50 protein-coding genes, 2 tRNA genes and 1 pseudogene (2 of these 53 only partly in view) are annotated in these 57177 nt (G+C 59.5%); 34 read left to right on the top strand and 19 right to left on the bottom strand.

Features of this window, described 5'->3' with window-relative positions; translation table 11 throughout:
* The 4 genes in view from BLS60_RS17955 to glgA are tightly spaced (each overlapping or abutting the next) and all read right to left on the bottom strand, a layout consistent with a single transcriptional unit that may run on beyond the window.
* Positions 1-1007: the 5' end (the start) of a malto-oligosyltrehalose synthase gene (locus BLS60_RS17955; RefSeq protein WP_092370786.1), read on the bottom strand. 1798 nt of this gene lie to the left of the window's left edge; 1007 of the gene's 2805 nt are visible here — the first part of the coding sequence; its start codon is at positions 1005-1007; its stop codon lies beyond the left edge, outside the window.
* Entirely contained in the window at positions 1000-3078 is a 2079-nt protein-coding gene (malQ, locus tag BLS60_RS17950) for a 4-alpha-glucanotransferase (RefSeq protein ID WP_092370783.1), read from the bottom strand. The genes BLS60_RS17955 and malQ overlap by 8 nt, the downstream gene beginning before the upstream one ends.
* Positions 3075-4814: a malto-oligosyltrehalose trehalohydrolase gene (treZ, locus tag BLS60_RS17945; RefSeq protein WP_092370780.1), complete on the bottom strand. Its 1740-nt coding sequence runs from the start codon at positions 4812-4814 to the stop codon at positions 3075-3077. Before treZ ends, malQ begins: the two co-directional genes overlap by 4 nt.
* A complete protein-coding gene (glgA, locus tag BLS60_RS17940; protein ID WP_070883527.1) occupies positions 4814-6352 on the bottom strand; it encodes a glycogen synthase GlgA in 1539 nt (512 codons plus the stop codon). Before glgA ends, treZ begins: the two co-directional genes overlap by 1 nt.
* Before the next feature lie 838 nt (positions 6353-7190).
* On the opposite strand from glgA, the gene zapE reads away from it, so the two are divergent.
* Both zapE and BLS60_RS17930 read left to right on the top strand, forming a co-directional pair.
* Complete coding sequence (gene zapE, locus BLS60_RS17935; RefSeq protein WP_092370937.1) at positions 7191-8321, top strand: cell division protein ZapE; 1131 nt, start codon at positions 7191-7193, stop codon at positions 8319-8321.
* Between the two features lie 4 nt (positions 8322-8325).
* Entirely contained in the window at positions 8326-9270 is a 945-nt protein-coding gene (locus BLS60_RS17930) for an AEC family transporter (RefSeq protein WP_092370777.1), read from the top strand.
* 17 nt (positions 9271-9287) lie between these two features.
* On the opposite strand, the gene BLS60_RS17925 is transcribed toward BLS60_RS17930, so the two are convergent.
* From BLS60_RS17925 to BLS60_RS17915, 3 genes are all read right to left on the bottom strand, one after another.
* Positions 9288-9908, bottom strand: coding sequence for an NAD(P)H-dependent oxidoreductase (locus tag BLS60_RS17925; RefSeq protein WP_092370774.1), 621 nt, complete (start codon positions 9906-9908; stop codon positions 9288-9290).
* The gene (locus BLS60_RS17920) at positions 9901-11295 is read right to left on the bottom strand and encodes a class II fumarate hydratase (protein WP_092370771.1); all 1395 of its coding nucleotides are present in this window, start codon (positions 11293-11295) and stop codon (positions 9901-9903) included. The genes BLS60_RS17925 and BLS60_RS17920 overlap by 8 nt, the downstream gene beginning before the upstream one ends.
* 69 nt (positions 11296-11364) lie before the next feature.
* Positions 11365-12375 carry a DUF2804 domain-containing protein gene (locus BLS60_RS17915; protein WP_092370768.1) on the bottom strand — a complete coding sequence of 337 codons (1011 nt, stop codon included), beginning with the start codon at positions 12373-12375 and terminating at the stop codon, positions 11365-11367.
* 237 nt (positions 12376-12612) lie between these two features.
* On the opposite strand from BLS60_RS17915, the gene BLS60_RS17910 reads away from it, so the two are divergent.
* Together BLS60_RS17910 and BLS60_RS17905 are read left to right on the top strand one after the other, a co-directional pair.
* Entirely contained in the window at positions 12613-13113 is a 501-nt protein-coding gene (locus tag BLS60_RS17910; RefSeq protein ID WP_070883521.1) for a DUF2059 domain-containing protein, read from the top strand.
* 53 nt (positions 13114-13166) lie between these two features.
* Complete coding sequence (locus tag BLS60_RS17905; RefSeq protein ID WP_092370765.1) at positions 13167-13472, top strand: BolA family protein; 306 nt, start codon at positions 13167-13169, stop codon at positions 13470-13472.
* 132 nt (positions 13473-13604) lie between these two features.
* Here the strand turns inward: BLS60_RS17905 and BLS60_RS17900 are convergent, their stop codons facing one another.
* Positions 13605-14618, bottom strand: a complete 1014-nt coding sequence (locus BLS60_RS17900; protein ID WP_092370762.1) for a zinc-dependent alcohol dehydrogenase family protein — start codon at positions 14616-14618, stop codon at positions 13605-13607.
* 249 nt (positions 14619-14867) lie between these two features.
* Here BLS60_RS17900 and trhO point away from each other — a divergent pair, with 249 nt between their 5' ends.
* From trhO to BLS60_RS17885, 3 genes are read left to right on the top strand one after another with little or no spacing between them, the layout of a single operon-like run.
* Positions 14868-15806: an oxygen-dependent tRNA uridine(34) hydroxylase TrhO gene (gene trhO / locus BLS60_RS17895; RefSeq protein ID WP_092370759.1), complete on the top strand. Its 939-nt coding sequence runs from the start codon at positions 14868-14870 to the stop codon at positions 15804-15806.
* Positions 15807-15808: 2 nt separating this feature from the next.
* Positions 15809-16441 carry a DsbA family protein gene (locus tag BLS60_RS17890; RefSeq protein ID WP_092370756.1) on the top strand — a complete coding sequence of 211 codons (633 nt, stop codon included), beginning with the start codon at positions 15809-15811 and terminating at the stop codon, positions 16439-16441.
* Entirely contained in the window at positions 16434-18212 is a 1779-nt protein-coding gene (locus tag BLS60_RS17885; protein WP_070883516.1) for an ABC transporter ATP-binding protein, read from the top strand. Before BLS60_RS17890 ends, BLS60_RS17885 begins: the two co-directional genes overlap by 8 nt.
* Positions 18213-18508: 296 nt before the next feature.
* On the opposite strand, the gene BLS60_RS17880 is transcribed toward BLS60_RS17885, so the two are convergent.
* On the bottom strand, positions 18509-19117 hold the full coding sequence (locus BLS60_RS17880; protein WP_092370753.1) for a hypothetical protein: 609 nt from the start codon (positions 19115-19117) through the stop codon (positions 18509-18511).
* A gap of 286 nt (positions 19118-19403) precedes the next feature.
* On the opposite strand from BLS60_RS17880, the gene hppD reads away from it, so the two are divergent.
* The 6 genes from hppD (at position 19404) to BLS60_RS22005 (ending at position 27206) form a co-directional block, all read left to right on the top strand.
* On the top strand, positions 19404-20498 hold the full coding sequence (gene hppD / locus BLS60_RS17875; protein ID WP_092370750.1) for a 4-hydroxyphenylpyruvate dioxygenase: 1095 nt from the start codon (positions 19404-19406) through the stop codon (positions 20496-20498).
* Between the two features lie 4 nt (positions 20499-20502).
* Complete coding sequence (locus tag BLS60_RS17870; RefSeq protein WP_092370747.1) at positions 20503-21642, top strand: homogentisate 1,2-dioxygenase; 1140 nt, start codon at positions 20503-20505, stop codon at positions 21640-21642.
* Positions 21642-22622: a fumarylacetoacetate hydrolase family protein gene (locus tag BLS60_RS17865; protein WP_092370744.1), complete on the top strand. Its 981-nt coding sequence runs from the start codon at positions 21642-21644 to the stop codon at positions 22620-22622. Before BLS60_RS17870 ends, BLS60_RS17865 begins: the two co-directional genes overlap by 1 nt.
* Before the next feature lie 234 nt (positions 22623-22856).
* A complete protein-coding gene (gene maiA / locus BLS60_RS17855) occupies positions 22857-23507 on the top strand; it encodes a maleylacetoacetate isomerase (RefSeq protein WP_092370737.1) in 651 nt (216 codons plus the stop codon).
* 86 nt (positions 23508-23593) lie between these two features.
* Entirely contained in the window at positions 23594-24982 is a 1389-nt protein-coding gene (locus BLS60_RS17850) for an amino acid permease (RefSeq protein ID WP_092370734.1), read from the top strand.
* A gap of 268 nt (positions 24983-25250) precedes the next feature.
* Entirely contained in the window at positions 25251-27206 is a 1956-nt protein-coding gene (locus BLS60_RS22005; protein WP_092370731.1) for a methyl-accepting chemotaxis protein, read from the top strand.
* Positions 27207-27414: 208 nt separating this feature from the next.
* Here BLS60_RS22005 and BLS60_RS17840 read toward each other — a convergent pair whose 3' ends face one another.
* Positions 27415-28545, bottom strand: a complete 1131-nt coding sequence (locus tag BLS60_RS17840) for a metal-dependent hydrolase (protein WP_092370728.1) — start codon at positions 28543-28545, stop codon at positions 27415-27417.
* Positions 28546-28688: 143 nt separating this feature from the next.
* Between BLS60_RS17840 and arfB the strand changes: the two genes are divergently transcribed.
* A complete protein-coding gene (gene arfB / locus BLS60_RS17835) occupies positions 28689-29102 on the top strand; it encodes an alternative ribosome rescue aminoacyl-tRNA hydrolase ArfB (protein ID WP_092370725.1) in 414 nt (137 codons plus the stop codon).
* Positions 29103-29109: 7 nt separating this feature from the next.
* On the opposite strand, the gene dkgB is transcribed toward arfB, so the two are convergent.
* Complete coding sequence (gene dkgB, locus BLS60_RS17830) at positions 29110-29913, bottom strand: 2,5-didehydrogluconate reductase DkgB (protein ID WP_092370722.1); 804 nt, start codon at positions 29911-29913, stop codon at positions 29110-29112.
* Positions 29914-30063: 150 nt separating this feature from the next.
* Between dkgB and BLS60_RS17825 the strand changes: the two genes are divergently transcribed.
* The 13 genes from BLS60_RS17825 to BLS60_RS17765 all read left to right on the top strand — a co-directional run bounded on the left by BLS60_RS17825 (position 30064) and on the right by BLS60_RS17765 (position 40748).
* Entirely contained in the window at positions 30064-30957 is an 894-nt protein-coding gene (locus tag BLS60_RS17825; protein WP_092370720.1) for a LysR family transcriptional regulator, read from the top strand.
* Positions 30958-31139: 182 nt separating this feature from the next.
* A complete protein-coding gene (locus tag BLS60_RS17820; RefSeq protein WP_092370717.1) occupies positions 31140-31541 on the top strand; it encodes a PA2779 family protein in 402 nt (133 codons plus the stop codon).
* The gene (locus BLS60_RS17815; protein ID WP_092370714.1) at positions 31526-32485 is read left to right on the top strand and encodes a PA2778 family cysteine peptidase; all 960 of its coding nucleotides are present in this window, start codon (positions 31526-31528) and stop codon (positions 32483-32485) included. The genes BLS60_RS17820 and BLS60_RS17815 overlap by 16 nt, the downstream gene beginning before the upstream one ends.
* A gap of 502 nt (positions 32486-32987) precedes the next feature.
* Positions 32988-33064 (top strand) — tRNA-Val (locus tag BLS60_RS17810).
* Between the two features lie 225 nt (positions 33065-33289).
* Complete coding sequence (thrS, locus tag BLS60_RS17805) at positions 33290-35212, top strand: threonine--tRNA ligase (protein WP_092370711.1); 1923 nt, start codon at positions 33290-33292, stop codon at positions 35210-35212.
* Positions 35212-35763 carry a translation initiation factor IF-3 gene (gene infC / locus BLS60_RS17800; RefSeq protein WP_172138267.1) on the top strand — a complete coding sequence of 184 codons (552 nt, stop codon included), beginning with the start codon at positions 35212-35214 and terminating at the stop codon, positions 35761-35763. The genes thrS and infC overlap by 1 nt, the downstream gene beginning before the upstream one ends.
* 60 nt (positions 35764-35823) lie before the next feature.
* A complete protein-coding gene (rpmI, locus tag BLS60_RS17795; RefSeq protein WP_042552869.1) occupies positions 35824-36018 on the top strand; it encodes a 50S ribosomal protein L35 in 195 nt (64 codons plus the stop codon).
* A 27-nt stretch (positions 36019-36045) separates the two neighbouring features.
* Positions 36046-36402 carry a 50S ribosomal protein L20 gene (gene rplT, locus BLS60_RS17790; RefSeq protein WP_003461224.1) on the top strand — a complete coding sequence of 119 codons (357 nt, stop codon included), beginning with the start codon at positions 36046-36048 and terminating at the stop codon, positions 36400-36402.
* Positions 36403-36497: 95 nt separating this feature from the next.
* Entirely contained in the window at positions 36498-37514 is a 1017-nt protein-coding gene (gene pheS / locus BLS60_RS17785) for a phenylalanine--tRNA ligase subunit alpha (RefSeq protein ID WP_070883499.1), read from the top strand.
* Positions 37515-37560: 46 nt separating this feature from the next.
* Positions 37561-39939: a phenylalanine--tRNA ligase subunit beta gene (pheT, locus tag BLS60_RS17780; protein ID WP_092370708.1), complete on the top strand. Its 2379-nt coding sequence runs from the start codon at positions 37561-37563 to the stop codon at positions 39937-39939.
* A gap of 3 nt (positions 39940-39942) precedes the next feature.
* The gene (ihfA, locus tag BLS60_RS17775; protein WP_013791841.1) at positions 39943-40245 is read left to right on the top strand and encodes an integration host factor subunit alpha; all 303 of its coding nucleotides are present in this window, start codon (positions 39943-39945) and stop codon (positions 40243-40245) included.
* Positions 40226-40582 carry a MerR family transcriptional regulator gene (locus tag BLS60_RS17770; RefSeq protein WP_013791840.1) on the top strand — a complete coding sequence of 119 codons (357 nt, stop codon included), beginning with the start codon at positions 40226-40228 and terminating at the stop codon, positions 40580-40582. The genes ihfA and BLS60_RS17770 overlap by 20 nt, the downstream gene beginning before the upstream one ends.
* 89 nt (positions 40583-40671) lie before the next feature.
* Positions 40672-40748, top strand: a tRNA-Pro gene (locus BLS60_RS17765).
* Positions 40749-40883: 135 nt separating this feature from the next.
* Here BLS60_RS17765 and BLS60_RS17760 read toward each other — a convergent pair.
* A complete protein-coding gene (locus BLS60_RS17760) occupies positions 40884-41378 on the bottom strand; it encodes a hypothetical protein (protein WP_244153435.1) in 495 nt (164 codons plus the stop codon).
* Between the two features lie 458 nt (positions 41379-41836).
* Between BLS60_RS17760 and BLS60_RS17755 the strand changes: the two genes are divergently transcribed.
* Complete coding sequence (locus BLS60_RS17755; protein ID WP_092370705.1) at positions 41837-44260, top strand: DNA cytosine methyltransferase; 2424 nt, start codon at positions 41837-41839, stop codon at positions 44258-44260.
* Positions 44223-44822, top strand: a complete 600-nt coding sequence (locus BLS60_RS17750) for a very short patch repair endonuclease (RefSeq protein ID WP_208597320.1) — start codon at positions 44223-44225, stop codon at positions 44820-44822. Before BLS60_RS17755 ends, BLS60_RS17750 begins: the two co-directional genes overlap by 38 nt.
* Positions 44823-44826: 4 nt before the next feature.
* Here BLS60_RS17750 and BLS60_RS17745 read toward each other — a convergent pair whose 3' ends face one another.
* The 3 genes and pseudogenes from BLS60_RS17745 to BLS60_RS17735 form a co-directional block, all read right to left on the bottom strand.
* Entirely contained in the window at positions 44827-46089 is a 1263-nt protein-coding gene (locus BLS60_RS17745) for an McrC family protein (RefSeq protein WP_167357682.1), read from the bottom strand.
* 17 nt (positions 46090-46106) lie between these two features.
* Positions 46107-47606 carry an McrB family protein gene (locus BLS60_RS17740; RefSeq protein ID WP_208597319.1) on the bottom strand — a complete coding sequence of 500 codons (1500 nt, stop codon included), beginning with the start codon at positions 47604-47606 and terminating at the stop codon, positions 46107-46109.
* A gap of 837 nt (positions 47607-48443) precedes the next feature.
* A pseudogene (locus BLS60_RS17735) lies at positions 48444-48572 on the bottom strand (trehalose operon repressor); the annotation flags it as partial.
* Between the two features lie 303 nt (positions 48573-48875).
* On the opposite strand from BLS60_RS17735, the gene BLS60_RS17730 reads away from it, so the two are divergent.
* Entirely contained in the window at positions 48876-49334 is a 459-nt protein-coding gene (locus tag BLS60_RS17730) for a thiol-disulfide oxidoreductase DCC family protein (RefSeq protein ID WP_092370696.1), read from the top strand.
* Between the two features lie 405 nt (positions 49335-49739).
* On the opposite strand, the gene BLS60_RS17725 is transcribed toward BLS60_RS17730, so the two are convergent.
* Together BLS60_RS17725 and BLS60_RS17720 are read right to left on the bottom strand one after the other, a co-directional pair.
* A complete protein-coding gene (locus BLS60_RS17725; RefSeq protein WP_092370693.1) occupies positions 49740-50015 on the bottom strand; it encodes a hypothetical protein in 276 nt (91 codons plus the stop codon).
* Between the two features lie 81 nt (positions 50016-50096).
* Complete coding sequence (locus tag BLS60_RS17720; protein ID WP_092370690.1) at positions 50097-51740, bottom strand: methyl-accepting chemotaxis protein; 1644 nt, start codon at positions 51738-51740, stop codon at positions 50097-50099.
* Between the two features lie 312 nt (positions 51741-52052).
* Between BLS60_RS17720 and BLS60_RS17715 the strand changes: the two genes are divergently transcribed.
* A complete protein-coding gene (locus BLS60_RS17715; protein ID WP_092370687.1) occupies positions 52053-52292 on the top strand; it encodes a hypothetical protein in 240 nt (79 codons plus the stop codon).
* A 244-nt stretch (positions 52293-52536) separates the two neighbouring features.
* Here BLS60_RS17715 and BLS60_RS17710 read toward each other — a convergent pair whose 3' ends face one another.
* Positions 52537-53238 (bottom strand): RES family NAD+ phosphorylase, encoded by a 702-nt coding sequence (locus BLS60_RS17710; protein ID WP_092370684.1) that lies wholly within the window; start codon positions 53236-53238, stop codon positions 52537-52539.
* Positions 53232-53639 carry a hypothetical protein gene (locus tag BLS60_RS17705; RefSeq protein ID WP_092370681.1) on the bottom strand — a complete coding sequence of 136 codons (408 nt, stop codon included), beginning with the start codon at positions 53637-53639 and terminating at the stop codon, positions 53232-53234. Before BLS60_RS17705 ends, BLS60_RS17710 begins: the two co-directional genes overlap by 7 nt.
* 405 nt (positions 53640-54044) lie before the next feature.
* Between BLS60_RS17705 and BLS60_RS17700 the strand changes: the two genes are divergently transcribed.
* The 3 genes from BLS60_RS17700 to BLS60_RS17690 all read left to right on the top strand — a co-directional run.
* Positions 54045-54572: a hypothetical protein gene (locus BLS60_RS17700; RefSeq protein ID WP_092370678.1), complete on the top strand. Its 528-nt coding sequence runs from the start codon at positions 54045-54047 to the stop codon at positions 54570-54572.
* Positions 54573-55547: 975 nt separating this feature from the next.
* A complete protein-coding gene (locus BLS60_RS17695) occupies positions 55548-56900 on the top strand; it encodes an APC family permease (RefSeq protein WP_092370675.1) in 1353 nt (450 codons plus the stop codon).
* 253 nt (positions 56901-57153) lie between these two features.
* Positions 57154-57177, top strand: the beginning of a protein-coding gene (locus BLS60_RS17690) for a hypothetical protein (protein ID WP_070883605.1). 312 nt of this gene lie beyond the right edge of the window; only the first 24 of its 336 coding nucleotides appear in the window; the start codon lies at positions 57154-57156; the stop codon falls past the right edge of the window.

Below are 57177 nucleotides of genomic sequence, written 5' to 3'. Positions count from 1 at the left end.
GCGAGCAAACGCTCAACGCGGCGGCGCAGCTTGCGGCAATAGGCCCGTGGGTTGGCGAGGCCATCGACATGGTCGATGCGCAGGCCGTCAACCAGACCATTTTCGATCAGTTCGAAAATCTTCGCGTGGGTCGCTTCGAACACCTCGTGGCGCTCGACCTTGAGGCCGCCGAGCTCGTTGATGTCGAAGAAGCGCCGCCAGTTGATGTCATCCGCCGCCGTGCGCCAGCTGGCCAGGCGATAATGCTGGCGTTCGAGCAATTCGTGCAGGGCCTGGAAGCCGTTGTCTTCAGTCGGCCGCAGGCTGGCAAACGCGTGCTCGATAGCCTCGCCGGCCTGGCTGCCCAGCTCGGCCAATTCACCGAACAGCGCCTTGGCCTGTTGCTGACCTTCGCGGTTGTCCTGCAGGGCGGCAAAGCGCTTGCCGAGTGCCTGCAGGCCGGGATGCTCGCTACGCTGCAACACGTCGCCGTAAGTCGGCGGATTGAGCGGGAAGCGGTGATCGTAATGACTGGCGTAGAGCAGGCCATGCTCGGCATCGAAATGCAGCTCAATTTCGCCGGCGGCCAGCACTTCGCCGTAATCGCTGCGCAGGAACGGCACCAGCAGCTGGCCGCGCAGCAGCGGGTCGTGGGACTGCCAATGAATGTCGAAGAACTTGGCGTGCGGGCTGCTGACGCCCCATTCCAGCACGTCCAGCCACCAGGGGTTGGCGTCGCCGCCCACGGCCATGTGGTTGGAGACGATATCGAGGATCAAGCCCATGCCTTTGCTGCGCAACGCAGCGACCAGGCGCTTGAGCGCCGCTTCGCCGCCGAGCTCAGGGTTGACGCGAGTCGGGTCGACCACGTCATAACCATGCATGGAGCCAGGCCGTGCGGTGAGCAGTGGCGACGCATAGATGTGGCTGATGCCGAGGCCGGCAAAGTAGTCCACCAGCGGCACCGCATCATCCAGGGTGAAATCCTTGTGAAACTGCAGGCGAACCGTGGCGCGCAAGTCACTCATGGCGAGTGCCCTCGACCAGGTTGCGTGCCCACTGCAAGCGCTGCAGGCGATGGCTTACCGCCGGGGCGTCAAGCATGTCTTGCGCCTGCTCTGGCCAACGGCGGCGCCAGTTCGGGTGTTCGTCGCCAGGCCCCGGGAGGTTGGGCTGTTCGCTGGATGCCATGGCATCTTCGAGGGGCAGCAGTACCAGCGGTGCCGGGGTGCTGCCGATGAACGCGATACTCGCATCGAGCTGCTGGCTGTCGTCCATCTGATCGGCAGTGGCATGGCCATGCTCTTGCAAGACCTGATGCAGTGCCTGGGTTTCGTGAGCGCGCAATTCATGATCCTGTCTGGTGTAGTCGTCGCTGCGGTGGCCCGCGGCCTGGCGCCAATGAATGTCGCGGGAGGCAAGCCAGCCGCGAATGCTTGGCAAATCGTGTGTGGTCGTAGTCGCCAGGGCGTCCTGGGGCCAATGCCCAGCTGGATGGAAACGGCCATCGTTCTGTTCGAACAGGAGAACGCGCATGCCCAGGATGTTGCGTTGCGCAAGTTCCTCGCGCAGGCCGTCAGGCACGGTACCGAGATCTTCGCCGATGATCAGTGCACGGTGGCGCTCGGCCTCCAGACACAGCAGGCGCAGCAGGTCCTGCGACGGGTAGTTGAGGTAGGCACCTGCCGAAGAGTCCGCGCCCTCTGGAATGACCCACAGGCGGCGCATGCTCATCACGTGGTCGATACGCATACCGCCAGCGTGCGCCAGGTTGGCGCGCAGCATTTCGATATAGGCGCGGAAACCACTCTGCTGCAGCCCCTGCGGCGAGAAAGCAGATACGCCCCAGTTCTGCCCGGAGCGATTGAGTATGTCGGGCGGGGCGCCAACGCTGACCGCTTGCAGCAGTTCCGTCTGACGCGCCCAGGCCTGGCTGCCTGAGGCATCGGCGCCGACTGCCAGGTCGGCAATCAGGCCGACACTCATACCGGCCTCACGCGCGCAGCCCTGAGCACGGTCCAGGCAGCGAGCGATCAGCCACTGTGCGAACGCATGGAATTCGATTTCGTGCTGATGCCCCTCGCAGAACTCCTCCACGGCGTCACTCGCCGGGTCGCGATACTGCTCGGGCCACACGCGCCAGTCCACGGGCAGTTGATTGAGATCCATGAAACCGCGCAGCGCTTCGAAGCGGCAGTGCTGACGCAATGCATCGCCGCCATCGCGACGGAATGTCTCGAAGTCGGCCTGCAAGGGATGCAGGCTGACGCTGAAGTCGGCATGCAATTGACGCAAGATGCGCATCCGGCTGCTGGCCACACCCGGCCAGTCGATCAGATCGAGGCTTTCCAGACGCGCCAGTTCATCGCCAAGGCCGCAGGTGCGGACAGCTTGCTGCACCGCTGCGTCACCCAGCACGCTGGCCGGCGCCGCATGCAGCACGTTGAAGAACAGGCGGCTGGATGGCGAGTAGGGGCTGTAGGTGTGCAGGTTCGCGCTGAACATCGCATGCATCGGGCTGATCGCCACCGCGTCGGCGCCATGCCTGGCAGCGCTGCTCACCAGCGACTCCAATGCCTGGGTGTCGCCCAGCCCACCGTCGTGCGGGCGGCGCAGAGAGTACAGCTGGGCGCTGAGGCCCCAGATTTTTGCATTCTCACGGCCAGCCAGCTGCGTCACGCTCGGGCAGGCAGGCGGTGCCACAGCCAGAGTGACTTCGCCATTGGCGATGCGAAGCCTGTGGTAGCCGGTAGTACCGATCACGGGCAGGCGCGCGCTGTCGTCGAGGCGGCCTTCGAGGCGCTCACCCTGTTCCAGCTCGATCACAAACGGAGTGCCCGGCGGGAAGTAGCGAGTCAGGTCGAGCGTTTCATCCTGATCAAGGGTGATCAGCGGGCCAAGCGCCAGGGTGTCGCGGCGATGCTGCAATTCACCCAGGCTGGCTTCGATCTGTTCGTCGGTCTGCGCCGGATAACCCAGCGCTTCAAGCAGCTGACGCTGATGTTCGGGGGCGACGGATTGTTCACGGCCATCGGCATCGACCCAATCGACGCTCAGACCAGCGGCTTGGCTCAGTTCGGCAAGGCGTGCATCACTCATGCTGCGCCCTCCAGAACGACCCGGATGCTGCGTGGCGGCAGGCGGTCGGCTTGCTCACCTGCACGGTAGGCGAACAGCGTATGACCTTGATCATGGGCGTCGGTTGGCACGTGGGTATCACTCAGGTTCAGGTCGATGTGCAGGGTTTGCCCGTCGCCGAGCTGCCAGCTGGCAGCGACGGCGGCCTCGCCAAGCACGCGGCTTTCCAGGGCCTGACTGCCGAGCAGACGCGGCACGATGTGCTGGTGGCGCAACGCAAGCAGCTCACCGTAGAAGGCCAGCCAGGACTGAGCAGCGGGCGAGGTGCGCATGGCATAGTCGGGAGCGGAGGCCTTGAACGTCTGCTCATCATTGGGTGTGGGAATGGCTTGGCCAGAGAATTTCGAGAACTCGCTGAACTCGTTCTGGCGGCCTTTGCGGACTGCTTCGCCCAGTTCATCGTTGTGCGATGTGAAAAACTGGAACGGCTGCTCGCAACCCCATTCCTCGCCCATGAACAGCAGTGGAATCATTGGGCTGAGCAACAGCAGGGCGGTGGCGCTTTTCAGCGCGTCGACATCGGCAAGCGCCAGCAAGCGCTCACCAACGGCACGGTTGCCGATCTGGTCATGGTTCTGCAGAAACAGCACGAAGGAGCTCGGCGGCAGATGGCCGCTGCTGCTACCGCGGGCGGTGCCACGGCGGGTATTTTCGCCCTGATAGATGAAGCCTTCGCGCAGGCATCGCGCCAGCTTTTGCGTAGCATCTTCGGCGTAATCGGCGTAGTAGCCTTCTCGCTCGCCGGTCAGCAGATGATGCAGCACGTTGTGGCCGTCGTCATTCCACTGGGCAATGAAGCCGCGCTGCAGCAGCTCGGCATCGTTGTGCTCGTTCTCCAGCACCAGGTGCAGATGCCGGGTAGACGGAATCGAGCCATGCAGGCGCTCCGCCAGTTCGATCAGGAAGTCGCGCTCGCCGATGGCGTGCACTGCATCCAGACGCAGGCCGTCGACGCGGTAGTCCTGCACCCACATCAGGGCGTTGTCGATAAAGAAGTCACGCACTTCGCGGCGGCGGAAGTCGATGGCAGCGCCCCAGGGGGTGTGCACGTCTTCGCGGAAAAAGGCGCTGGCGTACTGGCCGAGGTAATTACCATCAGGGCCGAAGTGGTTGTAGACCACATCGATGAACACCATCAGGCCCAGCTCGTGGGCGCGGTCAATGAGTGCGCGTAGGTCGTCAGGCGTGCCGTAGGAGGAATCCGGGGCGAATGGCAGCACGCCGTCGTAGCCCCAGTTGCGGCCGCCGGGAAATTCACCGAGCGGCATCAGTTCGATGGCGGTGACGCCCAGGTCAGCGAGGTCTTGCAGCTTTTCAGCTACACCGGCATAGCCGCCCAGAGTGCCAACGTGCAGCTCGTAAAGCACCGTTTCCTGCCAGGGACGACCCTGCCAGTCATCGGTGCGCCAGGCATACTGGTCAGGATCGGCCACTCGGCTTGGCCCATGTACGTCACTGGCTTGCCAGCGCGAAGCGGGGTCCGGAACCTGCAGCTCATCATTGATCAGGTAGCGATAATCGGTACCTGCAGCAACTTCGAGCGTTGTGCTGAACCAACCATTGTCGGCGGTCATTTCATGTTGCTGATCATCTTGCAGCACTACTGCCACGCGTTTGGCATCTGGTGCCCAGAGGTTGAAGCGGGTTTGCCCCTGGTCGTCCAGCCATGCGCCATGTCGTCGCTTGTTCTCTACCATCACACCAGTTTCCCGCCCGACTTTTTCGCAGCCAGCAACTTGCGGTACAACGCCGCATAGGGCTCCACAGATTGCTTCCAATACAAAGGTGAGGCCATGGCGCGAGCGCGCATGGCGTTGAGCAGTTCAGGATTGCGGTACACCGCCATCGCCCGCTGCACTGCTTCCAGATAGCTCTCGCTGCTGGTTTCGTTAAACAGGAAGCCGGTGACCCCATCTTCAATGGTGTCAGCCAGGCCGCCAGTGGCACGGGCAATGGGCAGCGAGCCGAAGCGTTGTGCGTACATCTGGCTGAGGCCGCATGGCTCGAAGCGCGACGGCATCAGCAGGAAATCACTGCCGGCGAACATGCACCGCGCGTCGGCTTCGTTGAAACCCACATTGGCGCCAACGCGGCCCGGATGACGACGGGCGAGTTCGCGTACCGCTTCCTCGAGGTCTTCCTCACCGCGACCGATGATGGCGATGCGGCCGCCCTGGGCGACGATGGCGTCGGCGATTTCCAGGGTCAGGTCGATGCCTTTCTGCTGCACCAGCCGCGAAACCACGGCGAACAGCGGGCCGTCGCTCTGCTCAAGGCCGAACATGCGCTCTACATGGCGGGTGTTCGCGCGTTTGGCTTCCCAGTCATGGGCTTCGAAGCCCTGCACCAGATGCGGGTCGTTCAGCGAATCCCAGCTGTCATCGATGCCATTGGGGATGCCGCTCAATTGGTTAAGCTTGACCTTGAACTGCAGCATGCCTTCCAGGCCACAGCCAAATTCCTCCGTAGTGATCTCGCGCGCGTAGTTTTCGCTCACGGTGGTCACGTGGTCGGAGTACACCAGGCCGGCCTTGAGGAACGACAGGCGGCCATAAAATTCCATGCCCTGATGGCCGCAAGCCGAGGAGGGCAGGCCCAGCTCCGGGCTGCATTCCAGGCTGCACAGTCCCTGATAGGCAAGGTTGTGAACGGTGAACACGGTGGGCGTGGTCTGCCCGCGCCAGCTCATGTAAGCGGGGGTCAGTGCGGCCGGCCAGTCGTTGGCGTGAACCACCTCCGGGCACCAGCTGAGGCAAGCAGTACCGGCAGCAATTTCCGCAGCGGCCAAGCCCAGGCGGGCGAAGCGGATGTGGTTGTCCTGCCAGTCGCGGCCGTGGCTGTCGCCGTACGGGGTGCCGTCACGGTCATACAGCTCGGGGCAAATGAGCACATAAACCACCAGCCCATCGGGCAGCGTCATGCAGCCGATACGTGCGGGCGGCAGCGCGGCGTGACCCGGTACGCTACCCACATCGCGGATAGCGTGGCCACTTTCCATCACTTGGCGGTAGCCGGGAATCAGCACCCGAACGTCGTGATCGGCGTTCATGGCGCGTGGCAGCGAGGCGGATACATCGCCCAGGCCGCCCACCTTGATGAGGTCAGCCAGCTCTGGGCTGACAAAAAGAATTTTTTTCTTCACCGCGTGCAGGTTGGTAATTTTCGACTGCGGTTTGAGCGGCGTTTCTACCAGTACTGATTGATCAAACCGTGATGCTGCGACAGCGTTTCCCATACCATCCTCCGATCGATTCTGTCCTTGACCCGTGATTGTTTCGTTTGCTTGCACGCCAACGGGAATATGCCGCATGTCTTTCCACTTGAATCCCGTATCTGGGGCCGGAGGAGAAGCTGCTTTCTGGTTGTTTAATTCCCACGTAGTTGATGACCTAGGCGGTAAAGAAGAAGTTTCGACTATTTTCACGTTGGCGGCCGGCAGCGCGGAACTAACGCAAGGCAGTGACTTTTCGCTGCGCTTAGCCGGTTAGTTGTCGTTTTTCGACTGTGATGGGCGGTCTTGTGCGGGGCTTTTAACTGTTTGAAAGGCGCTCTGGGAGGCGCTTTTCAGGATTTCCCCCTGCGCAGGGCGACAGGCGGTCATAAGGCTCGGGTAAATCGGTTAGTTACTGCCCCTAAGCGAAACTTCGACAAGGCTTGGACAAAACTTTGCACAACTAAGCGGCGCCACTAGTTCGCGCCTTAGTGGCACTTTAGTTTGATCGGATGAACAAGTATGGGAGTTATCGTTTTATATCGGCTCGTACCTGTTCGATATTCCCGTTCGCTCGGTCGAGTGAGCTGACCTCCGCGAGCCTCGAATGAACTTGCTGATAAGTCAGCCGCCGCTAGAAGTTACGCACTAAACGGCGACTGGGCCTGGCGCTTGTTGAGGTAAAACGGTGGCAATTTGCTCACTGACAGAGGCCTGCTGTAGCGAATCGCGAACACTCTCAGGCGGTGGCGTGGATGCTGACCACCTGTCACGCCGCAGCCCTGGCAAACGCTGTGAGGTTGACGGTAAGCCAGCCTACCGTTTTGATATCCGCATTCAGGGGGATGGTAAACGGTGTTTTTTGATTTCTGAGCAGTCGCTGGGTGTACCCGTCGAGCAGATCGAGGCGTGGGTGCAGCACGGTTTCACCGCGGCGTTGCAGGCGCGCGGCTATCGCGCCGACGCCGAGCAGCAGCGGGCAATCGATACTCTGGCGCGGTGGCTGCAAGAATGGAGCACGGGGCGTCGTGGCCGGCTGCGCAAGCCTGCTGCCGGGGTTTACCTATGGGGCGGCGTAGGGCGTGGCAAGAGTTTCGTCATGGACGCATTCTTCGCCGCGGCGCCGTTGGCGGCCAAGCGGCGCGTGCATTTTCATGCCTTTCTGCAGGAACTGCAGCAGCGCATGCAGGCTTTCGCCGGTCATCCGGATCCGCTGGTGCTGGCCATTCGTGCGCTGGCCCAGGACATCCGCCTGTTGTGCTTCGACGAGTTCCACGTGCATGACATCGGTGATGCGATGCTCTTGCGCCGTCTGCTCGACGTGCTGGTCGGGGAGGGCGTCGGCCTGGTGATGACGTCCAATTACGCGCCGGCCGGGCTGTGCCCCAATCCGCTGTACCGCGATCGCTTCACGCCGGCCATCACTACCCTGGAAAAACGGTTTACCGTGGTGGCCCTGGATGCCGGCATCGATTACCGCGCGCTGCCTGGCAGCGAGCAGCGTTGGGGCGACTACGTGTGGCCGCATTCGGCGGGCGGGCTGGCTTACCTGCAAACCTGGCTGGGCCTTGATGAGCAGGCCGCGAGCGAGCAGGTGCTGGAGGTCAACCATCATCCATTGCGAGTGAAGGCAATGGCGCCCGGTCGCGCTTGGCTGGAGTTCTCCGACTTATGCGGTAATGCGTACTCTACGGCGGACTTCCTGTGGTTGCTCCAGCGCTGTCCGCGCCTGGCGCTGAGCGGGGTGCCTACTCTGGATTCGCAGCCGACCGATGCTTGCCAGCGGTTCATCAATCTGGTCGATATCGCGTACGATGCCGGCGCGACTGTCTTGCTAAGCAGCGAATCGAGCCTCGAGCGCCTGTGCCGCGGTTCACCCCATCAGGACTTCGCCCGTACGCGCAGCCGCCTTAGCCAGTTGCGTGTGCATGAATTGCATGTGTCTGAAGGCATCGGCCACGGCGCCGGTGGTGTCATCGACAAGGAATTCTGATCCCGTGCTGCAAATTTTTCAGATCACCGCGCCGATCTTCCTGCTGATCGGGCTGGGTTATGCCGCTGCCATGAGCGCTGTGCTCAGTCGCGAACAAGTGCGCGGCATCGGTACGTTCGTCATCACCTTCGCCATGCCGGCGCTGCTGATCAAGACCCTGGGTACGTCGCCGATCCAGCAGACGATGATTCCCGGCTACCTGATTGCCTATACCCTGGGCTCGTTCGTGACCTTCGTTACGGCATTCTGCGTGTCCCGCTGGCTGCGACGTGACGACCTGTCCGGCTCGGCGATCAACGCCATGGGCATGTCGGTTTCCAACAGCGGGTTCATCGGTTACCCATTGGTGGCAGCGGCCATCGGCTCGCCTGCGGTACTGGGCATGGCCATGGGCATGTTGGTCGAGAATCTGCTGCTGATTCCCCTTGCGCTGGTGCTCGCGGAGGCCGGTAAGCAGCAGGGTGGCGGCTGGCTGACGGTGTTGCGCATGACCTTTGCGCGCCTGTTGAAGAACCCGGTGATCATCGGCATCGTGCTCGGCCTTTGTGTATCGCTACTGGGCGTCGAGATTCCACCGCTGCTGCTCAAGCCCATCGACATGCTCGCCGGGGTATCGGCGCCGCTGGCGCTGTTCGTGATTGGTGCCGGGCTATTCGGTATGAAGGCGCGTGGGGTATGGGTAGATGCGGCATGGATCGCCAGCGGCAAATTGATCATCCATCCGCTGGCGGTGCTCTGTGCATTCCTGCTGATACCGGGCGTCGATCCGGTCATGAAAGCGGTGGGCGTGCTGTTCGCCTGTTCGCCGATGATGAGCATCTTTCCGATCCTCGGGCAGCGCTTCGGCCTAGAGGATCGCTGCAGCGCGACCCTGCTGGTGGCCACGGTGCTGTCGTTCTTCACCATCAGCGTGGCGCTGATCCTGATTAACGCCTCACCGGCGCTTTAAAGCTGCTGCCAGCCGGGTTAGACCCGGCTACCGAGCAGTTCCGCACGACGCAGCCAGTTCTGCCGTTGAGTCTCCGAAGACGGCCGAACCGGTGAAAACTCCGCCAGGCGACGAGTCTTGATGCCACAGAAGCCGAGAATGGTGCGTTTCATCTGGCGGTGCGCTGGCGCGCCGTAGACCCAGCGGAAGTACCAGCTCGGGGTATCTTGGGTGACCAGCAAATCCGCCGTGCGGCCGCTTAGCAGTTTGTCCCACAGCTGCGAATTGCTGCGGTACTTGAACGCGAAGCCGGGCAGCAGCACGCGGTCCAGAAAGCCCTTGAGCAGCGCCGGCAAGCCGCCCCACCAGACCGGGTAGACGAACACCAGGTGTTCAGCCCAGTGGATTTGCCGCTGTGCTTCGAGCAGGTCCGCTTCCAGCGTCTGCGTCTGGTCGTAACCCTCGTGCAGCACCGGATCGAAGGTGATTTCGCCAAGGCGTATCTGCCGCACCACGTGGCCTTCGGTGCGTGCTCCCAGGGCGTAGGCTTCGGCAAGCGCATGACACAGGCTGTCGCCTTTCGGTGTTCCGATGATCATCAGGATGCGCTTGCCATCACCTTCCAGTGGGGTGGCACCGCTCTTGGCGGTTTCAGTCATGTTGCCCTGCCTCCAGCATGGTTTCCGGGCGAACCCAGGCGTCGAACTGTTCTGCGCTCAAATGACCCAGCGCCAACGCTGCTTCACGCAGAGTGGTGCCTTCCTGATAAGCCTTTTTGGCAATCTCCGCAGACTTGTCGTAACCGATATGCGGATTCAGCGCGGTGACCAGCATCAGGCCACGCTCCAGGTGCTCTGCCATGCGCTGTTCGTCAGGCTGCATGCCGACGATACAGTGCTCGCGAAAGTTGCGACAGCCGTCGGCCAGCAGGCGAATCGACTGCAGGACGTTGTGAATGATCACCGGCTTGTAGACGTTCAATTGCAGGTGGCCCTGGCTGGCGGCGAAGCCGATGGTCACATCGTTGCCCATCACTTGGCAGGCCAGCATGGAGAGGGCTTCGCACTGGGTCGGATTAACCTTGCCAGGCATGATCGAGCTGCCTGGCTCGTTGGCCGGCAGGCGCACTTCGGCGAAGCCGCCGCGCGGGCCGGAGCCCAGCAGGCGCAGGTCGTTGGCGATTTTCATCAGTGCAATGGCCAGGGTTTTCAGAGCTCCGGACAGTGCCGCCAAAGGCTCGTGGCCAGCTAGTGCAGCGAACTTGTTGGGTGCGCTTTTCAGTGGCAAGCCGCTCAGCGCTGCCAGTTCGGCGGCGATAGCCTCGCCAAACCCCGGTGGCGAGTTCAGCCCGGTACCCACCGCCGTGCCGCCCTGGGCCAGCTCGCAGACGGCGGGGAGGGTGGCGTTTATTGCCTGTTCCGCCAGTTCGAGCTGGGCGACAAATGCCGACAGCTCCTGGCCGAAGGTGATGGGCGTGGCGTCCATCATGTGAGTGCGACCGGTTTTTACCAGACGGTTATGGCGTGCCGCCTGATCGGCCAGGGCCTCGCACAGCTCGCCAATCGCCGGCAGCAGGTCGCGTTTGACAGCGCCGACGGCGGCAATGTGCATGGCCGTCGGGAAGCAGTCGTTGGAGCTTTGTGCACGGTTGACATGGTCATTGGGGTGCACCGGGCTCTTGCCGCCACGCGGGTTGCCCGCGAGCTCGTTGGCCCGCCCGGCAATCACTTCGTTGACGTTCATGTTGCTCTGCGTACCGCTACCGGTCTGCCAGACCACCAGCGGGAACTGCTCGTCGTGCTGACCAGCGATCACTTCGTCGGCAGCCTGCTCGATCAGCCGGGCGATATCCGGGGGCAGGTCACCGATGCGGTCGTTGATGCGTGCGGCGGCTTTCTTGATCAGCGCCAGGGCGTGCACCACGGCAATGGGCATGCGCTCCTCGCCGATGGCGAAATTCACCCGCGAACGCTGGGTCTGCGCGCCCCAGTACGCGTCTTCAGGTACGTCGATTGGGCCGATACTGTCGGTTTCGGTGCGGCTCATGAGTAGGCTCTCCGTGGCTGTTCAGGCATTTAGGCTGTGACAATGGCCACACGTTCCACTTCGAATTGACTACCAGCGTGTTTGCGAGGCGCCTATCCAGCCGTTCGCCGCCTTGACCGGCACGCGTTCGCCATAGGCGTCACGCAGCAAACCATCGTACTGGCCAAACCACTCGTAGGTGTCGGCATAGAGCAGGCCGAGCCCCAGGCGCGGCTTGGCAACATGAACCTGACGCGGTGTAAACGTGAGGTCGACCTGGCCGTCGTCGGTAGACAAGTGCCAGGGTGCCAGCGGCTGCAGCCCGGTTTGGCGCATCTGCACGGCTTGTTCCAAGTGAAGAAGAAGCCCGCCAAACCACAGGGCATTTTCTGAATGCCCACTGTTATCCGTCCAGCCACTGCCGAAGTTGCCACCGATGCCGCCCGGGGCAGCAAACACGGCGCGCGTCCAATGGCTGTTGAGTGGCCACACGCCGCGGCCGAAATCCATCGATGCGAAGCTCTGCCCATTGGCGCATTGGTATTCACGTTCGCCGAGTTGAACGCTGCCGGTGACCGGCAAACCGACCTGGCGGCAGGTGGCGTGAAAACCTTTTTTGCCGAACGGTACGACCAGATTCACCGACTCCTGATGGTCAGGCCGCTGAATATCCAGCGCCAGGTGCAGCGGCAGCCCACCGATATCTGCCGAGGTGGCAGTCAGCCGTACCCGACCGGGGAACTCGTTGAAGTGCAGCTGCACGCGAGGGTGCTCGAAGGCATGGCTGCCGAGTGGCGTATCCGGCAGGCAGCAGCCGCGGGCGAAAAGGCTGAGTTGGCTGTGCGCGACATGTTGGCCGCTGTTAAGGTCGAGAAAATACACCGCGCCATAACCGACGTAGTCGATGTCGGCCTGGATCAGCGACAGCGTCCAGTCCGGGGTGTTGATGGTCCAGTGATTCCAGCGCTTGCGGCGGCCCAGATTGCCGGGCAGGGAACAGGCGACGCGCGGCTGCGACGACCAGCCAACGGCGTTGGGATTCAGCTGGCCAGCGGCATCACAGAGGGGAACGGGGGGCGCTGGTCCGAAGTGGCTATTCATTGGCACGTCCATGTGTGCGTAGGACGCCGTCGAGCATGCAGGCGTCGGGCTGAAAAGTATCGGCAGTTTGCGCCTAGCGCAAAGGGTGCACCAGTAGGCATTAGCGATAATTAACAGTCTTTCGCTGCCGAGTGTCGGCCAGCTGCCTGCGGGAAAGTACTTGAGGGCCGGGCTGCTGGGGCACAAAATGCCCGGCGGTCTGTCAAACCAGCTCACCCTTGTGTTCAGGAGTACCCGATGTCCCGTATCCCCGCACTCTGCATTGCCGCTCTGATGGCTGTCGGCAGCACTCAGGTGCTGGCTGATGCCCGCAGCCATAACGCTGACGCCGAGCGGTTCCTGCAGCTCGCCCACGCCGACAAGCTCGCCGTACCGGTGTACGCCCAGGTTCAGCAGATGTTCGCCCAGCGGTTCGCCGAGGCCAAGGCGCCGGAGAGTAAGCAGGCTGTGCTGGAAACCTATCAGGCCAAGGCCAACGCCGAACTGGACAAGGCGGTCGGCTGGGACAAGCTCAAGCCCGATATGGTCAAGCTGTACACCAGCAATTTCAGTGAACAGGAACTCAAGGATCTGATCGCCTTCTACCAGTCGCCACTGGGCCAGAAGGTCTTGCAGAAGATGCCGGCCCTGACCGCGCAGTCGGCGCAAATCACCCAGACCAAGCTGGAAACCGCAGTACCGTCAGTGAACAAGCTGCTGGCTGACATGAGCAGCGAGCTGGGCGTCAAGAAGCCCTGATACCTGCCGTGACCGGCATATCGCCGGTCACGGTTCACCCCGTGGAGCCACCGATGTCGAAACGCGAACACCTCCAGTCTGCCTTTGCCGCCCTGCATCCCGAGCACCTCGATGTGCAGGACGAGAGCCATATGCACAGCCGCGGTCTGGAAACCCATTACAAGGCCGTGATTGTCAGCCCGCAGTTCGAGGGCCTGAACGCCGTCAAACGCCACCAGAAGGTGTATGGCGCGCTCGGCGACGTTATGAGCCAGATCCATGCGCTAGCGCTGCACACCTATACCCCGCAGGAGTGGGCTGCTCAGGGCATCGCTCCCGAGTCGCCAACGTGTCGCGGCGGTAGCAAGCACGACCACTGAATGTCGGCCACTCGCAATCCCCGTAGGGTGGGTCACGCGTTATCGACCCACCAAGCCGTCTAACGGCGATAGCCGCAGTTAAACCCACACCGGGTATCGCGTTGCTCAACCCGGGCTACGTTGGATCGCCGCTCACCATTCAACGACGATCTTGCCGAAATGGCCGCCGCTCTCTTGAAGGCGGAACGCATATGCCAGGTTTTCCAGGGTGAAACTGCGATCAATCACTGGCCGCACGCCGGACTGTTCCAGCGCTCGCACATAATCCTGCTGGTGACGCCGGCTGCCGACGATCAATCCCTGTAGGCGCACCTGCTTGGCCATCAATACCGATGTCGGCACGTCGCCCTGGCGGCCGGTCAATACACCGATCAGCGCAATGTGGCCGCCCACCCGCACGGCAGTGATCGACTGCGCCAGAGTGCCAGGCCCGCCCACTTCAACGACCTGATCCACGCCGCGCCCGTCGGTCAGCTCCAGTACTCGTTTGCCCCAGTCCGGCGTTTGTCGATAGTTGATGGTGTGATCAGCGCCGAGCTTGCGCAGGCGTTCGAGTTTTTCATCGGACGAGGAGGTGGCAATCACCGATGCGCCCATCATCCTGGCGATCTGCAGGGCGGCGATCGAAACACCGCCGCTGCCCAGAATCAGCACGCTGTCACCGGCTTTCAGCCCGCCATCGACGACCAACGCGCGCCAGGCAGTCAGCCCCGCGGTGGTGATAGTCGCCGCCTCGGCGTGGCTCCAGCCGAGCGGCGCATGAGTAAAGGCAGTGGCAGCACGCACCGCGAACTGGGTGGCGAAGCCATCGATGCCATCGCCCGGCGTGCCGGCGAAATTGCTCGCCAAGGTAAGGGCTTCGCCGTTTTCCCAGTGCGGGAAGAAGGTCGATACCACGTGATCACCGACTTGAAACTCACTGACGCCTTCGCCTATGGCTTCGACTACACCGGCACCATCGGCCATCAGCACCCGGCCGTCAGCCGCAGTGCTGCTGCCGTTGGCTACCAGCAGGTCGTGGAAGTTCAGCGAGCTGGCGTGCAGGGCCACACGGATTTGGCCTGGCTGCGGCTGGCCGGGATCGGCGATGTCAGTCACCTCGAGCTTGTCGAGGCCTCCGGGTGTGCGGACGACGACGGCTTTCATGGGCTGCTCCTCTGTGATCATCGCGGCCGGAAATCGCCGCGCTTCTCTCTCGACCGTCCTCGGCAGTCAGCGTTCCAGCTCTGTCCCCTACACCTTGGCGGCCAACACCAGTAAACTGCACGGCCCATTTCTCCAGTACCCCTCGCGCCATGGCTCGGAGTGCCATCGCGCACCGCGGTGTATTGGCGAAACGGTTTTATTCAATTCCCAGTCCGCCCTTTGCGAGGGCGACTACTGAAGGACAGTGACATGACCGATAACATCGTCGTGGCGGCGCTCTACAAATTCGTTTCCCTGCCGGACTACGAAGCGCTGCGCCAACCCCTGCTCGACACCCTGCTGGCTAACGACATCAAGGGCACGCTGCTGCTCGCCGAGGAAGGCATCAACGGTACCGTTTCCGGCAGCCGCGCCGGCATCGATGGGCTGTTCGCCTGGTTCGCTCAGAACCCGCGCCTGGCCGATGTGGACCACAAGGAGTCCTACTGCGCCGAGCAACCGTTCTACCGCACCAAGGTCAAGCTGAAGAAGGAAATCGTCACCCTGGGCGTGCCGGGCGTTGATCCGAACCAGCGTGTCGGCACTTACGTGGAGCCGAAGGACTGGAACGCGCTGATCAGCGATCCCGAGGTGCTGCTGATCGACACCCGTAACGATTACGAAGTGTCCATCGGCACCTTCGAGGGCGCCATCGACCCGCAGACCAAGTCGTTTCGCGAGTTTCCGGATTACATTCGCGAGCACTTCGATCCGAGCAAGCACAAGAAGGTGGCAATGTTCTGCACCGGCGGCATCCGCTGCGAAAAGGCCTCCAGCTACATGCTCAATGAGGGGTTCGAAGAGGTCTATCACCTCAAGGGCGGCATCCTCAAATACCTCGAAGACGTACCGCAGGAAGAAACCAAGTGGCAGGGCGACTGCTTCGTGTTCGACAACCGCGTGACCGTGCGCCATGACCTCAGCGAAGGTGACTACGACCAGTGCCACGCCTGCCGAACGCCAATCTCGGTTGAGGATCGCGCCTCCGAATATTTCACTCCAGGCGTGAGCTGCCCGCATTGCTGGGATTCGCTGCCGGAGAAAACCCGTGAAGGTGCCCGCGAGCGCCAGCGTCAGATCGAACTGGCCAAAGCACGCAATCAGCCCCATCCTCTGGGCAATAACCCCCGTCAGAAACACGAGGCCTGAGGATGCATGCGCGCCTGCTTTATGTGATGGACCCGATGTGTTCCTGGTGCTGGGGCTTTGCGCCGGTGGTCGAAGCACTCGCGGCACAGGCGGCTGAGCGCGGCGTGCCGATGGAGTTGGTGCTTGGTGGGCTGCGCCGTGATCAGGTGGCCATCGACGCCGCCGCGCGGGTGCGCTATCTGGGCTATTGGCAGGCGGTCAACGCCACTACCGGGAAACTCTTCAATTTCGACGCCGGGCTGCCCGAAGGCATGCGCTACGACACCGAAGCGGCGTGCCGCGCGGTGGTCACCGTGCGTAGCCTCGATGCGCAGAGCGCCCCGCTCATGGCGCAACGTATTCAGCAGGCCTTTTACCAAGAAGGCGCGGACGTGACCCATGCGCCGACGCTGGTGAGGCTGGCCGAGGAAGTCGGCATTCCGCGCATCGAGTTCGCCGAAGCCTTCGACAGTGAAGAACAGCACCGGGCCACTGCCGCGGATTTCAGCTGGACGCAGGACCTTGGTATCGCGGGCTTCCCAACCTTGCTGGCGGAGAAAAACGGGCGGCTGGCGTTGCTCACCAACGGCTATCAGCCCCTGGAGGCGTTGTCGCCACTGCTCGCGCGCTGGCTGGAGCATGCCATTGATGGTTGATCGCCTGAGCTGGGCGGAAATCCGTCGCCTGGCCTTGCGCCACAAGCGAGCATTGATCATCGCCAACCTGGTCGCCGTGCTGGCAACCCTGTGCAGTGTGCCGATCCCGTTGCTGTTGCCGCTGCTGGTGGATGAGGTGCTGCTGGGCGACGGCAACGCCGCCTTGCAGGTGATGGACAATTTCCTGCCCGAAGCCTGGCAAAGCGCGGTCGGCTACATACTGCTGATGCTGGCGCTGACCTTCATGCTGCGCGGCGGCGCGCTGATCTTCAACGTGGTGCAGGCGCGGCTGTTCGCGCGGCTCTCCAAGGATATCGTCTACCGCATTCGCATCCGCCTGATCGAGCGCCTCAAGCGCATTTCCCTCGCCGAGTACGAAAGCCTCGGCGGCGGCACAGTCACCACCCACTTGGTCACTGATCTCGACACCCTGGATAAATTCATCGGCGAAACCCTCAGCCGTTTCCTGGTCGGGGTGCTGACCCTGGCCGGCACCTCGGGGATTCTGCTGTGGATGCACTGGAAGCTGGCGCTGCTGATCCTGCTGTTCAATCCGCTGGTGATCTACGCAACGGTGCAGCTGGGCAAGCGCGTCAAACACCTGAAGAAACTCGAAAATGACAGCACTTCGCGTTTTACCCAGGCGCTGACCGAGACCCTGGATTCGATCCAGGAAGTGCGCGCCGGCAACCGCCAGGGCTACTTTCTCGGCCGCCTCGGTGGGCGTGCCCGCGAAGTGCGTGACTACGCCGTGGCCTCGCAATGGAAGACCGACGCCTCGAATCGCGCCAGCGGCCTGCTGTTTCAGTTCGGCATCGATGTGTTCCGCGCCGCGGCGATGCTCACCGTACTGTTCTCCGACCTGTCCATCGGGCAGATGCTCGCGGTATTCAGCTACCTGTGGTTCATGATCGGCCCGGTGGAGCAGCTGCTCAGCCTGCAATACGCCTTCTACGCCGCCGGTGGCGCGCTGACCCGTATCAACGAACTGCTCGGCCGTCGTGACGAGCCGGACTACGTCGGTGGCGCCGACCCGTTCAAGGGGCGCGAAACGGTTGGCATCGACATCCGCGACCTGAGTTTCTCCTACGGTGAAGAACCGGTGCTGGCCGGCCTCAACCTGTCCATCTCGCCCGGCGAAAAGGTGGCCATCGTCGGCGCCAGCGGCGGCGGCAAAAGCACCCTGGTGCAGCTGCTGCTGGGCTTGTACACGCCACAGTCCGGCGTCATTCGCTTTGGCGGCAGCAGCCAGGAAGAAATCGGCCTGCCGGCGATCCGCGAGCACGTGGCGGTGGTGCTCCAGCACCCGGCGCTGTTCAACGATACGGTACGCGCCAACCTCTGCATGGGCCGTGAGCGCAGCGACGAAGCCTGCTGGCAGGCGCTGACCATCGCACAGCTGGCGCAGACCATCCGCCAGTTGCCGCAGGGTCTGGACACCGTGGTTGGCCGCTCGGGCGTGCGTTTGTCGGGCGGGCAGCGCCAGCGGCTGGCCATTGCACGCATGGTATTGGCCGAACCCAAGGTGGTGATCCTCGACGAAGCCACCTCGGCACTCGACGCGGCTACGGAATACGCCCTGCACGAAGCGCTGGCGCAGTTCCTCAACGGCCGCACCACCTTGATCATCGCCCACCGTCTGAGTGCGGTGAAGCAGGCGGATCGGGTGCTGGTATTCGATGGTGGCAGCGTCGCCGAAGATGGCGACCACCGCCAACTGATCGCCGACGGCGGCCTGTACGCCAAGCTCTACGGCAACTTGCAGCACTAGGCCGGTGTTCGCCCGGCACCGCATGGGAGCACGCTTGCTGGCGATGGGGTTGCGGCCATATCGCAATATCCGTGTTGGCCGGACGATTCGCCTCGGGGTCGGGGCTCCTATAGGTTTGAGTTGTCTGCGGCGCGCGCGCAGCTCTTGTAGGAACGTCGCCCTCGGCGCGAAACGATTATGGGCTTACCGCATATTCGTGGTGATACAGCATCCCGTAGCCTGTGGTGGAGCGTAGCGATACCCAGGATCGTCCCTGGGTATCGCTACGCTCCACGCTGTGCTACCAAAAGCAATCTCTACTCACGCGGCAGTTTGCTACCCCATTGCTGGATCGCCTTGGTGCGTTGCACGCTGGCATTGACGGCCTTGTCGAGTTCTTCGTTGTAATCCGACAGCCAGCTGCGTGAGCCGGGAATCATGTCGGCCAGATCGCGCATACCGTTCTTCAATGCTTGCAGGCTCTGCTGAAAGCTTTGCTCCTGACCCAGCAAGGTGCGGCCCATGAGCTTCAAGGCGGCAACATCCTGCGATGGCGGTGCTGCAGGTGTCGCCGCGACCGGGGCGGGCGCTGGCGGTGGGGCTGCGGCCAGTTTCAGCAAAACGTCCTGGCGCTTTTGGTCCTCTTTGACAGCGGTTAGCTCCTTTTCCAGCATATCGGCACGCTGCTGCAGCGCCGCGAAGGCTGCAGGATCAAAGGGTGGCGGCTCGTCGGCAAGCATCTTCACCACTGCGGATGTCGCCAGGCTCGACAGCACGATAAACAGCAGCAACGCCAGCGCGAAAATCAGTATGCGATTGAAGCGGTTGGCTTTCTCCAGCTTGGCCAGGCGTTCTTCGTCGCTATCGGGAGCGAGGTCAAAGGCCGCGCTCGGGCTTTCGGGTTCGGAGGGCGTTTCACTGCTCATTGCGGCCTCTGTGTAATGTATCGGCAAGATGACAGTCATTCTGGCAGCGTTTGGGCATATCTGCCTGTCATCGTGACGGAATCAAAATCGACCGCTATGTAAAGAAAGATTTACGATAATGCGGGGTTCGCCGAGGTCTGCTGGCGGAAAATCAAGCGATTGCAGGCATCTGTATCGAACCTTTGCCAACGGGTCGCGCCACTCTCTGCCAGAGTCACCCTATAACCCTTGCCGCGCTTGCTCGCCTCGATTGTCATGAAGCCATAACGACAACGAGGACACCCCCATGAATGCCGTGGCGAAAATCGAGCAACACAACCCCATCGGAACCGACGGTTTCGAGTTCGTGGAATTTACTGCTCCCACCCCTGAAGGCATCGGGCAATTGCGCCAGCTGTTCACGGCCATGGGCTTCACCGAAACGGCCAAGCACCGCAGCAAACAGGTGTGGCTGTTCCAGCAGCACGGCATCAATTTCGTCCTCAATGGCAGCCCGACCGGCCACGTGCATGCCTTCGCCAAGAAGCACGGGCCGAGCGCGTGCGCCATGGCCTTCCGGGTGCGCAATGCCGCTCAGGCGGCCGCTTATGTTGAGGAGCAGGGCGCCACGCTGGTGGGTAGCCACGCGAATTTCGGTGAGCTGAACATTCCCTGCGTCGAAGGTATTGGCGGCTCGCTGCTGTATCTGGTCGACCGTTACGCCAGTGAGCGTGGCACACAGAGCATTTATGACGTGGATTTCGAGTTCATCGAGGGTCGTGGCGCGGATGACAACGCGGTCGGCCTGCAGATGATCGACCACCTCACCCACAACGTGAAGCGTGGGCAGATGGATGTGTGGTCCGGTTTCTACGAGCGCATCGCCGGCTTCCGCGAGATTCGCTATTTCGATATCGAAGGCAAGCTCACCGGCCTGGTTTCTCGGGCCATGACCGCGCCGTGCGGCAAGATCCGCATTCCGATCAACGAGTCGGCGGATGACAAATCGCAGATCGAGGAATTCATCCGCGAGTACCACGGCGAGGGTATCCAGCACATCGCGCTGTCCACCGATGACATCTATGCCACCGTGCGCAAGCTGCAGGCCAACGGCGTGGTCTTCATGAGCACGCCGGATACCTACTACGAGAAGGTCGACCAGCGCGTGGCCGGGCATGGTGAGCCGTTGGACGTGCTGCGTGACCTGAGTCTGTTGATTGACGGAGCGCTGGGCGACGACGGCATTCTGCTGCAGATATTCACCAACACGGTGATTGGCCCGATCTTCTTCGAGATCATCCAGCGCAAGGGCAACCAAGGATTTGGCGAAGGCAATTTCAAGGCCCTGTTCGAATCCATCGAAGAGGACCAGGTGCGTCGCGGTGTGATCAGCGAGGAGTAGCGCCATGAGCCGCAAATGGATCAGCTTTCCCCTGCGTGAAGGCGAGCACTCGCGTCAGGCTCACTGTGACTTGCCGGCCGAGACCTATGAGCGGGAGATGGGCCGCGAAGGTTTCTTCGGCCCCGTCACTCATCTGCACCACAAGCATCCGCCGACTGGTTGGGTGGACTGGCAGGGCCCGCTGCGGCCCCATGCCTTCAACTTCAACCAAATTCCCAGCGAGCACGACTGCCCGCTGCAGGCGCCGGTGACCCTGCACAACGCTGACATCCGGCTGCGCGTGTGGAAGACCGCAGGTGCCATGACGCACTTGGTGCGCAACAGTGACGGTGACGAGCTGCTCTTCGTGCATGACGGTGCAGGGCACTTCTATTGCGATTTCGGCCACCTCGAATACCGCGATGGCGATTACCTGGTGATCCCCCGCGGCACTGCCTGGCGTATCGAGCCGACAGCGCCCAGCCATTTCCTGCTGATCGAGAACACTGACGGTGCCTATCAGTTACCGGACAAAGGCCTGCTCGGCCCCCAGGCGATCTTCGACCCGGCGATGCTCGAGCACCCGCACATCGATGACGCCTTCAAGGCCCAGCAGGACGAGCGAAGCTGGCAGATCCGCATCAAGCGGCGCAACCAGATCAGCACGGTGACCTACCCCTACAACCCGCTGGACGTGGTCGGCTGGCACGGTGATAACACCGTAGTGCGCCTCAACTGGCGCGATATTCGCCCCTTGGCGAGCCATCGCTACCACTTGCCGCCCTCGGTACATACCACCTTCGTCGCCAACGGCTTCGTGGTCTGCACCTTCACGCCGCGACCGGTGGAGTCCGATCCCGGCGCGCTGAAGGTGCCGTTTTTCCACAACAACGATGATTACGACGAAGTGCTGTTCTATCACCGCGGCAATTTCTTCAGCCGCGACAACATCGAAGCGGGGATGGTCACCCTGCATCCCTGCGGCTTCCCCCATGGCCCGCACCCCAAGGCGTTGAAAAAGGCGCAGATAGATCCCGCCACGTTCACCGATGAAGTGGCGGTGATGATCGACACCCGCCGCGCGCTGGAAGTGGCTGACGCCGCCGCTGCGGTGGACGTCGCCGAATATGTGAATTCCTGGCGCGCGCCGGGCAAGGAGTCCTGATGAAACTTGCATCCCTGAACCAGGGCCGCGATGGCGTGCTGGTGGTGGTTTCCCGCGATCTGTCGCGCGCCGTGCGTGTGCCGCAGATTGCCCAAACGCTGCAGGCCGCCCTGGATGACTGGGCGAGCAAGCGGCCCCAATTGGAATCGGTTTACCAGCGCCTGAATGACGGCCTAGAGACTGGCGCCTTCGATTTCGACCAGGGCGCCTGCCACAGCCCGTTGCCGCGTGCCTATCATTGGGCCGACGGCAGCGCCTACGTCAATCACGTGGAGCTGGTGCGCAAGGCCCGTGGCGCGGAAATGCCTGAGTCGTTCTGGCACGAGCCGTTGATGTACCAGGGCGGTGCAGACGCCTTCATCCCGCCCCATGCGCCGATCCGCCTGGGTGACGAAGCCTGGGGCATCGACCTGGAAGCCGAGCTGGCGGTGATTACCGACGACGTTCCGATGGGTGCGACGCCGGCTCAGGCGCTCGGGCATATCCAGTTGCTGCTGCTGGTCAACGACGTGTCGCTGCGCAACCTGATTCCCGGCGAGTTGGCGAAGGGCTTTGGCTTCTATCAGAGCAAGCCGTCATCAAGTTTCTCACCGGTAGCCGTTACCCCGGACGAACTGGGTGAGAGCTGGAGGGAGGGGCGCCTGCACCGGCCCTTGGTGTCGCACATCAATGGTCAGCTGTTCGGCCAGCCCGACGCCGGCACCGACATGACCTTCGACTTCCCCACGCTGGTTGCCCATGCCGCGCGCACCCGCCCTCTGGGCAGCGGCACCATCATCGGCTCCGGCACCGTCTCCAACTACGACCGCAGCGCAGGCTCCAGCTGTCTGGCCGAAAAACGCATGCTTGAGGTGCTTGAACAGGGTGAGGCGAAAACACCGTTCCTGAAGTTCGGCGACCGAGTGCGCATCGAGATGTTCGATGCAGCCGGAGCGAGCATATTTGGCGCCATCGACCAGCAGGTGGAGCGCTATCCCTAGACTGTAAGTACGTCGCCCTCGGCGCGAAGCGATCGCTGGCTTGCTGAAAAATCCACGTTTGTTACACGATTCGCCCCGAGGTCGGGGCTCCTACGGGGCGCGGGGCGCCTGAAGATGTCAGTCGTTGGCGTAGAAGCGTCGCCCTCGTTGCTAAGCGATAGCTGCTTTGCCGCGTACTCGGCGTCGGCCGCTTGATTCGCCTTGGGGCGGGTTCCGATGAATAGGGAGGTCACCGTGTTGACGTTATACGGCTACTGGCGCTCCAGCGCCGCCTACCGGGTGCGCATTGCGCTGAATCTTAAGGGGCTCGCCTATCAGCAGATTCCGGTGCATCTGGTGCGTGGTGGCGGCGAGCAACATGGCGATGCGTACCAAGCCCTGAACCCTCAAGGCCTGGTGCCGTTGCTGGTGGATGAGGAAAACGGTGGCGTCACCATCGCGCAGTCCCTGGCGATTCTCGAATACCTCGACGAGATTTTTCCGGTCCCGGCGATTCTTCCCGACGATCCCCTGCAGCGTGCGGCGGTGCGCGCCCTGGCGCTGCACATCGCCTGCGAAGTGCACCCGCTCAACAACCTGCGGGTGCTGCAGTATCTCGGTGGCGAGCTGGGCGTCTCCGAGCAGCAGAAAAACGCCTGGTACCGGCATTGGGTCACCGAGGGCCTGGCTGCGGTGGAGCAAGGTTTGGCGGCGTACGGTGAAACATTCTCCCTTGGCAAGCGGCCCGGCTATCTGGAAGCCTGTTTGATCCCACAGGTGTACAATGCGCGCCGTTTCGACTGTGACCTCGATGCGTACCCTCGCATCCTTGCGCTGGCCGCGCGTTGTGAGGCGATCGAGGCGTTCCGCCAAGCAGCACCGGACGCCCAGCCCGACGCGCAGTAATCCGCGAGACAAGCCCTTAGCCATTCCGCCAGGCCATGAGCCGGGCGGGTTCGATCCTGTCACGGTCGATCACCCACAGGTGACAGATGCCAAGCGAAATGCTCCAGACAGGCCCGCTCAAGCGCGGCCTGAAGAATCGCCATATTCAGTTGATCGCCCTGGGTGGCGCCATCGGTACCGGCCTGTTCCTCGGCTCGGCCGGAGTTATGGCGTCGGCCGGGCCATCGATGATTCTTGGCTATGCCATTGGCGGCTTCATCGCCTTCCTGATCATGCGCCAGCTTGGCGAAATGATCGTCGAAGAGCCGGTAGCCGGTTCCTTCAGCCACTTTGCACACGCCTATTGGGGGCCGTTCGCGGGGTTTCTCTCGGGCTGGAACTACTGGGTGTTGTACGTGCTGGTCGGCATGGCCGAACTCACCGCAGTGGGCAAGTATGTGCAGTACTGGTGGCCGGAGGTACCGACCTGGGCCACCGCCGCGGTGTTCTTCCTAGTCATCAACGCCATCAACCTGACCAATGTGCGGGTATTCGGCGAGGCCGAGTTCTGGTTCTCGATCATCAAGGTGGTGGCGATCATGGGCATGATCCTGCTCGGCTGCTACCTGCTGTTCAGCGGCGCAGGTGGCGAGCAGGCATCGGTGAGTAACTTGTGGAGCCACGGCGGCTTCTTCCCCAACGGTATCTCGGGGCTGGTGATGGTGATGGCCATCATCATGTTCTCCTTCGGCGGCCTGGAGCTGGTGGGCATTACTGCGGCCGAAGCTGACCAACCGAAAACGGTGATCCCCAAGGCGATCAATCAGGTGGTTTACCGCATCCTGATCTTCTACGTCGGCGCGCTGACCGTGCTGCTGTCGCTGCATCCGTGGGACGACCTGGTGGCGACCCTGACCGCCGGCGGTGACTCCTATGGCAGCAGCCCCTTCGTGCAGATTTTTTCGCTGATCGGCAGTGACACCGCTGCGCACATCCTCAACTTCGTGGTGCTCACTGCGGCGTTGTCGGTCTACAACAGCGGCGTGTACTGCAACAGCCGCATGCTTTATGGCTTGGCCGAGAAGGGCAATGCGCCCAAGTCGCTGCTCAAGGTCGACAAGCGCGGTGTGCCGGTGCTGGCTATTTTCTTCTCGGCGGCTTTCACGCTGATCTGTGTGGTGGTCAACTACCTGGTGCCGAAGAGCGCGCTGGAGCTGCTGATGTCCCTGGTGGTCGCCGCGCTGGTGATCAACTGGGCGATGATCAGCCTGGCCCATATCAAATTCCGCAAGGCCATGCAGGCCAAGGGCGTCGAGCCGTCGTTCAAGGCCTTCTGGTTCCCCTTCGCCAACTACCTGTGCCTGGGGTTCGTGTTGTTCATCCTTGCTCTGATGCTGTTCATTCCGGGCATTCGCATGTCGGTGATCGCCATCCCGTTCTGGCTGCTGTTCATTTGGGGTTGCTTCCAGTTGCGCCAGCGTCAGCTCGCTCGGTAAACCGCCACGTTCAACACGCCCGCAGTGCAATGCTGCGGGTGGTATTCGCGCCAACTGATGGCCTGCACGAGGCGCGCTGGCCTTTTCTTGCGCTACAGCAAAAACGCATTGAAACGCTGCCGGTATAGTGGCCAGTTACTGTCGCGTGGCCGAGATTTTTTCGCTAAGGCTTTGTGCCAATCAGCCGACTAACTATCTGAAACCATGACTTGCACCGTTCAAAACTGAGCGACTGCACTGCGAACACAAAAATAATGGAGCCGCTTGGATGTTGCATTCTGCCACTCGACTGTTCGTCGATCTTTCCGTAGGCAAGAAACTTCTAGTGGGTTTTGGCCTTGTGCTTTTACTGACCGTCGCCGTAACCGGCGCTGGTTTCGTTGCCGTGCAGGCGGTAATGAAGGGGCACGCCCAGTCACTGGGGCTTTCGACCATCAATGAGCAGGTGCTGGGGGCCAGGCGTATGGAGCGCGATTACGCCATCAGCCACAGTGAGGCCGACGCGCAACGCATGCGCGACCGGCTCGCCATGGTGCGTGCGGAGCTGGCGGAGCAAATCGCCCGCGCTACGCCGACCGAGCGTGAGCATCTTCAGGCCATGGATACCGCTGCTGCCGACTATCTGCAGCAGTTCGACGCCAGCGTGCAACAGCGAGCGCGCGCCAACGAATCCCGCATGCAGATGGACGAGGCCGCGCAAGAAGCGCGCAGCCAGTTCGAAATGATCGAGCTGGACATGTATGACGCGGTGCGCGAACTGCGCTTGGCCGGTGACCAGCTGCGTGGCAGCGACCCGCTGACTCTGGCGGAAACCGCCTCCAACCTCAGCAAACGCATGCTCGAACTGCGCAGCCATGAAAGCCAGTTCATCATCGACGGTTCGCCCACGGCGCTGGAAGACTGGAACATGGTCAGCTACGACCTGCAGTCATCGGCCAACGGCCTGATGGTGTGGCTCAGTGATGATCAGAAGCGCGCTATCGAAGCCGCTCTGGTGGCGCTCGCCAGCTACCAGCAGGCTTTCACCAACTTCCAGCAGGTCTATGAGCAGAGCAAGGCCAGCGATGCGGCCATGTTGCAGCAGGCCGATCAGGTCCTGGCGCTGGCTGAGCAGGCCAAAAATGTCGAAGAACAAAGCATGGGCGACGACAGCCGCAGCGCCATGTTGCTGCTCGGCAGCATGGGCATAGCGGCTGTGCTGATTGGGCTGTTCGCAGCGGTGAGTATCAGCCGCTCCATCGTCGCACCGCTGCGTCAGACCGTGGCGTTCGCCCGTCGTATCGCCGAGGGTGACCTGAGCCAGGACCTGCCGCAGGATCGTCATGACGAACTCGGCCAACTGCTCGAAGCCATGCAGGGCATGACCCGCAGCCTGCGCGATCTGGTTGGGCGGATCAGCGGCGGCGTCGGGCAGATTGCCGCGGCAGCCGAGCAGCTTTCCGCCATTACTGCGCAAACCAGCGCTGGCGTGCAGACCCAGAAAGAAGAAACCGAGCAGACCGCCACCGCCATGCACCAGATGGCAGCGACCGTGCAGGAAGTGGCGCAAAACGCCGAGCAGGCTTCGTTGGCTGCCGCCGATGCCGACCGTGAAGCGCAGCAGGGCAACCTGGTGGTGCAGCAGGCCATCAGCCAGATCGGCAAGTTGGCTGAAGAGGTCGAACAATCGGCCGAAGCCATGCAGGAGCTGAATCAGGAGAGTGGGCGCATCGGTAGCGTGCTCGAAGTGATCCGCGCAGTGGCCGAGCAGACCAACCTGCTGGCGCTCAACGCTGCCATCGAAGCGGCCCGTGCTGGCGATCAGGGCCGCGGCTTTGCGGTGGTCGCTGACGAAGTACGCGCCTTGGCGCGGCGTACCCATGATTCCACTCAGGAAATCGAAAGCCTCATCGCCAATTTGCAGCGCCTGGCCGGCGGCGCCGCGACCCAGATGGAAGGCAGCCGTGCGTTGACTCAGCGCACCGTGAGTCTTGCGGGCGAAGCGGGCGATGCGCTGGGGCGTATCACCCAGGCGGTGAGCACCATCGAACAGATGAATCACCAGATCGCTGCTGCTGCGGAAGAGCAGAGCACCGTAGCGGAAACCATCAGCGAAAGTGTCACTCGTGTACGCGACATTGGTGAGCAGAGCGCCAGCGCCAGCCATCAGACCGCCGCCTCAAGCGCTGAGCTGGCGCGGCTGGGTGTCGAATTGCAGGGGCTGGTACGGCAGTTCCGAACCTGAGTGGCGGCGGTATCCGGGGTGTTTACCCCGGGTATCGCTTCGCTCAACCCGGGCTACGTTCTTCGTTGCGCGCGGGGCGTTTCATCGTCCGACCTTGATGTAAACGGCGTCATCACTTCCTGAATGAACACGCTCCTATAGCCTGGGCTGAGCCCTGCGATACCCAGGGACGAATGCCCGGATATCGCTGCGGTCAACGGGCCACGCGCTATAACGCCGGATTGCTCTTCTCAGTTGCCGAGCTGGCAGCTTTATGGCCTGGAGCCAGATCGACGTCGGGCGGGGCGCTTTTACCTTGCGGATACTGGTTCAATTCGCTGGCCCACAAGGCCAGCGGTACGGGCGTCGCAGGTTGCCAGATGCGCTGCCAGAGTAATGTCAGGCGCTGCATATCGCCGCGCTCTGCTGGCCAGCGTTCGATAAACGGTTGCACTTTCCAGACATCATTCTGCCAATGAGCGAAATCGAAGCGGAACGGGTGAAAACCGGTCATGCCGAGGCGAATATCGGTCACCACCAGGTGAGCGCCAAGGCGGTCATAGCGAAGCACGTCATTGGTAAACCACTTCAGCCGTTGATGGGCCGGCGAATCGGACAGTGCCTCGCTTAACGCTGCACCACGCGGTATGCGTTCCAGCACTGGCGGCGCACTGTCGAACCAGCCGACCAGAGTTTCGTGGTAGTCCTCGCCCTCGATCACGATGACCCGCCACAGCAGCGTATTGAACGGTGTGGGTGAGCTGGAGATGCCTTTCGCTTCGATGCCCTGACTCGCCAGCTCGGTTTTCACCCGCTGCTCGGCCATGTACTTGCCGCCTAGCGTGGAGGCCAAATAAAGGGTGGAGAACGCCAGCGCCCAGTTGACCACCGGGTTGGCTTTGTCCTGCAAACCCCTGATCAGGCCGTAGATCACCGCGCCCAGCAGCGGCAGGCTGTAGATCGGGTCGATGATGAAGATGCTCGACCAGGCTGCCGGCGTTGGCGCGAACGGCCAAAGCAACTGAGTGCCGTAGCTGGTGAAGGCGTCGAGCAGCGGGTGAGTGATCAATACCAGCCAGATCGCCAGGAACAATCGTCGCGCCGAATAATCAGGATTGGGTCGCCACTGTCGTATCAACCAGGTCAGCAGCAGAGCCAGGCCGCTAAGCACGAACAGTGAGTGGCTGAAGCCTCGGTGATACGTCATGGCCGCGACCGAGTCGCCGTAATCGATGACCACATCCAGATCTGGCAAGGTGCCTAGCATGGCGCCGTACAGCAGCGCCTTGCGCCCCTGCCAGCGCCCCAGCAGGGCGCCCTGGATACTGGCGCCAAGTACGGCTTGGGTAATCGAATCCATGGAGTTCTCGCGAGTGGAGTGGGGCGGTCGCTTAAGTTACTCGAGCGCTTGGCCGTTCGTAGAAGCAAATTTCAAGCAAAGGTTTCAGCTGTGCGGGCGTCGCCATGGGCTATCCTGCACGCCCACAGCAAGCAAGGCGCCCCATGCTGGTCATCTCCAACAGCATTCATTTGCCCGACGACGAGGTCGAACTCACCGCCATTCGTGCTCAGGGCGCGGGCGGGCAGAACGTCAACAAGGTGTCGAGTGCCATGCACCTGCGCTTCGACAGCCAGGCGTCATCGTTGCCGCCTTTTTACAAAGAACGCCTGCTGGCCATGCGCGACAGCCGCATCACAGCGGGTGGCGTAGTGATCATCAAGGCGCAGCAATATCGAACCCAAGAGCAGAACCGCGCCGACGCGCTGGAGCGTCTGGCGGAACTGATCCGTTCGGCAGGCAAAACTGAAAAGGCCCGACGCCCGACCAAACCGACGCTTGGCTCGAAGAAGCGTCGGCTGGAAGGCAAGACCAAGCGCGGGGCGATCAAGGCGGGTAGGGGTAAGGTGGACTTTTAGTCCGTGCTTAATCCCACTTGGGAGCGAACCCTGGGTTGGCCAGGCGCTCGCCGCGCTCCAGCTTGGCAATGGAGGCCATGTCCTGCTCGCTGAGTGTCAGGTTCAAGGCGCCGAGGTTGCTTTCCAGGTTGGCGCGCTTGGTCGATGACGGGATTACCGCAAAGCCTTGCTGCAGCGCCCAGGCCAAGGCGACCTGTGCCGGGTTGGCGGCGTGGCCGGCGGCGATGCCTTGAATCACCGTGTCGCTGATGACCTTGCCGTAAGCCAGCGGCATGTAGGCGGTCAGATGGATACCGTGCTCCTGAGCGAACTCAACGACCTTGCGGTTCTGCAGGAATGGGTGGATTTCCACCTGATGGGTGGCGATCTGGTCGGCACCGACCACTTCCATGGCTTGTTGCAGGTGGGCGTTGGTGAAGTTCGATACGCCAATCTTGTCGGTCAGGCCGGCGGCCTTGGCTTCCATCAATGCGGCCATGTATTCGGCCACCTGAATCTCGTCGTTGGGCGACGGCCAATGAATCAGGGTCAGGTCGACCTGGCCGAGGTGCAGTTTGCGCAGGCTTTCCTTCAGGCTGGGGATCAGCTTGTCGGAGCCGAGGTTGTCGGTCCAGACCTTGGTGGTGACGAACAGCTCGCTACGCGGTACGCCGCTTTCTGCGATGGCCTGGCCGACTTCGGCCTCATTGCCGTAGATCTGGGCGGTATCGATATGCCGATAGCCCAGTTCGAGACCATTGCGGACCGAGTCGATGACCTGTTGATCCTTGAGGCGGAACGTGCCGAGGCCTAGGGCGGGAATCTGCTGCATGAGGGGCTCCTGTCAAATGGACTGTCTGTAGCTGACAGCGCTGTGGCGGGGTTGTTGCGCTGGATTGGTGAGCCAGTATGTACCGTGGACTTATGCGCAAAAACCGCGTTTCATGCAGAACATATTTGCGTCGCACTCACGAATACCGCCATGAAAACTACCCTCGACGAACTTCTCGCCTTCAGTACTGTGGTCGCCAGCGGCTCCATAAGCGCCGCCGCGCAGCAGTTGGGGCAGACCGCTTCGGGCATCAGTCGCGCTCTCAGTCGCCTGGAAGAAAAGCTCGACGTGACACTCTTGCAGCGCACCACCAGGCGCTTGGATCTGACCGAAGAGGGCCATGCCTTTCTCGCCCAGGCGCGGCGTATCCTCGATAGCGTCGAAGAGGCAGAAGAGCAAATGCGCGTACGTCGGCAGACGCCGGCCGGGCGGTTGCGCGTCAACGCCGCTGCGCCTTTCATGTTGCATGGCGTGGTGCCGCTGGTGAATGGCTTTCGCGAGCGTTACCCGAATATCCAGCTGGAGCTGCACAGCAGCGATGAAATCATCGACTTGATCGAGCAGCGCACCGACGTGGCGATCCGTATCGGCCCGCTGCGCGACTCGACCCTGCACGCTCGGCCGCTTGGCAGCAATCCCCTACGGGTTTTGGCCAGCCCGGCTTACCTGCAGGTGCACGGAGTGCCGGCCAGCGTCGAGGCGCTGGCCGGCCATAATCTCCTCGGCTTTACCCAACCGGAGAGCCTCAATCAGTGGCCGTTGCGAAACCCGCAGGGTGACGCCTTCACTATTGAGCCGAGCCTGCAGGCCTCAAGTGGGGAAACCCTTCGTCAACTGGCCCTTGGCGGCGCCGGAATTGTTTGCCTGGCGGATTTCATGACCCACCTTGATCGTGCCCGCGGTGATCTGGTGCAGGTACTCACCGAGCACACCGTGGAGGTCCGCCAACCGATACACGCCGTTTACTATCGCAATACCGCGCTTACCTCACGCATCACCTGTTTTCTCGACTACCTCAGCAGTCAGCTCGGCGAGGCGTCTTGAGGCGCTTGCCAGATAACGCATTTTTGCGGCGCAATTCGAGTCGCCAGCGGCTGCTCGAAGCGTGCCGCAAAAGCCGAGGCGACGAGGGCTCCAGCGCTTTCAGTCATGGGCGCTGATATAGGTGGAACTGGCTGTTTGCCAGGCGGGTCTAGGATGATGGTTAACAACAAGGAGATACCAAAATGACCAAGTCCCCGTTCTTCCGTCGTCTGGCTGCCATGTTGGCAGTGTTCCATGTCCTGATGATTGCCCAGGTTCCACTAGCCAACGCCGCGATGATCGGTACGGGTGAAGTGCTCACCGAGCAGCAACAGCAGGTCGACCGTCAGCAACTGCTGTCGATGCTCGATGATCAGCAGGTCAAGGAAAAGCTGGTCTCCATGGGTGTAGAGCGTGATCAGGTGGAAAATCGCATCAACAACCTGACCAGCGCCGAACTGTCGCAATTCAACGCGCAGCTGTCCGAAGCGCCGGCCGGTGCGGGTGTCGTAGGCATCATCGTGTTGTTCTTGGTGATCTTCATCATCACCGATATGCTCTGCGCCACAAACCTGTTCAGTTTCGTCAAATGCATAAATCGCTAAAACCGCTTCTCGCTTCACTTCTGATCGTTCTGCTCAGTGCATGCGCACGGTCTCCGGTGCTTTCGCCGGAGGCCGAGCGTCTGCCTGAGCGGGTCGAGCTGAGTAGTGTTCCTTTCTTTCCGCAGACCGCCTACCAGTGTGGGCCGGCTGCATTGGCGACCATGCTCAACCAGCGCGGTGTGCTGACTACCCCCGGTTTCCTGCAGGGCCAGGTGTATATCCCCGGCCGTGAGGGCAGCCTGCAGGTGGAAATGGTTGCCGCTGCCCGCTCCCATGACCTTCTTGTCTACCCGCTCAAGCCCAAGCTCGACGCTCTGCTCGCCGAAGTGGCCGCAGGCAACCCCGTGCTGGTGCTGCAGAACCTCGCTTTCGACTGGTACCCGCAATGGCACTTCGCAGTGCTGGTGGGCTATGACCGTCGCGAGCAGACGCTGATTTTGCGTTCCGGTACCAGCCGCCGCTGGACGGTGGATTTCGCTGCGTTCGACAAGACCTGGGCGCGCGGCAATCGCTGGGCCGTGCTGACCATGCCCGCCGACAAACTGCCTGCCACGGCTGAACCAACCGTGTGGCTCAAGGCCGCTGCGGATCTGGAAGAAGTCGGCCGCAAGGATGTCGCCCAGCATGCCTATCGCACAGCGACCCAGCGCTGGCCTGAACAGGCCGTAGGCTGGTTTGCCCTGGCCAACAGCCGTTACGCCGGTGGAGATTTACGCGGCGCCGAAGCGGCGTTTAGGGAAAGCGTCAACCGCCAGCCGGATTTCGCGGCCGGCTGGTTCAATCTCTCCCAGGTGCAGGACGAGCGTGGCTGCAAGAGCGAAGCCGCTAGCTCGCGCCAATGCGCGCAGCGCCTGGCACCAGATGACAAGCGTTTTGCCGTTGCCGGTAAGCAGGGTGAGGCATCTAGCCAGTGCACTGCGCCGATTGCGTGCCCGGTTCAGTAACCCATCTGGCAAAGCAAGACGGCGCTCATTGAGCGCCGTTTTTGTATGCAATTCCCCTACGCCGACCTGTCTGCTTTAACGTGGATCGGGCGCATAGTTGACGCTCTTTCATCCACTCGCCAGGTTGATTGATCGCACCCGCGCTCAAGCGTGGGTGCTGGGTTTGGGCGCTCCGGGCCCGCTTCCCTGCCCGCGGGGACGCAGAGCGTCCCGGAATGCATTCCCACGCGCAGCGTAGGGAAAGATCACTCACGCCGCTTCCGTCATCCCAGCTCCACTTGCAATCGCCGCTATGGTGGAAAAGAAGGGCGTTTTCCACCCTACGAGGCGACGCGCATCATCGTGGCCTGGGTTGAGCGAAGCGATACCCATGAATAAGAGTTACGACGGCGAGGGCATGGCGGCTACCGACCGCAAACCTAAAAAACTCAATTTTTTTAGTCAGTTAGCGAAAAAGGGTATTGACTCTTTAGCGCGGCTCCGTAGAATGCGCACCCACAGCAGGCACATAGCTCAGTTGGTTAGAGCACCACCTTGACATGGTGGGGGTCGTTGGTTCGAATCCAATTGTGCCTACCAAATTTTTAAATGGTCGCCTCGGCGGCCATTTTTTTTGCCCGTCTTGTCAGGCGGTCATGATTCTGAAAGCATCCACCGTTTCGCATCTTCCAGTGATTGCGGTTCGTTCTCGGTCGGGCCTCACGGCTCCTGCCTCTGTATGGCAGATACGCCACCGGATCGCTTACTGGCTCATCCCAACCCATGTGGCCTTTGGTAGAGGTCACCACTAGGAGAGGAGGCGCCATGCCCACCATTACTCTTCCCGACGGCAGTCAGCGTTCATTCGATCACCCGGTATCCGTACTCGAGGTGGCGCAATCCATTGGTGCTGGTCTGGCGAAAGCCACCGTTGCCGGTAAGGTCAACGGTCGTCTCGTCGACGCCTGTGACCTCATCGAAGCCGATGCGACCCTGCAGATCATCACGCCCAAGGACGAGGAGGGCGTGGAAATCATTCGCCACTCCTGCGCTCACCTGATCGGTCATGCGGTCAAGCAGCTGTATCCGACTGCGCGCATGGTCATCGGCCCGGTGATCGACGATGGCTTCTACTACGACATCGCCTACGAGCGGCCCTTCACGCCCGATGACGTCGCCGCCATCGAAGCGCGCATGAAAGCGCTGATCGATAAGGACTACGACGTCATCAAGAAAGTGACGCCGCGCGCCGAAGTCATCGATGTGTTCACGTTCCGCAGCGAGGATTACAAGCTGCGTCTGGTTGAGGATATGCCGAACGAGCAGGCTATGGGCCTGTATTACCACGAAGAATACGTGGACATGTGCCGCGGCCCGCACGTGCCCAACACGCGCTTTCTCAAGGCATTCAAGCTGACCAAGCTGTCCGGTGCCTACTGGCGTGGCGATGCCAAGAACGAGCAGCTGCAGCGCATCTACGGCACGGCCTGGGCTGACAAGAAGCAGCTGGCAGCTTACATCCAGCGCATCGAGGAAGCCGAGAAGCGCGACCACCGCAAGATCGGCAAGCGCCTCGACCTGTTCCATACCCAGGAAGAAGCGCCGGGCATGGTGTTCTGGCACCCCAATGGCTGGACCATCTACCAGGTACTCGAGCAATACATGCGCGGCGTGCAGCGCGAAAATGGCTACCAGGAGGTCCGTACCCCGCAGGTCGTCGACCGTGTGCTGTGGGAGAAGTCCGGACACTGGGGCAACTACGCCGACAACATGTTCACCACCGAGTCGGAAAGCCGCGACTACGCCATCAAGCCGATGAACTGCCCGTGCCACGTGCAGATATTCAACCAGGGCCTGAAGAGCTACCGCGAACTGCCGCTGCGTCTGGCCGAGTTCGGCTCCTGCCACCGCAACGAGGCGTCCGGTGCGCTGCACGGCATCATGCGCGTGCGCGGCTTCACCCAGGACGACGCGCATATCTTCTGCACCGAAGAGCAGGTGAAGAAGGAAGCGGCCGACTTCATCAAGCTGACTCTGCAGGTCTATTCGGACTTCGGTTTCAGCGACATCAAGATGAAGCTGTCCACCCGTCCGCCCAAGCGTGTAGGCGATGACGCCTTCTGGGATCGTGCCGAAAAAGCCTTGGCCGATGCGCTCAACGATGCCGGCCTGCCGTGGGAATACCTGCCGGGCGAGGGTGCGTTCTATGGTCCGAAGATTGAATTCACGCTGCTCGACTGCCTCGGCCGTTCCTGGCAGTGCGGTACCCTGCAGTACGACCCGAACATGCCGCAGCGCCTGGAAGCCAGTTACGTTTCCGAAGACAACAGCCGCAAAGTCCCGGTCATGCTGCACCGCGCAATCCTCGGATCGTTCGAGCGCTTCATCGGTATTCTGATCGAACACTACGAGGGTGCGTTCCCCGCTTGGCTGGCTCCGACGCAGGCGGTGGTGATGAATATCACCGACAAGCAGGCCGATTTTGCCCTTGAAGTGGAAAAATCACTCACTCAAAGCGGTTTTCGTGCCAAGTCCGACTTGAGGAACGAGAAGATAGGCTTTAAAATCCGCGAGCATACTTTGCTCAAGGTCCCCTATCTTTTGGTCATCGGGGATCGTGAAGTAGAGACGCAAACTGTCGCTGTGCGTACCCGTGAAGGTGCTGACCTGGGCTCCATGCCCGTCGCCCAATTCAATGAGTTGCTCGCACAAGCGGTTTCCCGGCGCGGTCGCCAAGATTTGGAGTAATTATTATTAAGCGTGATATGAGACAAGATAAACGAGCTGCCCCGAAGGCGCCGATCAACGAGAATATCTCGGCGCGCGAGGTTCGGTTAATTGGCGCAGAGGGCGAGCAGCTTGGCATCCTCTCGATTGAAGACGCGCTTAAAGTTGCCGAAGACGCGAAGCTGGACCTAGTAGAGATTTCTGCGGACGCACTGCCGCCCGTTTGCCGAATCATGGATTACGGCAAACACCTCTTCGAGAAGAAGAAGCAGGCTGCGATCGCCAAGAAGAACCAGCACCAGCAGCAGATTAAAGAAATCAAGTTTCGTCCAGGGACGGAAGATGGGGATTACCAGGTAAAACTGCGCAACCTGGTACGTTTCCTGATGGAAGGGGACAAGGCCAAGATCTCTCTGAGATTCCGTGGTCGTGAGATGGCCCACCAGGAGCTGGGTATGGAACTGTTGAAGCGGGTTGAGGCTGACCTGATTGAATACGGTACCGTCGAACAGCATCCTAAGATGGAAGGACGCCAACTGATGATGGTCATCGCTCCCAAACGCAAGAAGTAACCTCCAGGGCACGGCAGGCCTTATGGTTATCTATATCAACTGAATGCGGAGTATCCGAACATGCCAAAGATGAAAACCAAAAGCGGTGCGGCTAAGCGTTTCCTGAAAACCGCCACCGGCTTCAAGCACAAACACGCTTTCAAGAGCCACATCCTGACCAAGATGTCGACCAAACGTAAGCGTCACCTGCGCGGTAGCACCATGGTGCATCCGTCTGACGTTGCAAAGGTCGCGCGCATGCTGCGCGTTCGTTAATCTCGGTCAAGATAGAGGAAATAGCTCATGGCTCGTGTTAAACGTGGCGTTATCGCTCGTGCTCGTCACAAAAAAATTCTGAAACTCGCTAAAGGCTACTACGGTGCACGTTCGCGCGTATTCCGTGTTGCCAAGCAGGCTGTCATCAAGGCTGGTCAATATGCCTACCGTGACCGTCGTCAGAAAAAACGTCAGTTCCGCGCTCTGTGGATCGCTCGTATCAACGCTGGTGCTCGCGTCAACGGTCTGTCCTACAGCCGCCTGATCGCTGGCCTGAAAAAAGCGTCGATCGAAATCGACCGTAAGGTTCTGGCTGATCTGGCAGTGAACGAAAAAGCGGCGTTTGCTGCGATTGTCGAGAAAGCGAAAGCCGTACTGGCTTAAGTCCCCGACAATCACCGGGCTCGCCCGGTGCTAAACGTCACCAATAGGGGAAGAGCCTTAAAGCTCTTCCCCTATTTCGTATCTGGAGTCTGTAAATGGAAAATCTGGATGTGCTGGTCTCGCAAGCGCTTGAGGCCGTCAGCCACACCGACGATGTGAACGCCCTGGAGCAACTGCGGGTTCACTATCTGGGCAAGAAAGGCGAGCTGACCCAGGTCATGAAGACTCTGGGCAATCTGTCTGCTGAAGAACGTCCCAAGGCGGGCGCTCTGATCAATTCGGCCAAGGAGCGTGTTCAGGACGCCCTTAACAGCCGTAAAGAAATTCTCGAATCGGCTGCGCTGAGCGCCAAGCTCGCCGCCGAGCGGATCGATGTCACCCTGCCGGGCCGTGGTCAGGCATCGGGTGGTTTGCATCCGGTTACCCGTACCCTGGAGCGCGTCGAGCAGTTCTTCACGCGCATTGGTTACGGCATCGCTGAAGGCCCGGAGGTGGAGAACGATTACCACAACTTCGAGGCGCTCAACATTCCGGGCCACCACCCGGCGCGTGCCATGCACGACACCTTCTATTTCAACGCCAACATGCTGCTGCGCACCCATACCTCGCCGGTGCAGGTGCGCACCATGGAGTCCCAGCAGCCGCCGATTCGTATCGTCTGCCCGGGCCGTGTGTACCGTTGCGATTCCGATATCACCCACTCGCCGATGTTTCACCAGGTCGAAGGCCTGTTGGTCGACGAAGGGGTGAGCTTCGCCGACCTCAAAGGCACCATCGAGGAATTCCTCCGGGTGTTCTTCGAGAAGCCTCTGGGCGTGCGTTTCCGTCCTTCGTTCTTCCCCTTCACCGAGCCATCGGCCGAAGTCGACATGCAGTGCGTGATGTGCAGCGGCAAAGGCTGCCGCGTGTGCAAGCAGACTGGCTGGCTGGAAGTGATGGGCTGCGGCATGGTGCACCCGAACGTGCTGCGCATGTCCGGCATCGACCCGGAAAAATACTCCGGCTTCGCCTTTGGTATGGGCGTCGAGCGTTTGGCCATGCTGCGTTATGGCGTCAACGACTTACGGCTGTTCTTTGATAACGATCTGCGGTTCCTGGCGCAATTTCGCTAGTACCTCTCGCAGCTTGTAATCGAATCGGATCAGGAGAACAGACAGCATGAAATTCAGTGAACAGTGGCTGCGTGGCTGGGTAAGCCCGCAGGTTTCCCGAGATGAACTAGTCGCGCGCCTTTCCATGGCCGGCCTTGAGGTTGACAGCGTCAGCCCGGTGGCCGGTGCCTTCAATGGCGTGATCGTTGGCGAGGTGTTGAGCACCGAGCAACACCCAGACGCCGACAAACTGCGCGTGTGCCAAGTCAGCAACGGCAGCGAAACCTTCCAGGTTGTGTGCGGCGCGCCTAATGTGCGCCCCGGCCTGAAGATTCCGTTCGCCATGATCGGCGCCGAATTGCCCGGCGACTTCAAGATCAAGAAAGCCAAGCTGCGTGGTGTCGAGTCCAACGGCATGCTCTGCTCGGCGTCCGAGCTGCAGATCAGCGAAGACAACGACGGCCTGATGGAGCTGCCGGCCGATGCGCCGGTTGGCCAGGACATTCGCGAATACTTCGAACTCAACGACGTCAGCATCGAAGTCGACCTCACGCCAAACCGCGGTGACTGCCTGTCGTTGGCCGGCCTTGCTCGCGAAGTCGGTGCTCTGTACGAGGCGCCGGTCACTCGCCCGCAAGTCGCCGCCGTTGCGCCGTCCCACGACGAAGTGCGCCCGGTCGAGGTGCTCGCCACCCAGGCCTGCCCACGTTACCTGGGCCGTGTGGTGCGTAACGTCGACCTGTCCAAGCCGACTCCGCGCTGGATGGTCGAGCGCCTGCGCCGCGCTGACGTGCGCAGCATCGACGCCGCCGTCGACATCACCAACTACGTGATGCTCGAGCTCGGCCAGCCGATGCACGCCTTCGACCTTGACGTGATCCAGGGCGGCATTCGTGTACGCATGGCCGAAGAGGGCGAGAAACTGGTACTGCTCGACGGCCAGGAAGTCACCCTGCGTGCCGACACGCTGGTGATCGCTGACCATCAGCGTGCTCTGGCCATCGCTGGCGTGATGGGCGGTGAGCACAGCGGCGTCAGCGACAGCACCCGCGACCTGTTCCTCGAAAGCGCCTTCTTCGACACCATCGCCGTCGCTGGCAAGGCCCGTTCCTACGGCCTGCACACCGACTCCTCGCACCGCTTCGAGCGCGGCGTGGACTGGCAGCTGGCCCGCGAAGCCATGGAGCGCGCCACGTCGCTGCTGCTGGAGATCGTCGGCGGTGAAGCAGGCCCGATCATCGAGGCGGTAGCCGAAGCGCAACTGCCGAACATTGCCCCGATCAGCCTGCGTGCCGAGCGCGTCGAACAGATGCTCGGCCTCAAGCTCGACGACGAGCTGATCGTCAAACTGCTCAGCGCATTAGGTCTGGGTATCGAAGCCCAGGGCGCAGGTCAGTGGCAGGTCAGTGTGCCGAGCCACCGCTTCGACATCAGCCTGGAAGTCGACCTGATCGAAGAGCTGGCCCGCCTCTACGGCTACAACCGCCTGCCGGTTCGTTACCCGCAAGCGCGTTTGGCGCCACAGACCAAGGCCGAAGCCGTGGCTGATCTGCCGGTGCTGCGCCGCCTGCTGGTGGCCCGTGGTTACCAGGAAGCGATCACCTACAGCTTCATCGATCCCAAGCTGTTTGAGCTGTTCAGCCCAGGCGTACAGCCGCTGACCCTGGCCAACCCGATCTCTGCCGACATGGCCGCGATGCGTGCCTCGCTGTGGCCGGGCCTGATCAAGGCCGTGGAGCACAACCTCAACCGTCAGCAGCCGCGCGTGCGCCTGTTCGAAAGCGGCCTGCGTTTCGTGGGGCAGCTGGACGAACTCAAGCAAGAGCCGATGCTGGCCGGTGTGATCACCGGCAGCCGTCTGCCGGAAAGCTGGGCCCATGGCCGTGACGGCGTCGACTTCTTCGATGCCAAGGCAGACGTCGAAGCGCTGCTGGCTGCGGCCGGCGATATCGGTAGTTTCAGCTTCGTACCGGGCGAGCATAGCGCTCTGCATCCAGGCCAAACCGCGCGCATCGAGCGGGAAGGGCGCCTGGTCGGCTATGTAGGTGCCATCCACCCTGAGCTGGCCAAGACCCTCGGTCTCGACCAGCCGTTGTTCCTGTTCGAGCTGGTGCTGAGTGAAATCACGCAGGGTCGCATGCCGGCGTTCAAGGAACTGTCGCGCTTCCCGGAAGTGCGCCGTGACCTGGCGTTGCTGGTCGATCGCGACGTACCGGCCCAGCATCTGCTGGCCGATATTCGCGAGCAGGCTGGCGAGTGGCTGACCGACCTCAGGTTGTTTGATGTTTATCACGGTAAAGGCATTGATCCGCTTAGAAAAAGCCTCGCCGTTGGCTTGACCTGGCAGCATCCATCGCGCACTCTAAATGACGATGAGGTGAGCACCGCAACCCAGAACATCCTCACCTCCCTGGAACAAAGGTTCAACGCCACGTTAAGGAACTAGCGTATGGGGGCTCTGACGAAAGCTGAGATGGCCGAACGTCTGTACGATGAGCTGGGCCTGAACAAACGAGAAGCCAAGGAACTGGTGGAGCTCTTCTTCGAAGAAATCCGCCAGGCACTGGAACTCAATGAGCAGGTGAAGCTCTCAGGCTTCGGTAACTTCGATCTGCGCGATAAGCGTCAGCGCCCCGGTCGTAATCCAAAAACAGGGGAGGAAATCCCGATCACGGCTCGCCGTGTCGTGACATTCCGCCCCGGCCAGAAGCTCAAAGCCAGAGTCGAAGCATATGCTGGAACCAAGTCATAACGACGAACTACCTGTCATACCCGGCAAACGGTATTTCACGATCGGCGAGGTCAGTGAACTCTGTGCGGTCAAGCCGCACGTGCTTCGTTACTGGGAGCAGGAGTTCCCGCAGCTCAACCCGGTCAAGCGTCGCGGCAACCGTCGGTATTATCAGCGCCAGGATGTGCTGATGATCCGCCAGATCCGCGCTTTGCTGTACGACCAGGGCTTCACAATCGGTGGCGCGCGCTTGCGCCTCACCGGCGAAGAAGCCAAGGACGACACCACCCAGTACAAGCAACTCATCAAGCAGATGATCGCTGAGCTGGAAGATGTACTCCACGTCCTGCGCAAATGAATGTGGAAGAAAAACCTTCCGTAATTCAGATGCTTAGTTTATAGTTTCTCCCGCTTTCGGTTAACGCCAAAGGCACCAGCAACACCCGTCGGGGCGTAGCGCAGCCCGGTAGCGCACTTGCATGGGGTGCAAGGGGTCGAGTGTTCGAATCACTCCGTCCCGACCAAATAATCCCAACATCTAAGCTCGATCAGAAATGATCGGGCTTTTTTGTATGTGCCAGTTTGAGGGGCATTTTCTTGGTGGCGGTTCGGCAGTATTCTTCTGTCTTGTAATGTGGCTGAGCTCTATATGGGATGTGTCAGCAGCGTTTCAGAGCTGCGTGAAAATCACGCTCGCCATCCTCCCCCCACCATGGAGAGGATATCGTCCCGCCTAGGCTATGAAGTTTCCGCAACAATTCTAAGAAGGACTCGATCTCCGCTTTTCCCCACTCGGGGCCCATTCGGTAGTCCAAGGCCAGGCCGTCGGTAGATACGAAAACGCCGAGGTCAGGGATGACCTGATCGGTGCCGCGTATGCCGCCAAGAACGACATGAAATGGGTCGACCAGCCCCTCAGCCATCAACAGAGCATCGGCCGGGCCCGAAAATGACTTCTCGCTCCGCGTTGCTCGCATCCAGAGCTGTCCGCCATCAACGGTGACGTCTCTCGCTCCTCTTTCATATAACAGCGCAAAAGCTTCAACTGCCGAGGCCGCTTCTCGATAGGCCACTTCTATTTCTGGAAGAGACCCGTCATCCGTTGAAAAGTACTGTGTCAGATTCAAATCGATCTCCTGCTGCGAGTTGCTCATGCCTTGTGCACAAGTTGTAGCAGTCTGCATGACGCCAGCTTTGGTTAGGCGCGTCTTTTCGTGGAGGCTCCGCGGCAGATGCGCATCCTGCGCACTGAGCTGGAGAACACTTAACCCTCTAGGTGTGGATCGCTTAGCTCCTTCCGTCGAGTTCACCTACCGGGTCGATTGACCGATTCAGTCTTTTCTTGATAGCTGTTCATATGTACAGTATTATTGGTGGGGCCTAGATGTCTCTATTCATCCTTGCTCGCAGAGAGTGCCTGCGTGAAAGGCTGCTTGATGACGTAGCCGACTTGGGATCCGGGTGGGGGATGACCGAGGTTTCCGGTATGATTCCTGATCATTTTCGATATCCTGGCTTGTTACACGTCTGCCTCACGTCGCCTGGGTGTCGTGCTTTAGTGCGCCCTGTGAGCGCAGCGTTCAGCCAGCAAACATTTTTACAGTTGAGCCCAATGATCGAACCCATCCTTGACCAAGTCCGTCAGCAAATCCAATCCCGAGGCCTGAGCCTCAAGGATGCAGCCGCATTGATCGGCGTAGGTGCATCGGTTCTCAGTCGGCATCTCTCAGGGGAATACGTTCGTAGTGACTCGCTTGCCAAGTACCGCCTCTGGCTGGACGGATCTCCAGTAGTCAAAAGCTCTCGGTCTTCGCAGGAAACCGAAAGAATTCAGAGCTATGACGATGTAGAAATAAAGTCTCCGTTTGTTGGCCTGGCCCCGGCTGACTACGTCCCAAAGAGGCCTCTTAACGTTGTAGATCTCTTCTGCGGCTGCGGCGGCATGTCGCTTGGGTTTGAGCGCTTTCAGGGCGGCAATGTCTTCCGGATTGCTATGGCTTTGGACATTGAGGAGCCGATGGTCAGGGTCTTCAACGATAACCATCCCTCTCCATCCGGTGGTCTTCCGATTGCGAGGCAGAGCGATATATCAGACTTCATGAATGAAGCAGAGATTCAAGGTCACTACTTGGATCATCTGGCTCGTTCTACTGATGATCTGACTTTGGCTAGTGAGTTGGCTGAGTTAGGTGGTGGTGGCATTCCTGCATTGCGTAGAAGACTGAGGGAGCTCGATGAGCAGTTCCTGGCTGACCTGGGCGCACGACGTGGTTCGCCAGACTATGTCTCAGCCGTTCGTACTCTCGGGTCTGCAGTACTTGGGCAGACCTCTGTGCAAGGATTTCACAATGCTACCAAGCTGCCGGCCAGTGGCACGGCAGCACCGAAAGTTGGACCGCTGATCTGGTGCAACGACGGTGCTGTCCCTGACGTGGGGAGGAGCTATTCAGGGCGTACTGAAGAGAAGCTGCTCCGGGCATGCCGCTCCCGGATGAAGAAGTTGTGGGAAGAAGAGCTAGGAAAACTTTCTACTCGCTCTAGTGGGTCAGGACGTGGGCAGCTGGCCTCTGCTGCTGAACGAATCAATAGATTCCGCGACTTCCTTGATACAACAGCAATGCGAGCGATCAAGTCTCTTTGGGTGGAGTGGCGTGCAACTCGGGAGGCAATCAGGCGTTCCTTCTTTGAAGATCCGATTGTCCAAGCACGTTTACAGTCGGTTTATGAGAATGGTCGGCAAGTTGCTGTCATTCTCGGCGGACCACCATGCCAGGGGTTCAGCCGGATTGGTCGAGGCAAAATCCGTAGCCTTCAAGAGCAAAGCGTGCACGTTCATCAGGACGAAGAGTCTGTCGATAGTCGCAATCAACTAATGCATCAGTATGTTTTGTTTGTGGCGGCTCTTGCGCCTCAGGTATTCCTATTCGAAAACGTGCGGCATTTCCAAGCTGTGGTGAAGTCGGACGGAGTTGAGTTCGATGCTGCAGACATCCTTGCCGAGGCTATCGAGTCTGTATCTACCCGCGGCCTTGGATACGCTGTTTCCCGGCGTATTGTTGTTGCGTCGCAGCATGCGGTACCCCAAGCTCGTGAGCGTTTTGTCATGGCCGGTGTCAGAAGAAATCTAGGGCAGGGGCTCTCCGGCATTGATGCGGCGGCCTGGTGCATTTCGCTTCCGCGGCGGGAACCAGTTCCTCTTCAGGTTGCGCTTGAAGGTCTGCCAGAACCCAAGTTCAGCAATCAAGAGCAGCAACAACAAGTTTTAGCTAAGCCGGAGAAGTTGCCTTTAACTAAGGGAAAGGCTAGTGGGCTGGCTTGCGATGTGTTCAGAAACTGGGCCTTCCAAGGCGCCGCTGTTGATGCTCATTTAGCTAGACCCCCGCGTCCTGATGATGGTGCGTTCTTCTCCCTGATGGGGCCTGGTAAACGCTGGATGGACTATCGCTGCGATGAGGCTCCGACGCTTCAGCGTCTTGCCAGCACGTTGTCGTCAATTATGCAGATGTTGGAGGAGGCTCCGGAGCTTGAGTCTAAGCTGGGGGTATCTTCAAGTGAGATTCAGAGTCTGTCTGAGCTGCTCGATGGTTCATTGAGCCTTCGTCTACTGTTAGAGAGTATTCCTCCTCAGCCCGGGGAGCTACAGCATCACCTGCTCACGGCTACTTATCTCCGTAAAAAGGAAGGAGCTCACGGGGATTGGTTGTCTCGTATGGATCCGGTGCAGCCTTCGAAGACAATCGTCAGTCATATGGCGAAGGATACCTACGCATTCGTTCATCCTTTCCTGCCCCGGACGCTTTCTGTCCGGGAGGCTGCAAGGGTTCAATCGTTCCCAGATGACTATCGTTTTGGAAGTGTTGGGCTCGTGGACGGTTTCAAGGTCGTTGGCAATGCGGTACCTCCACTTCTGAGCCTGCAGTTCGCAGAGCGCGTAGCGCAGGTGTTGGCGATTGCGGATGCGGATCGTCCTAGTGATCGTTTGGGAGTTGAGGAGCACTGTGAAGAGCGACAGTCAGAGCGGCTTGAAATCTGCTGATGTGGCATCAGAATCAGGGACCTCCATACAGCGAAGCGCCAATATGGCTCGGATCAGGGGCGTTGATACCTCTCCTGAGGTGAGGCTCAGAAAGGCGCTATGGCATGCTGGGCTGCGTTTTCGATTAAATACACGAGTCGAGGGATTTCGCCCCGATCTCGTATTCAAGGGCAGAAGGATTGCCATATTCGTTGACGGCTGCTTCTGGCACGGTTGTCCCCTTCATTATGTGATGCCTCGGACCAAGGCCGAGTTCTGGGCTGGCAAGCTTGCGGCCAATACTTCCCGGGATCGTATTCAGACTCGGCAGCTGTTTGATAAGGGCTGGATTGTGCTTCGCTATTGGGAGCATGAGCTGAGCTATGATTTAAGCGCGGTCGTGAAGGAAATATCCATCCTTTATAGGAATCCCTCGATTTATCAAGCCAAAGCACGAAAAGTAGTCACTAGAGTGTGCCAGGCAAGTCCTGACGGCACTGTAGAAAACTGGCATATTGAGGATCTTCTGGAAAAAGAGGCCGGGATAGTGGAAGTTCGTTCAAGACGCGCCAAGCAGAGCTAGTAACTTAATTTAGGATGTTTTTCAGCGTGCAGGACAGGCTGGTGTAAGCCTCTTTTCGGGTGATTTCATTACGGCTTAGAAGGCATTCTAGATCTACGCCTACCAGATATATTTTTGCTGGGCTTTCGGGAATCTCATACATTACGCTCCACCCCGCTTGCATCCATGGTAGCCTGGGAACAAAGACAATTCCCTTTTCTACTTTAAAGCGCCCGAGATAGGCGTTAATTTGGTATAGGTCGTCTCGGTCTACACCGTATGCTCGTTTGGTTCTATCTAATCTTTTCCATTTTGCATCAGCTATAGCAATATAGTTTTCATTTTTGTGCAAAACGTAATCTGGTCGTAGTTGGACAATCCCTTTCTTGCTTTGGGCGTCGTTCAGAAGATATAGGGGGAGGTTGTTATTAAGAACCTTTAAGCCGGAGTCTTTTATAGATTCGGAAATTATCTTTCGCATCGATCGTTCAAAGAGATGCTCGAGCTTGAATAGTAAGGAAAAAGCACTGCTCTCGCCCGAAAATGTTGGGTCCGGCGAGTGGCCTGTTGATAGCATTTGCCCTATAGATATGGTTCGCTCCCATTGAGTCTCATGTCGGGAGATCTTTATTAAGTGTAGTTCGCGACTACTGAACTCTCGATTTTTTATATTTGAAAGAAGCTCAAGGATTGCGCCAAGTCGTTGCCTGTTTATGCTGCTGGTGGTTCGATGGTGTAGTGCGCCGGTAATAAATTTTACTGCTTGAGATAGTTTATTTCCTGCGCTCAATGGACTATGCAGTATCGGTATGAGTGTGTTTCCAGGGGGGCGTGTGGAAAGGCGGGGAAAGTCGATTTTACCGCGTATTGATTGAGAGTCCTCCCGCGTTTCTTCGTAACGGCGTGGAATTCCCCCCCTGAGAGCTGCCTCAATTTCACCTGCCAGTTCAGATATAATTATTTCAAGAGGCTCGAGTGCGGTCTTTTTAGTTTGTGCTGCAGCAAATTTGGGATTTTTGATATAGCCAGAGGAGGCGAGTAGGTTAAATAAGAAATCTTCATCTCTGTTCTCCTCCAAGGTGTCAAGCTTTGGGAGTATGTTCAGCTGTATACCTTGTGCCTGAATGTATCCAACGACTTCCGCAGCATATAATTTTTTTTGCTTCCAACGAAAAGCGTTGATTCCTAGTTTTTCCGCAGCTCGCTGTAGATTTTCATATATGGCGAGCCGGTCATGCCCTTCTGGAATATCGATCGGCGAACCTTCTTTTGTCGTTATTTTCAGCAATTTATCCGTCTCGCTGCTCAGTTTCCATTGGCTAGTGCGTTCACAAAGCGTTGAAAAATGTCTGCATCCCACGATTCGCTACTTGGATCCCACCAATGTGAATAGGAGAGTGATCTGTTTTCGGATAGTTCATATTCCTCCTCGAGGCGCTCAATGAATTTTTGGTCAGGCTGTGAACTTTCAAAGAGCGAGATGGTGAGAGTGTCGCTTTGTGCAATCCCGGCAACCGCTTTGACCTTGCTCCAGTCATTATGGAGGTACTCTGCCAGTGTCGGAAGTATGTTTGTTCTGAGCACATGAGCAAATACTTTCGCCTGGCCATCTGAGTCATTAGGCCATGACATCAGAGATCGTATCTCTTCCAGTCTGTGTTCCATCAGAAAAGCATGGCCAAATTCATATCCACTTCCAAGCAGTGCTGTTACGCGGGTGTTGATTCTTTTCAGAAACTCGCGTGCAGGCATCCCGCCGTAGGAGGTAAGGACCTTGCCTGGGTTTGCTGGTACCAAAACGAAGTCAAAGCGGCGTCGCATGGCAAAATCAAGGGCTGTCAGCGACCGGTCAACAGTATTCATGGTGCCTATAATTGAAAGGCTCGGAGGAACTGTGAAAGATGACTTTGAGTAAGGCAGCCATGCCTGCTTTTCCTCAGGCATACCCTCTCGCTTGTTAATTTCTAGTAGCGTAAGAAGCTCTCCGAACACCCGCGATGATTCAGCTCGATTTATTTCATCTATGACCAGGGTGACAGATGTCGGAGAGTGAGACCCTTGTTCCTCAAGTCTAAGGAGCTCTCTTATTACCGAGCCAATATGGGCAGAGTTCGAAAGGTCCGAAGAGGAGAAGATTTCGCTGTCTGCAGCTACAATCCTCCGCACCAAAGAGCCAACTCGAGCTGACTCTGTTTCATTCAGTTCAGCCCGTGGCGGAGGAAGTCTAGGGTCATCAGAGGCTATTCCATACTCAGAAAGCTTTACAACCGAGCTCCCAGGAATGGAGAATATTTTAGCGGGCAGTTTTTTTGCGAGAATTTTACTTACGACGTAGCGCGGAACAAATTTGTCAATATACTCTGCGATTTCATCTGATCGATTTGGCTTGACCCTTACGACCCAACCCTCTGCATCCTTTCTGACAACTTCTCCTGCATCTCTGTTGCTGCCATCTTTCAATATGGTTCCAAGAGGAATATCTCCAGCAAGCTTGGCGCGCTGGCAAAGCATCTTGAAAGGGCCGTCTACGACTTTGTATGAAAGTTGATCTTGATCATTGAGAACCGGACGAAAGCCTTCTACGAAGTCTTCATATGAGTAGCTAGGATGGAATGTCACCCATAGGATTCTGCCGTCGGCCACCAAGTTATCGTGGACCAACTTCAAGGCTTCCTCAGGAGCCTCTTCAGTCAATGCCTGTGCAAAGAGATCGGGGGCCGTCGCCTTGACTGCCTCCCTCATTGCTTGCCAGGTTTTCCCCGTGCCAGGTGGGCCGTACAGGATCTTCATCGTTGGTTTGGCCAAAGTGTGCCTCCCTTCCACATGCTTGGTTTAGTTTATGGCAAGGAGGATACCTAATTATAACATTTAGCACTATGGGGCTTGCGGGCGACTTTGTGAGTGCTGGCGATCTTTGGTGTCGTCACGTTGCTATTGAGGTGTGCGGCAATATCTTCTGCTGATCAAGAACTATGGAGAGAGATTTTCTCGAGCTGAGCGAGGATGCCGTACCTCAATGGTTCGCTGAAATACTGGTGGGTTGACGGGGCGGCTTGACCATGAGTTTTTGGATCGCATGGAGAAAGAGCCAGATCTCTAGCCGCTTTGCAGCTGCTCGTCTGCATCGCTGAAGAAGCGCATCTTCGTGTCGAGCGATTCGGAGGCACCGATGGCAGACCGAGCTGCGGTACAGTCCGCGATGTAGGCGCCTAGATGGTTTTCACAGGTTGATCGTCGGTAGAACTACATCGTTTGCTAGGCAAGTCGTTGCTTACTACGTGTGGCATTCGCGTGCTTTGGAACACTTGTAAAGAGGAGGGGAGGCGTGAGGCGGATGCTATTCGTAATCGGCGGTTTCTTCGTCGCTTTAGCTGCAGTGGTTGGCCTGTATTTTAAATTCGGGCTCCGTGTATTCGGGGACAGACCATGATTTCACGAAGTTCATTTTGGCGGTTTTGGCATCTCCGAAAACTGAAGCACAGCCGCGTGCCTCAGCCATCCTTCGCTGCAGTCGGTCTAGCCAATTACTGACAAATCAAGCTTCTGAATCTTTTGCTGCAGGGGCGGCGGTCCGTCCATCGAACATGTCTGTATGGCATGGTCTCGCCTAAAGGTCGTCCGGGGAGAGCAGCCCACTGCCCCCTACCTCGGCGCCACATCCGAAAAGTAAAACTTGTCGAGCGTATGCCGTGACTGGGTGTACACGAACTGTCGGCCATCCTGCAGAAAGGTCTGGTTACTGAAGACGATCACGTGGCTCTGGTCGTCCAGGCCGGGAATCAGGTCGGCGACGCTGAATGTCACACCGCTGGAGGCGCCGTAGCAAGAAACCGTCTGAGGCGTTATGTACCGATAGAGTGAGCGTGGGCCGCAAGGGAGAGCAAGCGCACGCATTACTTCCGCCAGCTCAACATTGAAGCTCGATCCGCAGTGATTGGGCTTTTTCACTGGTTTACTGGCTAAGCGTTTGCTGCAGTCAGGTATCGCTGGTTCTTGTCATACTAGGTGTACTGCCCATGTTGGGTTTGGGTTTCGCGACAAAAGCCCACGAAGCCAAGACGAGGTACATGGTAAATGGACAGGTATCCAAAGTGGCCGCTGACCCTCTATTTCGACGGTGAATGCCCGCTCTGCGCTCGGGAGATCAGCGTTTTGCGTGGGCGTGCGGCACCGGATCGTCTGCGCTTCGTTGATATCAGTGACGAAAGCTTTGATCCCAAATCCACAGGGTTCACTTTTGCGCAGATGGAGTCGTTACTGCACGCCAGATTCGACGATGGAACCTGGGTCACAGGCTTGGACGCGACGCTCTGGAGCTGGCGAGCAGCAGGCCTCGGCTTTTGGGCTGCGCCGTTATCGTGGCGGCTGACCAGGCCTGTGCTCAATCTGGGCTATCGGCTTTTTTGCCGTTGGCGCCCGCATTTGGCGTGGCTTCCTCATCCTGATGGCGCTGCTCGTTGTAAAGGCGATAGTTGTACTGTTTCCGAGGCGGAGAGTGCCGCGCACAAACGGCCATCGTCTGATAAGGATTGAACGCCATGCGCAATACCCAATGGTGTCGTGCTGATTCTGCTGCCTCACCGCGCCCCAGGTAGCCGGGGTGGTGCAACACAAACCTGAGCATTTCCCGGCAACCGCTCCGGAACGATCGCTCAACGTATGTTGCGGCGCTTTTATCCGCCGTCATTCTCGCGACGAACTAACCCCTGAACTAATCCATCAACTCTTGCTGATGGTTAGCCTGCGCAGTCAACGAGCGGCTCACCTGTGCGGACTCATCCGCCTGTTCGGCCAGCGATTCGGTTACGTCCAGGTATCCCCGCCACATTGCGGTTGATCTCATCGGCGACGGCACTTTGCTCTTCTGCCGCGCGGATGCCCTGTCGGAAGCTTGAGGCTGCGGGCGGTCATTGTCGGTAGCAGCTGGCGGTTCTGACTTTACTCACTGCCGTCAGCTCCGTCGGTTTCGCATACCGCGCGGCGGTAAAGCACCGTCAGTTCATTGAGCAGATCCTGGGCGGCGATGCAGGCCATTTGCACTCTCAGCGAGTCTGGTCGTTCTCGTTCTTTCTGGAGCAGATCTTCGAGGAGTTCGCTTAACAGCGCCGCACGCAAGTCGGCATCGTCCAGGGCGGTTTGAGTTTGGAAGTTGGGGCCCGAGATAGGGTTTGGGCGCTTGGGGAAGTTGAGCACGCGGCCGGGCGGGTTAACCACAGTGCACCTCTGGTTTGGAGGTCAGCAGGTTGAATGGATGAGCGGTGTGTTGGCTTGGCGTAAAAGTGGAATGGCACATTTTCATTTCGCCGCATCAAAAAATGCTACTTTCCCGGCAAGCCGATCAGCCAGTCTGTTCAATTCCTGGCTCGCTTGTGCGACCTGATGCGAGCCTCGCGCGGACTGCACGGTAGAGCCGTGGATGCGGTTGATGTTGATCGCAACGCCCTCGGCGACGGTGCTTTGCTGCAGTGAGGCGCTGGCGATCTGGGCATTCATGTGGTTGATCGCGCTGACTTCCCGACTGATTCGTGACAGTGCTTCCTGGGCGAGCTCAGTCTGCTGAACCGTGTGGCTCGCCAGTTCGCAGCTATCGCGCATGGTTTGAACGGCGGTATCCGTTCCGTTCTGCAGGGCGCTGATCATCTTGCGAATATCCTGGGTCGATTGCTGCGTGCGGGTGGCCAGGGAGCGAACCTCATCGGCCACCACTGCGAACCCGCGACCCTGTTCGCCGGCCCGGGCCGCCTCGATGGCTGCGTTCAAGGCCAGCAGGTTGGTCTGTGAAGCGATCGAATTGATGACCTCGATAACGGTCTCGATCTGCTCACTTTGCGCGGCGACTTGCTCGACGGTACGGGTGGTCTCGGTCAGCGATGAGGCCAGCTGGCCGATTGCCTGCGTGGTTCCAGCGACCAGTTGGTTACCGTGCTCCACTTCGCGAGTGGCCTTGCCAGCAGCGTCTGCCGCCTGGGAGCCGTAGCCCGATACCACGCCGGCAGTGGCGGCCATCTCGGTGACAGCGGTGGCGACCTGCTCGGCCTCCTGGGTTTGCACGCTGATGTGCTCGTTGTTGCTGGCGGAGGTGTAGGAGAGCTGCGTTGACGAGTCGGTCACTTCTCGGGCGGCTTCACGCACCTGTGCCATGGTGTCGGCCAAGCGGTTCAGCGCGGTGTGCAGCATACCCATCACGCTGTTGGGGTAGCGTGTGGTGATGGACTGCTGAAGCTCACCCGCAGCCAACCGTTGGATAGCACGCGCAACATCTGCTGGTTCTGCGCCGAGCGTCGAAGTGACGAAGCGAATAATCACGAACGACAGCCAAATACTCAGCAGTAGGGCAATCGCAGTGGCCAGCATCATCAGTCCGCGAAATTGACTGGCGGTTGCCTGTACTGCCGCCAGATGGGACTTGATCGATGCCTCTTCGTAATCGATCAGCGCATTGATGCGTTCGAGCCATTCGCTGTAGGCGAGGGCAGTCTGGTTCAATAGCAAGGCCTGGGCGCCCGGGATGTCACCGCTACGGCGTAGCGCGATTAAGGCCGTGGTCATCTCGAGGCTCTGCTTTTCGATCTCTTTGATGCGCTGTAACAACGCGTGTTCCTGCGCAGAAACGTGCGCGCCCTGGAACAACTCTTCCATTGCGCTGGCTGCCTCGCTGTAGGCGTGTTGCAGCTGGCTGACCTCGCCGAGGTGCCGCTCAAGGTCGCTTTGGTTATTGACCAGGACCGCATCTCGGATGGCAATCGCCCGGTTGTGCACGCTGCCTCGAAAGTCGATGGCATACCGCTGCACCTTTGCAACGTTCTGATTGACGTCGTCCAGGGTGGAGTCGATGAAACCCACCCGCTGGATACCGACGGCCGTGATGATGACCAGCAGCGATACGATCGCTGCGAAACCGAGGCCTATGCGAGCGCTGAGGGAGATGGGCGTTTTCATGGCAGGACTCGACGTGGCGCAAGGAAAGGCAGCGGATGTCAATGTGACATCATTTGGACGCCAACTTACTGTCACGTGTCACGCGCGCCCAATTGGGCTTCCCTACTGTAGGGATAGGCTGGCGCTATGAGCGTTGCGCTGAGGTGCTTTCACTGCGGCCGTTAGCGGGTTCTGGCTGTTCGACGAGCGTGACCAGGAGCCTTCGATGTATGTGACGCTCAGCGCCGTCCGTCGCGGTCCGGGCACTTCGTCTCCGTCTGGCTTGCCTGAAATATAAGCGTGGATGTCCTACGTTGAGACGGGAGAGCTGTCATGTCAGTCGAAGAAAACAACGGGCCGGAAGCACCTTATCAAGGACCCGCTCACAAGAACCCGGACGCGGGGGAAGGTCATGGCTCGGGGCTCGAAGAGTCGCCTTCCGAGCCGAAGCAGGGCACTGATGAGGCGGATGCCAAACAGAACCGAGTGGATTGGACGCCGCCTGCGGGTAACCCGGGATCTGACCAGGACGCGATGAAGGACCGGGATATCGGTAGCGCCAAGACTGACTGATCACCCCGCGCCGGTAATACGAGCCCAGCCACTGCGCTGGGCTTTTTGCATTCTGATGGGCGCGCAATAGCAGCTCAGCGAGCCATTACAGATAGGCTGGGAGTTGCCTAAAGGCATTCATCTAACGCTGCAGCCGTGACTGCTCAACGGGGAGAGCGGTGACTGGTGCATCTGCGAGTCGGCCGATTTGGTTAGGCGTGAGCGTGCATGCGTGGAGGGTTGCGAACGTGCTTCAGCGCCAGCGTTACCTGTCTGGCAGCATCTTGATCTGGCTCACGCTGATTATCTGCCCGCTCCATACCATCTCGAAGTGCGCCGCCTGGAGGACCGAGGTTACCAGCCGCGGCGTTAGCAAGGCCCAGCAGATAGCGCCTGGCGCGCGCACCGAGCGATAGCGAATGCCCGCGTCGCCGGCCTGCTTGACCTCCGCTCCCAAGGCATTTGATCGGCTGTAATCATCGGGCGCATAGATCGGGTCTGACAACGGCAATACCGTGGCGTCCCTTAGTCCGGCTTCGCTGAAATTAACCGTCAGCCCCCTGAAAACGAAGCGTTCGTAGTTTAGTCCGGCGACATTCGACCAATAATATTGCTGGTGGTGGCGTACCTCGGCGATCGCTGTATCCATCCGGTCGGCCAGGTAGAGCACGCCGAAGCCGCCGCTGCTAAAACGTGAGCCTGCCGGGTTCACGTGAGTGAACGGCGCTATGGCATATGAGCAGCCGGGAATGCCAAAGGGAATCTGATCACGAGCGATCAGCTCCAGGCTGCCAATTTCATTCTGCAGTCGGGGGTTGGTTATTGCCTGGATTTGATAAAGGGCTTCGAAGTCGTCTTCGCTGGCGACATCATCGAACAGGGCGATAGGCGGAAACTTCGAGTTGACCAGGCGATAGGCTGGCAGGCTATGACCTTCCAGCAGCGGAAGGTCGCTGCTCTTCACCACTGGGCACCTCGCAGGGCGTCGATTCGCCGGAATGTCTCGTACAGCGAGATCATGTCTCCCTGGGCCATGATGTCGAGAGGCGCGCGCCCGTTGAAGAATGCGTTGTGGTTGTCCATCTTGGGAAAACCGTAAACATTTTCCGGGTTATCAAATACCAGGCGCAGCGCTGCGTGGATATTCAGCACCAGGCTGATGCGCTGCATTTGATCAGCATCCAGGCTCACCGCCCAGGTCGAATCCTTTTGGCCGGCGCGGTTATAGGTGCTACGAGAAATGCGCAGCACCCGGCAGGCCTGCTCGCAAGACGCCATCCATTTATCCAGGACATTCAACGCCGCCCGCAAACCGGTCGCGCATTGGCTTTTCGAAAAATCCTGAGCCTGAAGGACTGCCAACGTCATGTGCGCTACTCGTTTTAGTCTGTAGATAAAAATATAGCATATTTGAATCTACAGAATAAAAAGTAGCTCCATAGCCTGACAGTTAGGCTTTCTCGGCGCGCATATCGGAGCAAGCGCAAGCGCCTGATCGGGCGTGCTCGTGTCCTATTTCGGAAAGATCAGCAGTCGGCCGCCATGGCGCAAGGCGGGCGTGGTTCTTTGCTCGCCGTCCGTCGATGTCGCGGCACTACCGTCTTGTTTGCTCTTTCAGACTTGTAGCGGCAGAAGCCCTGTGTTTTACGGAGCCTGCTCATTACCGCCGGGAGCATGTTTACCTGCCCACCTCGGGTGGAGATCGAAGAGATACTCCTCGCCAGATGACATCCACATGGTTGCTGGAATTCATACCTTCAAGGAGCTCGATGAATGGTTATTGCGTGCCTTGGCTGGGGCTCATTGATATGGAAACCCGGCGACCTGCCTGTAACCGGTGATTGGTTCACCGATGGACCCATGTTTCCTATCGAGTTTTCACGGCCCAGTGACGGCGGCGAGCTTGCTACCGTCATCTGCATGAATGCACCGCCGTGCAGGGTGCTTTGGGCGAGGTTAGATGTTCATTCCATCGGCGAAGCCTGTGAAGCGCTGCGTAAGCGTGAGCAGATAGCCACTGAACGGCAGGATGCGATTGGTGTTCTGGTGGTAGGCGAGTCGCCTACCGGAGAGCTTGCCGAATGGGCTTCGGCCCGTCAGTTGGACGCCGTGATATGGACCGCCTTGCCCCCCAGGCTCGGCGAAAGGGAAGGTCAGGTTCCGTCTATCGAGGATGCCATTGTCTACCTCGATAGCCTGGCGGGCGAAACTCGTGAGCACGCGCTCGACTATTTTAAACAGGTGCCCGAGCAGATCGATACGCCGTATCGCCGCGAAATCACCAAACGACTTGGCTGGTAAGTCGAGACGGAGCTAACCGACAGCGGTAATGCGTAGCTTAAAGTGGACAGCAAGTTACACGTGGTGCGTCATAGCCTGACGTGCTGCAAGTTCGCTTGGCAGATGGGAGATCCATTCAATAAGTAAGAAATAAGTCGATTGTTGTACGCTGCTTTATTTGTCCTGCGTTGTACATGTATCTGTATAAGTTTCTGAATAGTTAGATCAGCAGGGCTTATTAAATTTTACAGCAAAGAAAAATTCACCATTCGTCTCCCTCCTTGAATTACGAATTTGCGACTGCACACTAACCACTGTGCGTTCTCCTATATGATCAAATAAGAGTGTACAGTTTTACGGTTTACAGGCTGCAGGTTCAGTCTGGGATAGACGACAAGTTCATGGGTGGATTGGCCCGCATGCGTGCGGGTTTTTTTTGAGGTTTTTTCGAATGCGAAAGAAATCCGTACAGACAGCGAAGCGGATCAAGAACTGCAGTCACCCTCTGGTACGCAAGGCGTATTATCTTGGCCTGCCGGGCGAGGGCTATGTATGTGTGGCGTGTGGAGAGCGCGGTGATACGCCGGACTGGCCTTGCGGTAAGCTGCAATTAACCGTCACTGTTCATTGATTCGTGGGCTCAATTCCTTTAATCCCGCTGCAGACCATTTATGCACTGCGGGTTGAGGCCGTTTCGCTGTATCGATGCGGTTATTCGTCAAATTCTTGCATCAGGAGGAGCTCCTTCTGACCCCGTACTTGCGCATCAATGATCACGCATATGGTTATCGTCACTGCAGGTAGCTGGCTATAAAATGCCATTGATGCGGTATACCGCCGCTATGCCAGTCGGCGGATGAAGGCGTTAGTACTGCCAGCCGGCTGGCTTGTTGAATCTTTCAGTGCGGCTGGCATCTTCCAGAAAGTGAGCGGCCGGAACCCATCCGGCTACAGGCAGCGTCCTCGGGGAGCTGCGTACTTATCAGGAAGCATGCCATGCCAGTGTCGAAGACTCAGCCCAGCCCCACCTTGAAACGCGCCGTAACGGGGCCGATGTTGATGCTATTCATCCTCGGCGACGTATTGGGCGCCGGTGTCTATGCGCTGGCGGGCGTTATTGCTGGAGAGGTCGGTGGCGCTGTCTGGGTGGCCTTGCTGGTCGCTTTGGGTTTCGCCTTGCTGACTGCAGGCTCGTATGCCGAGCTGGTGACCAAGTATCCCCATGCCGGCGCCTCGGCGGTGTTTGCTGCCAAGGCGTACCGGTCGCCACTGGTTTCGTTCCTGGTGGGTTTTTGCATGCTCGCCGCTGCAGTCACCAGCGCGGCCGGGCTTTCGCTGGCATTTGCCGGAGATTACCTGTCAGCCTTCGTGGACATACCGGCGCACATCGCGGCGCTGGTTTTCCTGGTGGTTATCGCGCTGCTTAATGCGCGCGGCATCAAGGAGTCGCTGTCTGCCAATCTGGTGATGACGACCATCGAGCTTTCCGGCTTGCTGCTGGTAGTGTTCGCGGCGGCCTGGTTCTTCCGAAGCGGAGAGGCAGACCTGGGCCGAGTCGTCGAATTCAAGGCAGGGGTAAACCCGGCCATCGCGGTGCTTGGTGCCGCGCTCCTCGCCTTTTATTCGTTCGTGGGCTTCGAAACCTCGGCCAACCTGGCGGAAGAAATTCGCGATGTGCGCAAGACCTACCCACGTGCATTGTTCGGCGCACTGCTGATTGCCGGCGTGGTTTACATGGCCGTTGCCATCGCCGCGGCGGTGGTGATGCCGGTCGAGCAATTAGCCACCTCCACTGCGCCGCTACTGGAGGTGGTAAAAGCCTCGGGTTTAGGAATCTCGCCGCAGCTGTTCGCGTTTATTGCACTGATCGCCGTGGCCAACGGCGCGCTGCTGACGATGATCATGGCCAGCCGCCTGGCCTACGGCATGGCCCAGCAGGGGCTGCTTCCCAGTGCACTGGCCGGTGTGCTGTCAACGCGGCGTACGCCTGGCATGGCCATCGCGGCGACGACGCTGGTGGCTATCGTGCTCACGCTCACTGGCTCGCTGGCGACCCTGGCGCAAACCGTGGTGCTGTTGCTGCTGTTCGTGTTCATCAGCACCAACCTGGCTGTGCTGGTGCTGCGCCGTGACAAGGCCACCACGGATCATTTTCGCGTGCCAACCTGGGTGCCGGTGTTGGGCGTTGCCTCGTGCCTGCTGCTAATGACGCAGCAGGATCTGGAAACCTGGCTGCGTGCCGGCGCGTTGCTGCTGACGGGGGTGGTGATGTACGGCATCACCCGCGCTGGCGGCGTTCGGCCGCTTGATGCTGACGACTACAGCATCGCCAGCGAGGTAGAAAAATAGGTTTTTGCGACTGCCTTTTGATGCACCGGAACGGCCTCGGTGGCAAGGGGTTTCCTGGCTTGGCGAACACACCTCAACGCGCAGTGGGCCTGCCAGAGTGCCATTAGCACGCTTGTGCTAATGATCTTTGCTTGAGGCGACGATATCTTTTTTGGGCATCTCCAGCGCTCCAAACCCATGCCGCGCAGTGCCTGCTGCGTGGGCCGCTGGCGCGTTGCGGAGAATTATTAGAATCCGAAAAAGGAAGCCCACCATGAAGCTGCGTTCACCCATCACC

Source organism: Phytopseudomonas seleniipraecipitans, from assembly GCF_900102335.1.
GTDB lineage: Bacteria > Pseudomonadota > Gammaproteobacteria > Pseudomonadales > Pseudomonadaceae > Aquipseudomonas > Aquipseudomonas seleniipraecipitans.
The sequence above is the reverse complement of the archived record's forward strand: the minus strand, read 5'-3'. Positions and strand labels throughout refer to the sequence as shown.

Excerpts from the sequence above, each read along its gene's own strand:
- rplT (WP_003461224.1), top strand. The coding sequence starts at position 36,046 with ATGGCTCGTGTTAAACGTGGCGTTATCGCTCGTGCTCGTCACAAAAAA.
- BLS60_RS17760 (WP_244153435.1), bottom strand. The coding sequence starts at position 41,378 with ATGAGCAACTCGCAGCAGGAGATCGATTTGAATCTGACACAGTACTTT.
- arfB (WP_092370725.1), top strand. The coding sequence starts at position 28,689 with ATGCTGGTCATCTCCAACAGCATTCATTTGCCCGACGACGAGGTCGAA.
- BLS60_RS17770 (WP_013791840.1), top strand. The coding sequence starts at position 40,226 with ATGCTGGAACCAAGTCATAACGACGAACTACCTGTCATACCCGGCAAA.
- BLS60_RS17825 (WP_092370720.1), top strand. The coding sequence starts at position 30,064 with ATGAAAACTACCCTCGACGAACTTCTCGCCTTCAGTACTGTGGTCGCC.
- BLS60_RS17720 (WP_092370690.1), bottom strand. The coding sequence starts at position 51,740 with ATGAAAACGCCCATCTCCCTCAGCGCTCGCATAGGCCTCGGTTTCGCA.
- BLS60_RS17865 (WP_092370744.1), top strand. The coding sequence starts at position 21,642 with ATGAAACTTGCATCCCTGAACCAGGGCCGCGATGGCGTGCTGGTGGTG.
- BLS60_RS17900 (WP_092370762.1), bottom strand. The coding sequence starts at position 14,618 with ATGAAAGCCGTCGTCGTCCGCACACCCGGAGGCCTCGACAAGCTCGAG.
- BLS60_RS17885 (WP_070883516.1), top strand. The coding sequence starts at position 16,434 with ATGGTTGATCGCCTGAGCTGGGCGGAAATCCGTCGCCTGGCCTTGCGC.
- BLS60_RS17905 (WP_092370765.1), top strand. The coding sequence starts at position 13,167 with ATGTCGAAACGCGAACACCTCCAGTCTGCCTTTGCCGCCCTGCATCCC.
- BLS60_RS17915 (WP_092370768.1), bottom strand. The coding sequence starts at position 12,375 with ATGAATAGCCACTTCGGACCAGCGCCCCCCGTTCCCCTCTGTGATGCC.
- BLS60_RS17705 (WP_092370681.1), bottom strand. The coding sequence starts at position 53,639 with ATGACGTTGGCAGTCCTTCAGGCTCAGGATTTTTCGAAAAGCCAATGC.
- treZ (WP_092370780.1), bottom strand. The coding sequence starts at position 4,814 with ATGGTAGAGAACAAGCGACGACATGGCGCATGGCTGGACGACCAGGGG.
- BLS60_RS17870 (WP_092370747.1), top strand. The coding sequence starts at position 20,503 with ATGAGCCGCAAATGGATCAGCTTTCCCCTGCGTGAAGGCGAGCACTCG.
- thrS (WP_092370711.1), top strand. The coding sequence starts at position 33,290 with ATGCCCACCATTACTCTTCCCGACGGCAGTCAGCGTTCATTCGATCAC.
- hppD (WP_092370750.1), top strand. The coding sequence starts at position 19,404 with ATGAATGCCGTGGCGAAAATCGAGCAACACAACCCCATCGGAACCGAC.
- BLS60_RS17910 (WP_070883521.1), top strand. The coding sequence starts at position 12,613 with ATGTCCCGTATCCCCGCACTCTGCATTGCCGCTCTGATGGCTGTCGGC.
- rpmI (WP_042552869.1), top strand. The coding sequence starts at position 35,824 with ATGCCAAAGATGAAAACCAAAAGCGGTGCGGCTAAGCGTTTCCTGAAA.
- malQ (WP_092370783.1), bottom strand. The coding sequence starts at position 3,078 with ATGAGTGATGCACGCCTTGCCGAACTGAGCCAAGCCGCTGGTCTGAGC.
- ihfA (WP_013791841.1), top strand. The coding sequence starts at position 39,943 with ATGGGGGCTCTGACGAAAGCTGAGATGGCCGAACGTCTGTACGATGAG.
- BLS60_RS17925 (WP_092370774.1), bottom strand. The coding sequence starts at position 9,908 with ATGACTGAAACCGCCAAGAGCGGTGCCACCCCACTGGAAGGTGATGGC.
- BLS60_RS22005 (WP_092370731.1), top strand. The coding sequence starts at position 25,251 with ATGTTGCATTCTGCCACTCGACTGTTCGTCGATCTTTCCGTAGGCAAG.
- trhO (WP_092370759.1), top strand. The coding sequence starts at position 14,868 with ATGACCGATAACATCGTCGTGGCGGCGCTCTACAAATTCGTTTCCCTG.
- BLS60_RS17755 (WP_092370705.1), top strand. The coding sequence starts at position 41,837 with ATGATCGAACCCATCCTTGACCAAGTCCGTCAGCAAATCCAATCCCGA.
- BLS60_RS17695 (WP_092370675.1), top strand. The coding sequence starts at position 55,548 with ATGCCAGTGTCGAAGACTCAGCCCAGCCCCACCTTGAAACGCGCCGTA.
- dkgB (WP_092370722.1), bottom strand. The coding sequence starts at position 29,913 with ATGCAGCAGATTCCCGCCCTAGGCCTCGGCACGTTCCGCCTCAAGGAT.
- BLS60_RS17715 (WP_092370687.1), top strand. The coding sequence starts at position 52,053 with ATGTCAGTCGAAGAAAACAACGGGCCGGAAGCACCTTATCAAGGACCC.
- BLS60_RS17850 (WP_092370734.1), top strand. The coding sequence starts at position 23,594 with ATGCCAAGCGAAATGCTCCAGACAGGCCCGCTCAAGCGCGGCCTGAAG.
- BLS60_RS17840 (WP_092370728.1), bottom strand. The coding sequence starts at position 28,545 with ATGGATTCGATTACCCAAGCCGTACTTGGCGCCAGTATCCAGGGCGCC.
- BLS60_RS17880 (WP_092370753.1), bottom strand. The coding sequence starts at position 19,117 with ATGAGCAGTGAAACGCCCTCCGAACCCGAAAGCCCGAGCGCGGCCTTT.
- BLS60_RS17920 (WP_092370771.1), bottom strand. The coding sequence starts at position 11,295 with ATGAGCCGCACCGAAACCGACAGTATCGGCCCAATCGACGTACCTGAA.
- glgA (WP_070883527.1), bottom strand. The coding sequence starts at position 6,352 with ATGGGAAACGCTGTCGCAGCATCACGGTTTGATCAATCAGTACTGGTA.
- pheS (WP_070883499.1), top strand. The coding sequence starts at position 36,498 with ATGGAAAATCTGGATGTGCTGGTCTCGCAAGCGCTTGAGGCCGTCAGC.
- BLS60_RS17890 (WP_092370756.1), top strand. The coding sequence starts at position 15,809 with ATGCATGCGCGCCTGCTTTATGTGATGGACCCGATGTGTTCCTGGTGC.
- BLS60_RS17730 (WP_092370696.1), top strand. The coding sequence starts at position 48,876 with ATGGACAGGTATCCAAAGTGGCCGCTGACCCTCTATTTCGACGGTGAA.
- BLS60_RS17820 (WP_092370717.1), top strand. The coding sequence starts at position 31,140 with ATGACCAAGTCCCCGTTCTTCCGTCGTCTGGCTGCCATGTTGGCAGTG.
- BLS60_RS17815 (WP_092370714.1), top strand. The coding sequence starts at position 31,526 with ATGCATAAATCGCTAAAACCGCTTCTCGCTTCACTTCTGATCGTTCTG.
- BLS60_RS17700 (WP_092370678.1), top strand. The coding sequence starts at position 54,045 with ATGGTTATTGCGTGCCTTGGCTGGGGCTCATTGATATGGAAACCCGGC.
- pheT (WP_092370708.1), top strand. The coding sequence starts at position 37,561 with ATGAAATTCAGTGAACAGTGGCTGCGTGGCTGGGTAAGCCCGCAGGTT.